The organism is Roseateles puraquae (genome assembly GCF_002205845.1).
Taxonomy (GTDB): Bacteria; Pseudomonadota; Gammaproteobacteria; order Burkholderiales; family Burkholderiaceae_C; genus Pelomonas; species Pelomonas puraquae.
The window spans coordinates 1-49,252 of record NZ_NISI01000008.1 but is presented as its reverse complement, the minus strand read 5'-3'; the positions used below and the strand labels follow the sequence as shown (position 1 = coordinate 49,252).

The window sequence follows — 49,252 nt, the reverse complement described above, 5'->3', positions numbered from 1 at the left end:
CATTGCAGGCGCCCAGCAAAAAGCCCCTGCGGGTCGCTGACCTGCAGGGGCTTGATGGTGGTGGGCGGTGCAGGGTTCGAACCTGCGACCCCTGCCGTGTGAAGGCAGTGCTCTACCGCTGAGCTAACCGCCCGAAATCCTGGGCGCTGGTTTTCAGGTCACCAACCGAAGTTGGTGGGCGGTGCAGGGTTCGAACCTGCGACCCCTGCCGTGTGAAGGCAGTGCTCTACCGCTGAGCTAACCGCCCTGAAAACCGCCGGGCTTGCACCCGACTTGCGGCCCCGTCTCCGGGAAGCCCGCGATTATGCCACGGGTTCGGCGGGTTGGAAAACTCGCCATTTGCAGCTGCCGCCCGCGGCCTTGTCCAGGTCCACCAGCAGCTTGGCGTGGGCCGCGGCTTCGGCGTCGCTGGCGCGCACGACGGGCAACGCAAAACGGCTGAGGTCCACCGCTTCCACGGCGTGCTGGCCCTCACCGCCGCTGCTGTCGCCGTGGTCGTCCATCAGGAGGGCGTCCTGGCCGCGGGTCAGGCGGATGTAGACGTCCGCCAGCAGCTCCGCGTCCAGCAGCGCGCCGTGGAGCACCCGCTTGGTGTTGTCCACTTCGAGCCGGCGGCACAGGGCATCCAGCGAGTTGGCTTTGCCGGGGAACAGGTCGCGCGCCATCAGCAGCGTGTCGCGCACGCTGGCCACATGGTCGGTCAGCACGCCGCGGTTCAGGCGCTTGAGCTCGGCATTGACGAAGCCGATGTCGAAGGGTGCGTTGTGGATGACGAGCTCGGCACCTGCCAGGAAAGCGAGCAGCTGGTCGACGATCTCGGCGAACTTGGGCTTGTCCGACAGGAAGGCCTCGGTCAGGCCGTGCACCTTCAGCGCGTCTTCATGGCTGGCGCGCTCGGGGTTGATGTAGAGATGCAGGTTGTTGCCGGTCAGCTGCCGGTTGATCATCTCCACGCAGCCGATTTCGATGATGCGGTCGCCCTTGTCGGCTTCCAGGCCGGTGGTTTCCGTGTCGAAGAAGATCTGTCGCATCGCAGTGCTCAGGCAGGACGTTGGTTGCGGCGGGTGGCCCACACGAAGATGGCGGCGCCGGCGAGGATCATCGGCAGACTCAGCCACTGGCCCTGGCTCCAGTTCAGCGCCCGCAGGCCGAGGAAATCATCCGGCTCGCGGAAGTACTCCGCCGCAAAACGCAGCGCACCGTAGCCCATCATGAAGACGCCCGAAATCTGGCCCGTGGCCCGCGGCTTGCGCGCGTACAGCCACAGGATGATGAAGAGCAGCAAGCCTTCGCCTGCCGCTTGGTAGAGCTGCGACGGATGCCGCGCAATGCCGCCGTCCTGCGCCTGCGGGAAGATCATCGCCCAGGGCAGATCGGCGGGCGCCGGCCGCCCCCACAGTTCACCATTGATGAAGTTGCCCAGGCGCACCGCCGCGATGCCAGTCGGCACGCAAGGCGCGATCAGGTCAGCCACCTCGAAGAAGCTGCGACCTCGCTTGCGGCCGAACACCCAGAGCGCGAACAGCACGCCCAGCAGCCCGCCGTGGAAAGACATGCCGCCCTTCCATACCGCGAACACCTCGGGCAGGTGCTGGATGTAGTAATCGGGCTTGTAGAAGAGGCAGTAGCCCAGCCGCCCGCCCAGCACGACGCCAAGCACGCCGTAGAACAGAACGTCATCGACGTCCTGCCGCGTCCAGCCAACGGCCTGGTGCTGGGGCATGCGCACCCGGCGACTGGCCAGCCACAGGAAGAGCCCGAAGGCAATCAGGTAGGTGATGCCGTACCAATGCACGGCCACGGGGCCGAGCTGGACGGCGATGGGATTGAACTGCGGGTGGACGAGCATGGTCCCGGGGAAAGAGAAAAGCGGGCCGCATCATAGCCAGCGCCCTCCCCGGCTCGCCCGCACCGTCAGGCCAGGCCGGCGAGCAGCTTGCGGGCGTCGTCGAGGTTGCGCGGGTTCGCGCGCTTGTTTTGCACGAAGCGCTCCAGCGCCGCCCGCGCACCGGCCTTGTCACCCTTGGCGATCAAGGCCTGGCCCAGTCGATGGTCGATGGGCAGGCGGTCCGCACCGTCCAGCGTGCGGGCGCGCTCCAACGCCTTCACTGCATCATCGGGCTGCCCCTGCTCCAGCAGCACCCGACCGAGGCCGTAAGGGCCAGCGGCGTGGGTGGGATAGTCCCGCTGCAGCGCCTCGAAGATCCCCCGGGCCTTGGGCAGGTTCTTCTGCTCCATGAGTTCGAACCCGAGGCGCGACCAGTTGCCGCGCAGCTCGCGGGCCACCGTGCGGTCGTCAGCTGGCTTGACCGCCCCCAACTCGCGCTCCGCGGTCGTCCAGTCCTTGTCGTTCATGGCCAGCAGCGCACGCAGCAGGCGCGCCTGCTCCGGTTGACGGGCCTGCACTTCGGTGGCCAGCTCTTTGGCCTTGGCCACGCTGCCGCCGGCAAAACCGGGCGCCATCAAATAGAACTGAGTCAGGCCGACGCGGGCCTCGTACAGGCCTGGATCGAGCTCCACGGCCCGCACGAACTGCTCCTTGGTCTTGCTCGCCAGGCCCGGCATCTTGAAGACGCTGGCGGTCATGGCCTGCTGGCCATAGACCCGCCCGAGCGCATAGCTGCACGCGGCCTGCGGTCGCTTGTCGACGCAGGCCTGCAGCGCGGGCACGGCAGCCTCCAGGCGACCGGCATCGTTGTCGTCCACGGCGGCCAGCGCGAGCGCCACGGCCGCCTGGTCATCGTCGGGCTGTGCCTTCGAACGCGCCTGGGCCGCACGGGCCAGGTCTGCGGATTTGCCCGCGTCGAGCCAGGCTTGCCATTGCGGATCCTTCAGCAAGTCGGCGCCAGCTGAGGAAGCGAGCAGGGCCAATGCGAGAGGAAGCAGGCGTCTTGTCATGCAGAAGTCTCCAAGGGGTGGGCATTCAACGCCCACCCCGGCTTGACCGATGCCCGGGTTTGCCCGGCGTGACTTCGGTCACACCCTGCGCAAGTTGCCGTCAGCGCTTTTTCTTGGCACCCGGCTTGAAGGTGCCGAGCGCCTCCATCTGCTGCTCGCGCCGCGCGGCCTTGCGGGCGTCCTGCGCCTCCATGGCCTTGCGCTGGGTGCGGCCCGACGAGTCGGACCACATCCACCACAGCGCCGCACCCAGGAACGGCGACAACACAATGATCCAGGCCCAGAAATCGTCTTTGTGGAACTGCACCCAGCCGCCCAGCCGCAACACGACGAACAGCACGCCAAGCAACACAAAACCCATTGGGTCTCTCCTTCAGGTATCTTTGCAATCACTGTAGTTCAATGACCCGAAAGGTAAGCATGAAGTCTGTCGTGATCCTCAGCCTCGCCCTCATGGCCGCCCCGGCTGCTTTCGCCAGCCAGGAACTGGCCCAGAAGAAGAACTGCATGGCCTGCCATGCGGTCGACAAGAAGCTGGTCGGCCCGGCCTACAAGGACGTCGCCGCCAAGTACGCCAAGGACAAGGACGCCTACAAGAAGCTCGCCGAGAAGATCGTCAAGGGCGGCTCCGGCGTCTGGGGCCCCGTGCCGATGCCGGCCAACACCCAGGTGAGCCCGGCCGAGGCCGAAACCCTGGCCAAGTGGGTGCTGACGGTCAAGTAAGCACCGCCCGCCCCACGCATCACAGGCCCTGCGGGGCCTGTTTTCATGCCCCCCTAACTCGTTGACCCACGGCGTAGAGCACCTTCACTGACCGGTCACGGGGCCTTCCAAGAATGCGGCGCGCAGGCTGTTCTGCGACCTTGGAAACCGCCCTCATGAAGCCCCGCCAACTGTTGACCGTTCTTTGCACCGCGGTCGCCGCGCTCTCGGTCACGCCCGCCACGCATGCCGCGCCGACCCTGGAAGGCTGGGCCGTGATGCCCGCGCCGACCTTCTCCGATGGCCCCACCTCCGGCCAGTTCGGCTTCACCAACGCCGCGAGCCCGGCCAACAACCCGCCCTACGTCAACCTGCAGCCCGTGCAGGGCTTCTCCGGCGTGCTGGCCGGCGCCGGTGGCAGCTACCGCTTCCTGGTGGACAACGGCTTCGGCACGCAGGCCAGCTCGGCCGACTCGCTGCTGCGCATGTATGCGGTGCTGCCGGACTTCCGCACCGCCCAGGGCGGCAGCGGCACGGTCTCAGCGGCCGACTGGGCCACGGGCGCCGCCCGCGCCGGCTTCGACGCCAACACCCGCATCACGCTGAGTGATCCCAACCGGCAGCTCGGCTTCAGCATCCAGGCCGACTACACCAAGTACTACAACGGCGACGCCACCCGCAACCCGAGCAGCATCGCCGTGGACGCGAGCATCCGCACGGGCCGGCTGCTCACCGGCGCCGACCTGGACACCGAAAGCGTGCGCCAGGACAAGAACGGCCACCTGTGGTTTGGCGACGAGTTCGGCCCCTACCTCGTGAAGACCGACGCCAGCGGCAAGGTGCTGGCGCGCGACGTGAGCCTGCCCGGCGTCTTCGCGCCCGAGAACGCCTACCGGGGCAGCACGCCGGCCAACCTGGGCAGCTCACGCGGCTTCGAGGGCATGGCCATCAACCGTGCCGGCGACCGCCTCTACACCTTGCTGGAAGGCACCGTGACGGGTGATGCCGCCAAGACGCTGCGCATCAACGAGTTCAACATCGACAGCAACCTCTACACGACGCAGAGCTGGGTCTACAAGCTGGACGCCAATGGCACCAACATCGGCGACATGACGGCGATCAACGACCACGAGTTCATCGTGATCGAGCGCAATGGCGCCACGGCCACCAGCGGCGGCACGCCGTTCAAGAAGCTGTTCAAGATCGACTTGAACAAGGTCGGTGCCGACGGCAGTGTGGAGAAGACCGAGCTGGTCGACCTGATGGCGATCGCCGATCCGAACGACCTCAACCGCGACGGCAGCACGACGTTCACGTTTCCCTACGTGACCATCGAGAACGTGCATGTCATCGATGCCCACACGCTGCTGGTGGTGAACGACAACAACTTCCCAGGCGGCGGCGGCCGGGCGTTGACGTCGGATGCGACCGAGTTCCTGAAGATCCACCTCGATCAGGCGCTGGACGTGTCGCCCGTGCCCGAGCCGGCCAGCGTGGCGCTGATGCTCGGCGGCCTGGCGGTGGTGACGGCCCGTGTGCGCCGCGCACGCAGCTGACCTCGCCCTGCGCTGGACGAACCCAGCGAACAAAGGCCGCTCATCGAGCGGCCTTCGCGTCAGGGGCGAGCGCCGGGCACGCGTCGATCAGTACGCCTGGCCGAGCTGCTCCAGGATGGCGGGGTTCTCCAACGTGCTGGTGTCCTGGGTGACGGACTCACCCTTGGCCACCGAGCGCAGCAACCGACGCATGATCTTGCCGGAGCGCGTCTTGGGCAGGTTGTCGCCGAAGCGGATGTCCTTGGGCTTGGCGATCGGGCCGATCTCCTTGGCGACATGGTCGCGCAGCTGCTTGGCGATGGCCTTGGCCTCGTCACCGCTCGGGCGCGGGCGCTTGAGCACGACGAAGGCGCAGATGGCCTCGCCGGTGGTGTCGTCCGGCCGGCCGACCACGGCGGCCTCGGCGACCAGCTCGGTGCAGCTCACCAGGGCCGACTCGATCTCCATCGTGCCCATGCGGTGGCCGGACACATTGAGCACGTCGTCGATACGGCCCGTGATGGTGAAGTAGCCGGTCTCGGCGTCACGGATGGCGCCGTCGCCTGCCAGGTAGTAGCCCTTGAGCTCGGACGGGTAGTAGCTCTTCTTGAAGCGCTCGGGGTCGCCCCAGATCGTGCGGATCATGCTGGGCCACGGCTTCTTGACGACCAGGATGCCGCCTTGGCCGTTGGGCACGTCATTGCCGGTCTCGTCGACGATGGCCGCCTGGATGCCCGGGAAGGGCAGCGTGCAGGAGCCCGGCACCAGCGTCGTCACACCCGGCAGCGGCGTGATCATGTGGCCGCCGGTCTCCGTCTGCCAGAAGGTGTCGACGATGGGGCAGCGGCCGCCACCGACGTGCTGGTGGTACCACTCCCAGGCGGCCGGGTTGATCGGCTCGCCCACCGAGCCCAGCAGGCGCAGCGAGCTCAGGTCGTAGTTCTTCGGGTGGACCGCCTCGTTGGTCTCGGCCGCCTTGATCAGGGAACGGATGGCCGTGGGCGCCGTGTAGAAGATGCTGACCTTGTGCTTCTGGATCATCTGCCAGAAGCGGCCAGCGTCCGGGAAGGTCGGCACGCCTTCGAACACGATCTCGGTACCGCCCAGGGCCAGCGGCCCGTAGGTGATGTAGCTGTGGCCGGTCACCCAGCCGATGTCGGCGGTGCACCAGAAGATGTCGTCGTCCTTCAGGTCGAAGGTCCACTTGGTGGTCAGCGCGGCGTGCAGCAGGTAGCCGCCGCTGCTGTGCTGGACGCCCTTGGGCTTGCCGGTGGAGCCGGACGTGTAGAGCAGGAAGAGAGGATGCTCGGCCTCGACCCACTCCGGCGCGCAGGTGGTGGAGGCCACCGCCATCAGCTCATGCAACCACAGGTCGCGGCCCTCGACCCAGGCGATGCTCCCGCCGGTGCGCTTGTAGACGATGACGTCCTTCAACGTGGGGCAGCTGTTGTCGGCCAAGGCCTCGTCGACGATGGCCTTCAGCGGCAACGCCTTGCCGCCACGCTGCTGTTCGTCGGCGCAGATCAGGGCGACGGCGCCAGCGTCCTGGATGCGGTCGCGCAGGCTCTGGGCCGAGAAGCCGCCGAACACCACCGAGTGGGTTGCGCCGATGCGGGCGCAGGCCTGCATGGCCACCACGCCCTCGACCGACATGGGCATGTAGATGACGACCCGATCGCCCTTCTGGATGCCGCGGGCCTTCAGCGCATTCGCCAGCTGGCTGACCTTGGCCAGCAGTTCGGCGTAGGTGACGCGCGTCACACTGCCGTCGTCCGCCTCGAAGATCAGCGCGGTCTTGTCACCCTTGCCGGCCTCCACATGGCGGTCCAGGCAGTTGTAGGAGACGTTGAGCTTGCCGTCCTCGAACCACTTGAAGAACGGCGCCTCGCTGTCGTTGAGGGTCTTGGTGAAAGGGGTCTGCCAGGTCACCAGCTCACGAGCCAGGCGCGCCCAGTAGCCGGCGTAGTCCTTCTCAGCTTCCGCCACCAGCGCGGCGTAGCCCGCCTCCCCCTTCACATGAGCGTTGGCGACCCACTCGGGGCTGGGGGCATAGGTGTTGAGCGTGCTCATGGCGTGTCTCCTGAAGTTGCTTGCGCGGACTGTGCGGCGCACGACTGACGATGCCCTGACGGCGTGAGATCGGTCACAATCCGGCGCCCTCGAAGACCTAGCTCCGACTCCTGCCGCCGTCCATGAAGACCGATCCCCAGCTGCGTCCCCTGCCCCGCCTCATCTTTGCGAGCCGCTGGCTGCAACTACCGTTGTACCTCGGCTTGATCCTGGCCCAGGGCGTCTACGTGTATCAGTTCTGGACGGAGCTGGTGCACCTGATCGAGGCGGCCTTCGGCAACCAGCATGCGCTCGAACTGCTGGTGAAGAGCATTGGCTACAAGTCCGACGCGCTGCCGGAGAAGCTCAACGAGACGGTGCTGATGCTGGTCGTGCTCGGGCTGATCGACGTGGTGATGATCTCCAACCTGCTGATCATGGTCATCGTCGGGGGCTACGAGACCTTCGTGTCGCGCATGGACCTGGAAGGCCACCCCGATCAACCCGAGTGGCTGAGCCATGTGAATGCGTCGGTGCTGAAGGTCAAGCTGGCGACGGCCATCATCGGCATCAGCTCCATCCACCTGCTCAAGACCTTCATCAATGCCGCCAACTACGACGACAAGGTGCTGATGTACCAGACCGTCATCCACGTCGCCTTCCTGCTGTCGGCCATGGCCATTGCCTACACCGACCGTCTGCTGTCACACCAGGAAGCCAAGGCGCACTGACCCGTCGGCCATGGGCGCCCCTGAGCGCCCTCAGCCCCCTCACCGCCCGACCATCGCGCCGGGTACCACCCACGCATCGAACTGCTCGGCCGTCACATGGCCGAGCGCCAGCGCGGCCTCGCGCAGGCTGCTGCCGTCCTTGTGCGCCTTCTTGGCGATCTGGGCGGCCTTGTCGTAACCGATGTGGGTGTTGAGCGCCGTCACCAGCATCAGCGAACGGCCCACCAGTTCGGCGATGCGCGCCTCGTTGGGCTCGATGCCCACCGCGCAATGCTTGTTGAAGCTGGCCATGCCATCGGCCAGCAGCCGCACGCTCTGCAGGAAGTTGTGGATCACCATCGGCCGGAACACGTTCAGCTCGAAGTTGCCCGACGCGCCCCCAATGTTGATTGCCACGTCGCTGCCCATCACCTGCGCGGCGAGCATCGTGACCGCCTCGCTCTGCGTCGGGTTGACCTTGCCGGGCATGATGGACGAACCGGGCTCGTTCTCCGGAATGCTGATCTCTCCCAGGCCGCTGCGCGGGCCGCTGGCCAGCCAGCGCACGTCATTGGCGATCTTGTTCAGGCTCGCAGCCAGGGTCTTGAGCGCGCCGTGGGCATGCACCAGGGCGTCGCAAGAGGCCATCGCCTCGAACTTGTTCGGCGCCGTCACGAACGGGTGGCCGGTCAGCCGGGCAAGTTCGGCCGCCACCTGCTCGGCGTAGCCCGGCGGCGCATTCAGGCCGGTGCCAACCGCCGTGCCACCGAGTGCGAGTTCATGCAGGTGCGGCAGGGCTGCCAGCACATGCCGCTCGCCGTGCGCCAGTTGCGCGACCCAGCCTGAGATCTCCTGACCGAGGGTCAGCGGCGTGGCGTCCTGCAGATGCGTGCGGCCGATCTTCACGATGCCGTCAAAGGCCTGCGCTTTCTGGGCCAACGTGGCGCGAAACGCCTGCAGCGGCGGCAGCAGCCGCTCCCGCAGCGCCTGCACGGCCGCCACATGCATGGCCGTGGGGAAGACGTCGTTGCTGCTCTGGCTGCGGTTCACATCATCGTTGGGGTGCACCAAGCGCCCCTCCCCGCGCGGACCGCCCAGCAGCTCGCTCGCGCGATTGGCCAGCACTTCATTCACGTTCATGTTGGTCTGGGTGCCGGAACCGGTCTGCCAGACCACCAACGGAAACTCGTCGGCATGCAGCCCGGCGATGACTTCATCGGCCGCGGCGACGATCGCCTGCGTCTTGGCGACCTCCTGCAGGCCCAGCGCGTGATTGACGACGGCCGAGGCCCGCTTCACGCGCGCCAGCGCCCGGATCAGCTCCGGCGCCTGCCGCTCACCCGAGATGTCGAAGTTCTGCAGCGAGCGCTGCGTTTGCGCTCCCCACAAGCGGTGAGACGGGACTTCGATGGGGCCGAAGGTGTCGTGCTCGATGCGGGTGCTCATGGCGGCGCTCTGCGGTGATCAGTGAAGGTCGCCAGCATAGCCACCCCAACCAAGCCCCCTGACGGCGGGGCAACGACAAACTCACCTTGCGCACTGCAGCATGCGCAGTTTGCAAAACAAGTCAATCTCTATTCGTGGGATGTCGGATCGACTTACAGATAGTTGTAACGTCAATTTACAAATATGCCAACTATTTGATCCACAAGGGGGAACTCCGCTTGGCACACATACTGCTTTTAGGGCCTCCGCTTTCAACCCACCCCTTAGAGGAAACATTTAGTAATGATTTTCAAGAAACTCGCCGCCGTCGCCTCGCTCGCCCTGTTCGCCGCCGGTTCCTCCGTCGCAGCGCCGGTCGTCTACAACCTGGCCCTGCCCAACATCTCCACCTTCGACAACGTCATCACCGCCACCGGCGCCTCCGTGACGACCGCCCAGGTGACCTCGGGCGCGAGCACCTTCAGCTACGTTGACCTGAACGGCCATGCGGCCACCGTGACCGTCACCCGCACCGACACGGGCGCCCTGGCCACAGCCGACAACGGCGTGTACAGCAACAACGGTCGCGCCCTGTCGGGCGACGCCTGGGACATCAGCCCGCAGCGAGGCCTGGGCGGCGGCGTGGGCGGCAAGCCGGACATCGACGGCTTCACCAGCGGCCTGACCTTCACCTTCTCGTCGCCGGTCAACGCCTTCGGCTTCGAGATCGGTGACTGGGCGACCTGCTGCACCGGCAACACGCGGTCGGTCGACGTCCAGAACGCCTACAGCGTGCCCGCGGCCGGCTCCGGCCTGTGGATCGCCTTCGACGGCGGCGCCGCCACCCTGCCGGCCAATGCACTGACCGACACCGACAACCCTGGCTTCGCCCTGGAAAACAGCTACACCAACTTCATCGGCGCCATCGACTCGTCGGGCACCTTCAGCAAGATCACCTTCTTCGGTGACGGCTTCGGCGAGTTCCTGGTGGCCGGCGGCACGCTGCGCTTCGCCTCGGTGGCCATCGGCTCGGTCGGCGGCACTGAACTGCCCGAACCGGGCTCGATCGCCCTCGTCGGCCTGGCCCTGGCCGGCGTCGTTGCGGCGCGTCGTCGCAAGAACGCCTGACATGCCCGGCGCTGAACCAGCGCCTGCGCCCTGAACCCGCCCCCTGTGCCGCTGCCGGCCAGGGGGTGTTTTCTTGGGGCGATTGCCGCGCCCAAGCTTCCCGTCAGGAGGGCTGCCGGATAATTCCGCCCGATTTCACCTTGAGCCTTCGGGACACCATGAGCACCACGATCAAGTACGACGACCTGGTGGACAGCGTCGCCGCCGCCCTCCAGTACATCAGCTACTACCACCCGGCCGACTACATCGCGCACCTGGCGCGCGCCTACGAGGCCGAGGCCTCGCCCGCGGCCAAGGATGCGATCGCGCAGATCCTGACCAACAGCCGCATGTGCGCCGAAGGCAAGCGGCCCATCTGCCAGGACACCGGCATCGTGAATGTCTTCCTGAAGATCGGCATGGATGTGCGCTGGGAGGGCTTTGCCGGCAGCATCGAAGACGCCGTCAATGAAGGCGTGCGCCGCGGCTACCTGAACCCGGACAACAAGCTGCGCGCGTCGGTGCTGGACGACCCCATCTTTGCGCGCAAGAACACCAAGGACAACACGCCCGCCGTCGTGCAGATGGAGGTCGTGCCGGGCAACACGGTGGACGTCATCGTCGCGGCCAAGGGCGGCGGCTCGGAGAACAAGAGCAAGGTCTACATGCTCAACCCCAGCGACGACATCGTCGACTGGGTGCTCAAGACGGTGCCCACCATGGGCGCCGGCTGGTGCCCGCCGGGCATGCTGGGCATCGGCGTGGGTGGCACGGCCGAGAAGGCCGCCCTGCTGGCCAAGCAGGCGCTGATGGAAGACATCGACATGTACGAGCTGCTGCAGCGCGGCCCGCAAAACAAACTCGAGGAACTGCGCATCGAGCTCTACCAGAAGGTCAACGCCCTCGGCATTGGCGCGCAGGGCCTGGGCGGCCTGACCACGGTGCTAGACGTGAAGATCAAGACCTTCCCGACCCACGCGGCCAGCAAGCCCATCGCCATGATCCCGAACTGCGCCGCCACACGGCATGCACACTTCGTGCTGGACGGCAGTGGCCCGAGCTACATCGAGCCGCCGAGCCTGGACCTGTGGCCGGATGTGAACTGGGCGCCTGACTACAACAAGAGCCGCCGCGTCGACCTGAACACGCTGACGCCGGCTGAAGTAGCGAGCTGGAAGCCCGGCGACACCCTGCTGCTCAACGGCAAGATGCTGACTGGCCGCGATGCCGCCCACAAGCGCATCCAGGACATGCTCGCCAAGGGTGAGCCGCTGCCGGTGGACTTCACCAACCGCGTCATCTACTACGTCGGCCCGGTGGACCCGGTGCGCGACGAGGTCGTCGGCCCGGCCGGCCCGACCACCGCCACGCGCATGGACAAGTTCACCGACATGATGCTGGCCAAGACGGGCCTCATCGCCATGGTCGGCAAGGCCGAGCGTGGCCCGGTGGCCATCGAGTCGATCAAGAACCACAAGAGCGCCTACCTGATGGCGGTCGGTGGCGCAGCCTACCTCGTCAGCAAGGCGATCAAGGGCGCCAAGGTCGTGGGCTTTGCGGACCTCGGCATGGAAGCCATCTACGAGTTCGACGTGGTCGACATGCCGGTGACCGTGGCGGTCGACGCCAGCGGCACCAGCGCGCACATCACCGGGCCGGCGGACTGGAAGGAGCGCATCGCCAGCGGCAAGGGTATCGGCATCCCGGTCACCGCCGGCTGATCAACGCGCTTCAGCGTTTCGGGGGCGGTGCCGAGGCGCCGCCCGCGGGCGGTGGCGGCATGTCTTTCGGGCGGCAGGCCAAGGGCTTGCCCTCGGGGGCCCAGCAGCTGCCCTTGGTGGTGCGCTCGCCTTGCGCGAAGCTGCAGTCGGCGCCGGCCTTGGCCGTCTTGCAGGCTGCCAGCGCCTCGGGCGGCGGGCCGCGCCGCTCACCGCCGGGCGGCGGGCCCTCGGGCGGCTGGGCAAAGGCGGCCGTCACGGCGAGCAGCAGCGTGGCGGGCATCAGGTGTTTCATCGGTGTTCCTCCTTGGCATGGACAAGGCTCGCATGCTGCGCGCCGAGAGTGAAGCCAATGTAGGCAATGCCTCCACAATCCTTCACGATGAGCTCCCTGCCCCCACTCTGCATTCGCCCGGTTCGCCGGTCAGACCGCGCCGCCTGGCAGCCCCTTTGGGACGGCTACAACGCCTTCTACGGCCGGGCTGGCGAGACGGCGCTGCCGGCCGCCATCACCGAGGCCACGTGGTCCCGTTTCTTTGACCCGTACGAACCGGTCCACGCCCTCGTGGCTGAAGCTGCCGACGGGGCACTGCTCGGGCTGGTGCACTACCTGTTCCATCGCAGCACCACGCGCATCGAGCCGACCTGCTATCTGCAAGACCTCTTCACCGCGCCTGACGCCCGCGGCCGCGGTGTCGGGCGCGCCTTGATCGAGGGCGTCTACGTCGCCGTGCGCGACGCGGGCGGCCGGCGGGTGTACTGGCAGACCCACACCACCAACGCCGCCGGGCGGGCCCTGTACGAGCAGGTGGCCCGCCATGAAGGCTTCATCATCTACGGCACTGAGGTGTGATGCCCGGCAGGCCCCCCGCCCGGGTGGCCGGCGCGAACGGGTCAGTCCAGCCGCAGGTTCAGGCGCACCCAGGCCAGCTGGCCCTGCGGGCGGTTGCGCACACCGAACTCCTGCATGACCTTGAAGTCCAGCGCCCAGACGCCGCTCTCTGACTGGTAGGCCACCATCGGGCCGATGGAGTACACCCGGGCCTTGTTGCCGTGACTGGGCACGCCCGGGCCGTCGTCACCGGTGAACTGGCGCACCACATAGCCTTGCAGGCCGGCGCGCCAGCTGTCGTCGATGCGGTACATGCCGGCCCAGTCGGCGTGCAGGTACTGACCCGAACGGACCTGGGTGTCGGAGTTGCGGGTGTTGACCGAGTAGGTCGCACGCAGGCCCAACTCCAGGCCGTTGTCCCACACGCGGGACGCGATCAGCAGCGGGCGCACCGTCCAGAACTTGCCCGCGCCCGGGTTGACGGCGCGGCCGGCCACGTAGCTGCCGGTCGGCGCCACGACGCTCAGGCCCAGGGCCGTTCGGCCGTCGTCGCCCTGCCAGTCGACAAAGGCGGTGACGTCCAGGTCGCCCTGGCCGCTCTTGCTGCCGCTGCGCTGGGCTGAGCCCTGCGCAAGCAGGCCGTTGACCGCAGCGACCGTGGCCGCGGGCAGGCCGGCCGGCAGCGTGGTGCTCAGCGTCACGTCGTTGCGCTGGTGCACCAGCGGCAACGTGGCCGAGAAGCCCAGGCGGCCTTCCTGCACCAGCGTCTCGGTGATGTAGGTGAAGCGCGGCACGATTACGGTGGCCTCGATCTCGCCATCCGCCCGCACCGGCAGGGTGCCGAGCGGCGTCGTGGTGTCGGTCACCGGCGCCTTGCCATCGTTGCCGCGCAGCTTGTTGGCGCTGTAGTGCTGCAGCCAGATCTGGCCATAGGCGCCGGGGAACTGCGGCGTGGTCAGCTCATAGCTCGGCGCGCCCAGCAGGGCCCGGAGCTGGCCGTTCTCGGTGGCCGAAGCCCCGCCGGCAGACAGGCAGGCCACGGCGGCCACGATGGCGGAAATGCGTTGGTTCATGGGTTCTTTCGTTGTCAGAGCAGGCGTCAGCGCAGCCAGAAGAGGCCCTGCGCGACGGTGGCCGGCATGTTGCCAGCGGGCTTGCCGGCGATTTCCGCACGACCGTTCACAAAACCGGGTAAACCCTGAACTACTGCCGGTTTCTCCGCGGCCTGCGCATGCCTGAAGCGGCCGAGCGGGAGACACTGCCGCGCCGAGACGATCCGGCGAAGGCCCTCCCACCGACCGGGCCCGCCGCGCACCACCCAATCAAGAAAGACCGCCATGCCGAACGCCTGCCTCCGCCCCTCCCGCCGCCAGTTGCTGGCCGGCGCCGTCCTGTCCGCCCTGGCGCTGCAAGCGGCCACGGCCACCGCGTCTGAAGTGACGGTGGACGGCTACAGCTTCCCGGAGGCGGCCACGGTCGGTGGCCAGAACCTGGTGCTCAATGGCGTGGCGTCGTCCAGCATCCTGTCCACACGCTCGTCCATCGTGGCCTTCTACCTGCCCAGCAAGCAGAAGACCACCGAGGCCGCGACCACGCTCAAGGGCGCCAAGCGCATCCAGTTCTACATGGTGCGCACCGTCAGCGCGCGCGACCTGTCCAACGCCCTGCTGGACCGCATCCGCCAGAACGTCAGCCCCGAAGAGTTCCGCGCCAACATCATTGCAACGGCCCAGCTCGGCACGGTGTTCAGCACCATCCCGCGCATCAACAAGGGCGACAAGGTCGTGATCGACTACCTGCCCGCCACCGCCAGCACCGAGTTCACGCTGAACGGCCAGAAGATCGGCGAGACCATCCAGGGCGAAGCCTTCTTCCCGATGATGATGAAGGTCTGGATCGGCCCCAAGGTGCGCGACACCACGCGCGACGGCCTGCTGGGCCTGACGGCGCCCGAAAGCCGCTGAGCCGGCCTGGCCCGGGCTGGCAACTACGCCCTGGGCAGCGCGCTGCTCGACGCTGGGTTCTGGCCGCCTCGACGGCGCACGCCACCCGCTGCCAGCAGCGCCAAGCCCACCAGCGCGGCGCTGGCCGGCTCGGGCACGGTGCCGAAGTTGTCATTCAGAACAACCGGCGTGGGCGCTTCGGCGGCCGCCACAAACCCAGTGGCGTCCGCGACGAAGGCATTCGTCACGTCCTGGTAGCCCAGCGTGCTCGTGAAGGTGTGGGTGGCATCCAGTTCACCCCCGAAGCGGGCCCACAGCCCGAGATAGCTCTCGATGAAGTAGTAGCGCCCGGCGGTCACGGTGAAGGTGATGTCGGTCGCGGTCCCGGTGGCCGTGATGCCGTCGTTGTTGATCTGCCCTTCCAGCACGAAGTCCGCACGGCTGGACGCGGCGCTCCAGAAGCCGGAGCCTTGGGGTTCGAGCCCGAGGTCCGGATCGAAATCGAAGCTGGCCGTCGACAGCGAGAAGACCGTCACCCGGGTCTTGGCGTACACGGTCGCGGCCGTGGTCCCCAGCCCGGTGTCACCCGGGTTGTCCAGGATCGGCGTGGGCGCCACGTTGGCCGTGAAGTCGAGCACGTTGTGCACGGTGCGGGTCACCGAGCCCGGGCCGGTGTACTCGAAGCTCTGGATGCCGAGCGAATGGCCCGACGTGCGTGCGTAGTCGCCCGCGAACGCGCCCTGCTTCAAGGCCAGCACGCCGGCCGCGCCGGACACGTCGATGGACGAGGTGGTGGCCTTTCCGCCGTGGGCCCCGATCGGGTTCGTCGCGGTCGCGCTCGCCGTGGTGCCGCCCAGCGTGAGTTGGGACTGCTGCTCGATGATGCGGCTGAAGATCGGCTGGCCGCTGCTGTCCAGCACGACGCCACACCGGTCCGGCGTCGTGGACCCCGCCGTCTGGGCCGCCGCGCTGCGGCAATCACGGACGTAGGTCGCGGCGAAGGCCGCATTCGAGATGGCCGTCGGTGCGGCCTGGGCCAGCGGCGCCAGGGCCAGGGCCAGCAGTGCAGCCGACGACGCGGCGGTGAATGGCAGACGCATGCAGTTCTCCCAACATGGATTCACCCATTGTTGGCAGCCGCCGCCGCCCGGTCATCCTCTGGTGATGGTGCCGCCGCCCCCTCAAACCGGCGATGCCCTCGGTCAGTCGCTTGAGCTAGGCGCCTCGGCGGCGTGGCCCTTGGGCTGGCGCTGCACCTGCTGCGGATACGGGATGTCCACGCCCAGGCCCTGCAGGGTGCGCAGGATGGCGAGGTTGACATCCGAGCGCACGCCGCCACTGCCGTTCTCGGGGTCGGCAATCCAGAAGAAGACGCTCAGTTCCAGGCCGCTGTCGGCGAACCGGCTCAGTTGCACCGAAGGCCCCGGGTCGCTCAGCACCCGCGGCACCTGGCCCACGGCCTGCGCCAGTGCCGCCATCACGGCGTTCACGTCGCAGTCGTACTCCACCTGCACGGTGGTCGACAGCAGGACCCGCGGATCGGCCAACGACGAGTTCTCCACCCGCTGGGTGATCAACACCTCGTTGGGCACGATGGCCTCGCGGCCGGCGAGCGAGCGGATGACGGTGAAGCGGGTCTTGATGTCGGTGACGCGGCCTTCGAAGCCATCCACCTTGACCATGTCGCCGATGCGCAGCGAGCGCTCCGCCAGGATGACGAAGCCGCTCACGTAGTTGGCTGCCAGCTTCTGAAGGCCGAAGCCCAGGCCCACGCCCAGCGCACCGCCCAGCACACCCAGGGCCGTCAGGTCGATGCCCGCGGCCGACAACGCAAACAGCAGGCCCACGAACAGCAGCAGCGAGCGGATGGCGTTGGACGCGATCTTGCGCATGGACAGGTCCATGGACTCGCGCCGCATCAAGCGCGACTCGATGGCGGCCGAGATCCACAAGGCACCCACCAGCACGAAGGCCGCCGTCAGGCCGCCCTCGATGAGGTTGCGCAGGGTCAGCTTGACGGTGCCGAACTTCCAGCCGATGTCGTCCAGCTCGTCCATGATGACCGGCAGCAGGCCGGTCACCCACAGCACCGCACAGATCCACACCGCCCAGGAGCCGAGCCGCTCCACCAGCCGGATCGGCGCCGAGTTGGGCCAGGCCGCGGCCAGCACGCGGGCGATGACGCGGATGACCGCCAGGGACACGAGCACGGGCAAGGCCAGCTTGAAGAGCGCTGGCGCCAGCCCCCACATCGGCAGCAGCCGCCGCGCGCCGAAGGCCAGGGCCAGGGCCAACAGCGGGAAGAGCGCACCGTCGATGACGCGGTCGCCGAAGAAGACGCTGTTCTCGCGCTGCGTGACCGCACGCGACAGCACCCAGCTGAAGAGCCCCGCCAGGGCCAGGCAGCCCAGCAGCAATGCCCATTCGCCCAGGGCGTCCGGGCTGAAGACACGGGTCAACAAGGCCTGGAGTTCGTTCAGGCTCAAGGGTTGGTGCATCGAATTCATGTCAGGGCCGCGCCAGGCGAGCATGCCGGCGCCGGTCTCGGAAAACGGGAATCAGGAGCGGGATTAGACGTCAGCCAGCGCACGCAGATGCACGCCGACGCTGCGCGCCAGGGCCTGCAGGTTGTAGCCTCCCTCCAGCACCGACACGATGCGCCCCTTGGCATGGCGGGCGGCCACGTCCTTGAGCTTGAGGGTGATCCACTCGTAATCGGCCTCGACCAGGCCGAGCTGACCGAGGTCATCCTCCCGGTGGGCGTCAAAGCCCGCGGAGATGAAGATCATCTGCGGCTTGAAGCGCTCCAGCGCCGGCAGCCACATCGCCTCGATGATCTCGCGCACCTCACCGCCGCGCGTGTACGGCGGCAGCGGCACGTTGACCATGTTGGTGCCCTTGGGCACCGCGCCGCTGTAGGGGTAGAGCGGGTGCTGGAACAGGCTCACCATCAGCACGCGGTCGTCGCCCGCAATGATGTCCTCGGTGCCGTTGCCGTGGTGCACGTCGAAGTCGACGATGGCCACGCGCTTCAGGCCGCGGCGGTCCAGCGCATGGCGGGCGGCGATCGCCACGTTGTTGAAGAAGCAAAAGCCCATGCTCTGGTCCCGCGTGGCATGGTGGCCCGGCGGGCGCACCGAGCAGAAGGCGTTGTCGGCGCCGCCGTCGATGACCAGATCGGTGGCCTGCACCGCCGCACCTGCCGCGTGCAGTGCCGCCGTCCAGGTGTGCGGGTTGGCGGAGGTGTCGGGGTCGACGGCACAGCGCTCACCGCGCTCGGCGCAGTCGCGCAGCATGGCGCCGATCTCGGCCACGTAGCCATGCGTGTGGGCCAGTTCGACATCCTTCAGGTCGGCCGGCCGGGCGTCGACATACTGCAGCGCCTGGCTCAGGCCGGTGCCGATCAGCCAGTCATCGATGGCGGCCAGCCGCTGCGGGCATTCGGGGTGGCCGTCGCCCATGTCGTGGCGGCGGCACTCGGGGGGATTGAAATACGCGGTGGGCATGGGCCGTTGTCTCTTGCTATGGTGAGGGTCATGACGACGACGCAATCCAGAACCCTCGCGGCGCAACTGCAGGCGCTGCAAAACCAGATTAGCACGGTCATCAAAGGCAAGCCGACACAGATCGCCGATGCCCTCGCCTGCCTGATCGCCGGCGGCCACCTGCTGATCGAGGACCTGCCCGGCGTCGGCAAGACCACGCTGGCCCATGCGCTGGCGATCTCGCTGGGCCTGAAGTTCTCACGGCTGCAGTTCACCGCCGACCTTCTGCCCAGCGACCTGCTGGGTGTGTCGGTGTACGAGCGCGAGAAGAACGGGTTCGTCTTCCACCCCGGCCCGGTGTTCGCCCAGGTGCTGCTGGCCGACGAGATCAACCGCGCCGGCCCCAAGACGCAGAGCGCGCTGCTGGAGGCGATGGAAGAACACCAGGTCAGCATCGAGGGCGTGAGCCACCCGCTGCCGCAGCCGTTCTTCGTGATCGCGACGCAGAACCCCAGCGAGCAGCTCGGCACCTTCCCGCTGCCGGAGTCCCAGCTCGACCGCTTCCTGATGTGCATCTCGCTCGGCTACCCCGACGCGGCGGCCGAGCGCGAGTTGCTGATGGGGGGCGACAGCCGGGAGCAGCTCAAGGGGCTGCAGGCCGTCATGACACCGGCCGAACTCGTCGAGGTGCAGGCGGCCGTCAAGGCCATCCATGCCGCACCGCCGCTGCTGGACTACCTGCAGGCCTTGCTGGCTGCCACCCGCTCAGGGCAATGGTTCGTGGAAGGCCTCTCACCCCGTGCCGGCCTGGCGGTGTTGCGTGCCGCCCGCGCCCGCGCCCTGCTGCAGGGACGCGACTACGTCTCGCCCGACGATGTGCAGGCCATCCTGCCGCAGACCATCGCCCACCGGCTGCAGCCTCGCGCCGGCGCCGGCCGCGGCGCCCGCGAGCAGGTGCGCGCCATGATCGAGGCCATTGCGCTGCCTTGAGGCTCCTGCCCGCATGGCTTCGATGACTCTCGGAACCGCCGCACTGCGCCGCCGCTGGCAGGCCTGGTGGCAGGGCCGCCAACCCGTGGCCGACACGCACCAGACCACACAGCGCAACGTCTACATCGTGCCCACCTGGGCCGGCGTCGCGTTCTGCTGCACGCTGGGCGTGCTGCTGCTGGCCAGCATCAACGAGCAGATCAGCCTCGGCTACGCGCTCACCTTCGCGCTCACCGGCGCGGGCCTCGCGTCGATGCACACCACCCACGGCAACCTGCGCGGCCTGCAGATGGACCTGAAGGCGCCCGACGGCGTTCATGCCGGCGACGACTACACGCTGGAGCTGCGGCTGCACAACCCGGGCCGGGCGCGCTTCGGCATCGCGGTCAGCGCCCAGCTCGACAGCGGCGCCACCGAACCGGCCTGGGTGGACGTGCCGGCCCTTGGTCACGCGGTGCTGCAGCTGCGCCTGCCGGCCGCGCGCCGAGGCTTGCATGCCCTGCCGCGACTCATCATCACCACACGATTCCCGCTGGGGTTCTTTCGTGCCTGGAGCTACTGGCGGCCGGCCAGCCAGGTCTGGGTCTACCCGCAGCCCGAGGCCGCGCCCCCCGCCTTCCCGGCTCAGGCCGAGGCCGGGCAGGCCGATGCCGCGTCCACCCGGCAGAGCGCCAGTGGCACCGACTTCTCCGGCGTGCGCACCTACCGCCGGGGCGACTCGGTCAAGCAGATCCTGTGGCGCAAGTCGGCGCTGGCCCTGGACCAGGGCCTGCCGCTGTGGGTGCGCGAGACCGAGGCGCCGCTGGCCCGCGACCTGTGGCTGGACTGGCGCGACACCCAGGGCCGGGATGTCGAAGCCCGGTTGAGCCGCCTCACCGCCTGGGTGCTCACCGCCGAACGGCTGGGCCAGCCCTACGGCCTGCGATTGGCGGGCCGCGAATGGCCCCCGTCCCTCGGCGCAGCGCATCGCCTGAACTGCCTGCAGGCCTTGGCGGGGTTCGCCGCATGAGCGCGCTGCGCCAGGCCTGGTCGCGCCTGCCCCGCGAGACGCGCGACAGCTACTTCCTGCTGGCCGTCATCACCGCCGTCATCGCGCCGCATGCCGACCACCTGCCGCTGTGGAGCTCGGCCCTGACCGCACTGATGCTGGCCTGGCGCGCCAGCCTCGCGGCCCGGCAGCAGCCGCTGCCCAGCCGCTGGTGGCTGGGCGCGGTGATCGTGATCTACACCGGCCTGACCTGGCTGACCTTCCGCACCCTGGTCGGCCGCGAGGCGGGCATCACGCTGCTGGTGATGCTGATGGCGCTCAAGACGCTGGAGCTACGGGCACGGCGAGACGCCTTCGTCGTGTTCTTCCTCGGCTTCTTCCTGGTGCTGACGCAATTCCTGTACTCGCAATCGCTGCTGATGGCGCTGTGGTCGCTGCTGTCGCTGTGGGGACTGCTGGCGGCGGTGGTGTTGGCACAGATGCCCTCGACCGACGCCCAGGGCGTGCCGAGCATCGGCATCGCCGCGCGCCACGCGGCACGCACGACGGCGCTCGGCCTGCCGGTGATGGTGCTGCTGTTCGTGCTGTTCCCGCGCATCGCGCCGCTGTGGGGCGTGCCGACCGAGGCGATCGGCAAGACCGGGCTGTCCAACCAGCTCGAGTTCGGAGCGATGAACGAGATCGCCAACGACGACAGCATTGCGCTGCGCGTGAAGTTCGACGGCCCGGTGCCGCCGCCCGATCAGCGCTACTTCCGCGGCCCGGTGCTGACCCGCTTCGACGGCAAGACCTGGCGGGCTGCCGACACCCGCCCCAGCCAGAGCTGGCTGCGCGGACGGGACGATCTGGTCACGCAGGGCCCGCCGCTGCGCTACGAGATGACGCTGGAGCCCTTGCGCATCCCGGTGTTGCCACTGCTGGAGATGAGCCCCGGCGCAGTCGGCACCGAGCTGCCGCTGACGGATCTGGTGCTGGTGCGCGGGCCCGAGATGCAGTGGGTGTCGCCGCGGCCGATCACCGAGCGGCTGCGCTTCAATGCCACGGCCCACATGGCCTGGAAGGTGGGGGAGCACCGCCCGCGCATGCAAAGAGCACTGGACGCCGACCTGCCGCCCAACAGCAACCCGCGCTCGCTCGCCTGGGCCGCGGCCCTCGCGGGCCAACCGCGCTTCACCAACCTGCCCCCTGGGCCGCGGGCCGAGGCGCTGGCCGCCGCGCTGCTGGACCACATCCGCGGTGAGGAGTTCGTCTACACCCTGACGCCCGGCCGCTACGGCGTGGACTCCCCCCACGTCATCGACGAGTTCTGGCTGGACCGGCGGCTCGGGTTCTGCGAGCACTTTGCGTCGGCCTTCGTGGTGCTCATGCGGGCGATGGACGTGCCGGCCCGCATCGTGACGGGCTTTCAGGGCTGGGATGCCGAGCCCCAGGATGGCTACCAGGTCGTGCGCAACGCCAACGCCCATGCCTGGGCCGAGTTCTGGGTCGAGGGCAAGGGCTGGGTGCGCAGCGACCCGACCGCAGCCGTGGCACCCAACCGCGTCACGCAGGGCCTGGCGCTGCGGCCGGAGCCCGGCGTCATCGGCCAGCTCAACCCGACGCTCTGGCGCGCGATGCGCAGCGGCTGGGAGACGCTCAACAACCGCTGGCAGCAGCTGGTGCTGAACTACTCGCGCCAGAACCAGTTCGACCTGCTCAAGCAACTGGGCTTCCAGCAGCCCGACTGGACCGCACTCGGCCAGGCCCTGGCCGGCGTCATCCTGCTGCTGGCGCTGGCCGGGGCGGGCTGGATCCGCTGGAGCAGCCGCCCCCATGATGCCTGGAGCCGCCAGCGGGCGCGCATCCTGGGGCTGCTGCGCCGAGCGGGTGTGGACCTGCCCCTGCACGAGGGCCCGGGCGCCTGGGCGCGCCGGCTGCGCCAGCGCCACGGCCCGCAGGCCGAAGCTGCCGCCCGGTGGCTGGAAGGGCTGGAGCGCGCACGCTACGCCCCCGGGTCTGCCGCCCCGCGCTGGGCCGAGTTGCGTGCGGCGGCACGTATGCTGCGCGCGTGAAGTTCCGAACCCTGCCCCTGATCGCCGCCCTGCTGCTGGCGACGTCCCTGCAAGCCAAACCCCTGCGCGCCCGCCCGGTGCCGCCGCCCGAGCCCCTGGGCCCGCGCCCTGCCCTGCTGGCTTTTGCCGATGAACTGGCCACCGCCCAGCAATGGGATGCCGTGGCCCTGCGCGCGCAATTGAGCCAGGCGCTGGACCTGCCCAAGGTCAAGCAGCTCATCCTGCCGGCGTCGGTCGGCACGGCCAAGAACTGGACGGCCTACCGCGACCGCTTCATCGAGCCCAGGCGCCTGGAAGCCGGCGCGGCCTTCTGGGCCGAACACGAGGCGGCGCTGGCGCGCGCCGAGAGCCGCTACGGCGTGCCGGCCGAGATCATCGTGGGCATCATCGGCGTGGAAACCTTCTACGGCCGCATCACCGGCGGCTTCAAGGTGCTGGATGCGCTGGCGACGCTGGCCTTCGACTTCCCGTCCGAACATCCACGCGCCGCCGAGCGCCAGGCGTTTTTCCGCAGCGAGCTGGCCGAGTTCCTGAAGCTGTGCCGCGAGAACGGCCTGGACCCGACCGAGGTGCGCGGCAGCTATGCCGGCGCGCTGGGCTGGCCGCAGTTCATGCCGGGCAGTTGGCGCCAGCACGCGGTGGACTTCGACGGCGACGGCCGCATCGACCTGATCTCAAGCCCGGTGGACGCCATCGGCAGCGTCGCCCACTACCTGGCCGAGTACGGCTGGCAACCCGGCGAGGCCACCCACTACAGCGTGAAACTGCCGACCGACCTGCGCTCGCGCGCGCGGCTGCTCGCCCCCGACATCAAGCCCAGCTTCAGCGCCGCCGAGCTGCTGGCGGCCGGCGCACAGCCCTCCGAAGCCGCCCGAGACCATGCCGGCCCGATGGCCGTCATCCAGTTGCAGAACGGCCCGCACAAGCCGCCCACCGTCGTGCTCGGCACGCAGAACTTCTGGGTGGTCACGCGCTACAACTGGTCGGCCTACTACGCGCTGGCCGTCATCGAGCTGGGGCGGGCGGTCAAGGCGAAACGTCCTCCGGCCACGACGCCGCCGGCGGTTCTAGCGCCGGCCCCATCAGCACCGGGCTGACCGAAGGCAGCACGCTGTCGTGCCAGTAGCGGCGCGACTGGGCGCGCTCGCAGCCTGCGGCGCCGTGCTCACTCGTCCATCGCCAGGCACCACAGGCGGGCGTGGACACCACCTCGATGCCCGCCGCCTGGTAGCGGGCCAGCACCGGGGGCGCCGGATGGCCGAAACGGCTGCGGTAGCCGGCCTGCACCAGCGCCACGGCCGGACGCACCGCAGCCAGGAGCTCGGCGCTCGATGAGGTCTTGCTGCCGTGGTGCGGCACCAGCAGCACCTCGGCCCGCAGATCGGGCTCCCGTCGGGTCAGGGCCCGTTCCTGCTCGGCCTCCAGGTCTCCCGCCAACAGCGCACGGCGCCCTGACGCGGCCGTGATCCGCAGCACACAGGACAGGTCATTCGGCTTGAGTCCCCGGCCGTAATGGGCCGGTGTCGGGTGGAGCACCTCGAAGCGCACGCCGTCCCAGGCCCAGGCCTGACCCGCTTCGCAACGCTGCTGGGCCGGCGCAGCACGCAACAGCGGGTGCTCGTCTTCGAGGGAGCTGCTCAGTCGCGTTACGGACAGCGCCCGCATCAGCGTGGCGGCGCCGCCAACGTGGTCGATGTCCCGGTGGCTGAGCATTAGCAAGTCCAGCCGGCGCACGCCCAGCCCACGCAGCACCGGCAGCAGCACACGCTCGCCCGCATCAGCGCCGGGCGCGTAGACCGGGCCCGTGTCGAACAGCAGCGCATGGCCATGGGTGCGCACCAGCACCGCGTTGCCCTGGCCGACATCGGGTGCCAGCAGCTCGAACTCACCGGGCGCAGGCCGCGGCACCGCGGGCCACAGCAGCGGGAGCGTCATCAGCAGGCCGGCGAAGCGCAGCCGCCGCGGCAGGCGCAGGATCATCAAGACCGCCCCCAGCAGCCCCAGCCCTTGCGCCCACACGGGCGCCGCGGGGAGCCACCACACCGCCAGCGGCCAGTCAGCCAGCCAGCGCAGCCAGGCCATCAGCCCCTGGCTCAGCCAGGCCGCCAACGTCCACAGCGGCGTGGCGAGCCCACCGGCCAGGGCCAGCGGCGTCAGCACGAAGCTGACCAGCGGAATGGCCACGAGATTGGCCAGCAGCCCGACGACGGAAAGCTGAGAGAAGCAGATCAGGCTGAGCGGCGCGAGGCCGACCGTGGCGATGAGCTGGGTCCGCAGCGCCGCCTGCAGACGTTCGGCCCAGGAGCGCGAATGGTCGTCGCCTGCCGCCATCAGCAAGCCCACCGCACCAAACGACAGCCAGAAGCCCGGCTGCAGCAGCGCCCAGGGGTCCAGCGCCGTGACCACCACGGCCGCACCCAGCAGCAACAGCGGCCAGGGCCAGCGCAGCTGCAGGCTGCGCAGCGCGGCCACAGCTGCGAGCATCAGCACCGTACGCTGCGCCGGCACGCCCCAGCCGGAGAACAGGGCATAACCCAGCGCTGCAAGAACGCCGGTCCAGCGCGCCACCGTGGGCGCCGGCAGCCGCAGGCACAGCCACGGCAGGCGGCGCCACACCGGCCCCACGAGTACTGCCGCCAGCCAGGCAAACAACGTGACGTGCAAACCCGAGACACTCAGCAGATGGGCCACGCCCGTGTCGCGGAACAGCGCCCAGTCGGCGTTGCCGATGGCGTTCTGGTCGCCCAGGCTCAAGGCAGCCAGCACGCCGGCCATCGCCGGGTCGGGCACGTGCGTGTTGATGGCCAGGCGCAAGCGCTGCCTCGCGGCATCGAGGCTCCACGCCGGGGCCGCTTGCAGGCGCTGTGCGACGCGCACCACGCCGGTTGCACGAAGCCCCTGCTCGAACAACCACAGTTCGGCGTCGAAGCCGCCCGGATTCATCAGGCCATGGGCGCGCTTCAGGCGCGCCGTGAAGCGCCAGCGTTCGCCGGCCATGACGGCAGGCCCGTCGTAGAGCAGCAGCATGAGCCGCGGCGGCACCTGCGGCGGCAGCGCGGTACCGGCCTCGCCCACGGTCTCGAGCGCAAACTCGAAACGCCAGCCGGGCACACCGCCCTGCCCCGTCACCGCGACCGGCAGGCTGTCGATGCGGCCGGTCAACACCAGGTCACGGACCTCCCACGCCGGTGCAAGCTCATGGCTCAAACGCTGCTCAGCGCGCCAGCCGGCGCTCCAAAAGGCCAGCAGCGCGGCGATGAACGCCCGCCCCCACCACCGGCGCCGAGCCCAGGCCACGGTCACCACCACGGCCACGAGCAGCATCAAGTGCTCGGCCGGCGTCGGCAGCCGCTCGCAGCGGTGCAGCAAGGCCAGGCCCGCCAGCCAGCCCAGGCCGGCTCCAATCAGGTCGCGTGGGCCCCATCGCCCCTGCAGCACGGCTTCTCCCTGGCCTACGCCCGTGGTGGTCGGGGTGTAGCATGCCGACGTCTCTTGAACGTGCCCTAGCGCTCCCCCGTATGAGTTCCTCCGCCATCCAAGCCAAGCTCGCCGAACTCGGCATCACGCTGCCGCCCCTGGCCGTGCCTGCCGCGGCCTATCTGCCCTTCACCCGCACCGGCAATCTGCTGTTCGTCTCGGGCCACATCGCCAAGAAGGACGGCAAGCCCTGGGTGGGCCAACTCGGCCGTGACGTCGACACCGCCACCGGCCAGGCCGCGGCGCGTGCCGTGGCCATCGACCTGCTGGGCACCCTGCAAGCCGCGACCGGCGACCTGGGCAAGGTGCGCATCGTGAAGGTGATGAGCCTCGTGAACAGCACACCCGAGTTCACCGAGCAGCATCTCGTGACCAACGGCTGCTCGGAGCTGCTGGCCACCGTGCTGGGCGATGCCGGCAAGCATGCCCGCAGCGCCTTCGGCGTGGCGCAGATCCCGATGGGCGCCTGCGTCGAGATCGAGTTGATCGCGGAAATCGCCGACTGATGTTCATCCAGCCTTCCAAGTTGCCCGGCCGCGTGCTGGCGGGCATGGCCGTCGCCAGCTTTGCAGCCGTCGGTGTGGCCCTGGTGGCCCAGCATCAGTTCGGCGTGAAGCCCTGCCCCTGGTGCGTGCTGCAGCGGGGCGTCTTCCTGCTGGTGGGCGCGCTGTCGCTGCTGGGTTGGCTGCTGCAGCGCAGCCGGGCGCTGCGCCAGGTGGCGATCGTCGGCGTGCTGCTGCTGTGTGCAGCCGGCGTCACGGCGGCGGTGTTCCAGCACGAGGTCGCGTCGCAGGAAGCCAGCTGCGCGATGGGCCTGGCAGACAAGATCGTCACGACCCTGAACCTCGAAGAACTCTGGCCGCCCGTGTTCATGATCACGGCCAACTGCGCGGATGCCGCGGCCTACCGTCTCGTGGGCCTGCCCTATGAGGTCTGGAGCGGCCTGCTCTTCGCCAGCCTCGCCGGCCTGGGCCTGTGGGTGTTCAGCAAGCGCTGAAGCGCCCGCGCCTCATTCGCCCTTGACCACGCCCTCGCGGCGTGGGTCGGCGCCGCCGGACCAGCCGCCCGGCACGCGCAGCAGCACCTGCAGGCCGCTGGTCAGGTCGGTCTCCACCACCTGATGGCCGCGCCCGCGCAGGTCGGCCAGTTGCTCCGCCGTCAGGGCGCCGCGCTCGACGATGAGCGAGCCGCTGTTGAAGTGGCCGAAATTGGGCAGGTCGACGGCCTCCTGGGCCGGCAGGCCCCAGGCCAGCGCGCCGGTCAGCACCTTGGCCACGTAGTGGATGATGACCGGCCCGCCCGGTGAGCCGGCGGCCATCAGCAGCTTGCCGTCACGGTCGAACACGAGGGTCGGCGCCATGCTGGAGCGCGGCCGCTTGCCGGCCTCCACCCGATTGGCCACGGGCTTGCCGTCGGCGCCCACCGGGTTGAGCGAAAAGTCGGTCAGCTGGTTGTTCAGCACGAAGCCGCCGGCCAGCCCGGTGCCGCCATCGCTCATCACCCGGTTGCCGAAGGCCGACTCCACGCTCGTGGTCATGGCCACCGCATGTCCCTGGGCGTCCACGACGCTGACATGGCTGGTGCCCGACTCCAACTGCTCGGCCTGCGGCGCCAGCGCCTGCTGCACGGGGGCTGGATTGCCAGCCGTCGCGATGCCGCCCGCGCGTGCGCCGATGAGGGCGCCGCGCTGCTTCAGGTAGGCGCTCGCCAGCAGGTTCTGCCAGTCGCCGCCCGGCGCCGTCACGAAGGCCGGGTCGCCGATGTACTGGGCGCGGTCGGCAAAGGCCAGCTTGGCCGACTCGGCATAGGCATGCATCCAGTCGGCCGTGATGCCACGCGCCGCCCGCGCCGCCGGCTGGGTGTCGAGCAGACCGAGGATTTCCATCAGCGTCAGGTGGCCCGAGGTGGGCGGTCCGAAGCCGCAGATGCGGTAGCTGCGCCAGTCATTGCACAGCGGTGGACGCACCACGGGCCGGTAGGCGGCCAGGTCGTCCGTGCTCAGCAGGCCGGGGCGCGCATGGCCCTTCACACGGCGCACGATGTCGGCCGCCACCGGTCCTTCATAGAAGGCCTTGACGCCCTGCTTGGCCACGCCGCGCAGCACGGCCGCATAGGCCGGGTTCTTCAGCACGGTGCCCACCGCCAGCGGCGCGCCGCTGCCGTCGTAGAAGAAGGGCGCAGCGATGGGGTCCTGGCGCAGTGCCGTCTCGCCCGCGAGCAGTTCATGCAGCCGCGGGCTGACCGCAAAGCCTTGCTCGGCCAGCCGGATGGCCGGCTCGAACAGCCGCGCCCAGGGCAGCTGCCCATGTTGGCGATGCCCTTCGGCCAGCATGGCCAGCACGCCGGGCGTGCCGGTGGACAGGCCACTGAGGATGGCATCGCGCATGGCCAGCGGCTTGCCGTCGGCCTTCAGGAAGAGCGCCGGCGTTGCCGCCGCGGGGGCCGTCTCGCGGCCGTCCAGGGCCTGCACCTGGCGGCCGTCCCAATGCAGGAGGAAGGCGCCGCCCGCAATGCCGCTGGACTGCGGCTCCACCAGGCCCAGCACCGCCTGCACCGCCACGACGGCATCGAAGGCGGAGCCGCCGGCCTTGAGCATCTCGATGCCCGCGTCCACTGCCAGCGGGTTGGCCGCGGTCACGGCGAACCGCTTGGCCGGTGCGGTCAGTCCGCCTTCCTTGGCGGTGCGGGTGGTGGCGGCCTCGGGTTGATCCAGGGCCAGGGCGGGCGCAAGCCAGACGGCCCCCAGCAGGGGCGCGAGGCGCAGGGTTCTCAGGGCGTGCATGGCTGCCATCTTAGGCATGTGGATTCAGGGACTTCCTGCACCTGCTTCGCGGGACGGTGCCGATGGCCCGGCTCGACATACTCCGCGGCATCGCGCCTGCCCGACTCCGGAGTCCTCATGCCCCTGCCGCTCTCGCCCCTGAAAGCCCTGGCCGCCGCCGCACTGCTGGCCGCGACCTTCGCGCACGCCGACAGCACCTCGCATGTCATCGACTTCGAGGACCTGGCCGCAGGCACGCTCGTCAGCAACCAGTACGCCGCGTGGGGCGTGACGTTTCTGCCCAATGCCTTCGCCGGCAGCGGCAGCCCGACGGGCGATTGGGCCACCAACACCGACATGACCGTGGTGTCCAGCACCGGGCCGGACGTCGGCCCGCTTGGCCAGCCAGCGCTCGTCAGCGGCAACCTGCTGCGCTCCTACGAGGGCTGGCTGAACGAAGACGGCGACGCCAGCTTCGTGTTGCTGTTCAGCCAGCCGATCTCTTCCATCAGCGTCGACTTTGCCGGCGTCGGCAACAGCCAGGACACCACCGGCCTTGAGCTGTACACGCCCCAAGGCAGCTTCATCGCGCGCGTGCTCGCCGGCGCCCTGGGCCAGCGGCGGCTGAGCTTCAGCGGCAGCAACATCGGCGCCGTGGTCGTGCTGCCGGGCAGCCTCGATGACTGGGTGGCCGTGGACAACATCAGCTTCAGCACGGCGGCCACCGTGCCGGAGCCCGCCTCGGCCGGCCTGCTGGGTCTGGGCCTCGCCGCCGTGGGTGCCATGGCGCGTCGGCGCCCGCGCCCCAGCGCTGGCGCTCAAAAGTAGCCCATGTCCCGCTGGGTGTAGTTCCCGATCTGCGGCAGCACGGTGGGCAGGTCGGTGGCGCTGACGCCCATCCAGGTCGCCAACGTGGCGCCGAGCTGGTCCACGCCCGTGGTCGGCAGCAGCCGGCCCTGGCCGACGTCATCCGGCCCGTTGACGCTGACCGAGGGCAGCGTGCCCCAGTAGCGCCCACCCTTGACCGCGCCGCCCATGATGAAGTGGTGGCTGCCCCAGCCATGGTCGGAGCCATCGCCATTGCTGGTCAGCGTGCGCCCGAAATCACTGGCGGTGAAGGTGGTGACCTGGTTCTCCACGCCCAGTTCGACCGTGGCCGCGTAAAAGCTCGCCAGGGCATCGTTGACCGCGGTGAGCAGGCCGGGGTGCTGGTTCACCAGGAAGTCGTGCAAATCGAAGCCGCCGATGGACACGAAGTACACCTGCCGCGCCACGCCCAGGCTTTGCCGCGCCGCGATCAGCTTGGCGACCATGGCCAGTTGGTTGGACAGGCTGGAGGTGGTGTCGAACGTCGTCTTCATCGCCGGCAGCGCCGCCAGCGACGCGCTGACGATGCCCTGCGCACCGATGGACCGCGAGGTCACGCGACTCAGCTCCGCCTCCATCCAGTGGCTGCGGCTGGCGGTAATCATGCTGCGCAGTGCGTCCGAGCAGGCCTGGGAGCCATACAACGGGCGCACCACGCCGTTGATCGGCACGGCTCCTGAGGTGGAGACCTGGTACTGCACCGCCTGCTTGCCGGCCATGTAGACCGCATTGCCGGACACGTTGATGCAGGTGAAGGTGGTGTTGCCGTTGCCGCTCAGGAACAGGTCGCCCAGCCGGCCGCCCCAGCCCGTGACGGCGCCTTCGGGGGCACTGCTCTGCCAGACGGACTGCTGGTCGTTGTGCGAGAACAGCTTGGGCGGCAGCGGCACGCTCTGCGCCTTGTACTGCGCGAGCGTGGTGGGTTGCACGAGGGTGCCGACGTTGAGCTGCACGCCCAGCTTGCCCGCGTCCCACAGGCTCTTGAGCTTGCCGAGCTGTGGGGCCAGCGCCATCTGCCGGCCGCCCACGCTCAGGCCCAGCGCGGTGGCGGCAAGCTGGTCGCGCGGTGTGGACAGGGTCTGGCGGATCGTCGCGTAAGCGTCGTAGCTGGGCTGGTCATACGGCACCAGGGTGTTGCCGTAGTCGTTGCCGCCATACAGGAAGACGCACACCAGCGCGCGGTAGTCGGTCGGGGCAGTCGCGGCAGCCGCCTCGCCGATGCCGGCGAGCGTCAGCGCCCAGGGGGCCGCCGTGCCGGCCGCGCCCAGGGCCGAGGCGCGGCGCAGGAACTCTCGGCGCTGCAGTTCGGGGATGCGGTTGATCTTCATGGTCGTCCCCTCACTTCTGGATCTGGTACTCGGGGCTGGCCATGACCAGCAGGATGCTGGCCAGCACGCGGTTCAACTTGCCGGCATCGGTGGTGGCGGCGATGGAGGCGACCGCCGTCGCGATGGCCGTGGTGGTGGCGGACGACAGCGTGCCGCCGGCGAGCCGCAATCCGATGTCGTTGACCAGCGCGGTCGCATCGGCCGCCAGGGCGATCTCGGCGGTGTAGTTGGCCTTGACCTCGCCCACGCCGTTCTGCAGCGCGGTCTGCATGAAGTTCAGGAAACCGGCCACCGTGGTCTCGTTGCAGAGCTGGAACTCCGGCGCCGTGACGGCATTGAGGCCCAGGTCCGACCCCGGCGGCACATAGCCCGGCCGGAAGAAGTTGAAGACCGACGGGCTGCGCAGCGGGCTCTGCCCCAGCCGGGTGGACGGGTTGCTGGCATCCCCGATGTTCCACACCCCCGTGGGCGAAGTGACGCCGAAGGTGCGGCCCCACTGGATGAAGCGCTGCAGCGGCTCGCGCAGCTTGCCGGCGCCTGGCGCGGTGGGGATGCTGCGTGCCTCGGTGTCGAGCAGGATGGCGCGGATGACGGCCTTCAGGTCACCTCGCACGCCCGCGCCGTTGTTGGACCACACCGCACTGATGCGGGCGATGTAGGCCGGGCTGGGGTTGGAACACACCAGACGCTGGATGAGCTGCCGGCCAATGAAGGGGCCGACGTTCGGATGATTGGCGAGCGTGTCCAGCGCCGTCTTCATCGCGGTGGGGCCATCGGCGGTGGACGGGATGTCGACGGTGAGCACCTTCTTGGCGCCGGTCGAGAAGCGGGCCGGGTTGTTCACCATCGGCTTGCGCATGAAGGCCGGGTCGGTGGCGCTGGCGCCGTCGAAATCCCAGCCGGTGAACACGCGGGCCAGGTCGGTGATGTTGCTCTGGGTGTAGGTCTCCAACGCCTTGCCGTTTGCATCGCGCTTGGGGCTGCCGTCGTCGTTCAACTGCACGAGGCCGATGCTGAAGAGCTGCATCACCTCGCGGGCGTAGTTTTCGTCGGGCACACGGCCGGTCTTGGGGTCTTCCTTCTGGTTGCCCCGCATGTTGAGGTAGACGCCCATGCCGCAGGACAGCGACACCCCCTCCAGCAGGTCCCGGTAGGTGCCGAAGGCGCGCTGCTCCAGCATGTCGACATAGGCCGCCACCGCGAAGCCCCGCCAGGTGACCGGGATGCCGGCCATCGAGATGACGAAGATCTCGCTGAGCGCCAGCACCACGCGCTGGCGCAACAGATCCGGCGCGGACAGCAGCTTGCGCCACAGGGTGTTGTCCACCCCGTTGAAGGTGTTCTTGTTGGCATCGACCGCATAGCCCTGGGCCACCAGCCAGTCGAAATGACCCGCGGTGACCGGCAGCGCGAACTGCGCGTCGAGCCAGGCGGCGTAGCCGTTGGCCTTGATGGCGGCGATGTCATCCGCGCGCGCGCCGAAGGTGGCCTGTGCCAGGAAGCGGGCCGCCTCGGCGTCGGTAGGCTTGACGGGCGGCGGGGGCGGCGGGGCCGGGACGGGCGGCGGCGGGGCCGAGCCCCCGCCGGCGTCAGATGACCCGCCGCCGCCACAGGCCGCCAGCGTGGCCGCCGAGGCGACGAGGGCCGCTGTCGTCGACAGCGACGCAGGCAAGGCGGGGTGCGATGGGGCCGGGTCGGCCGCATCGGTGGGCGCGGGGCACGGAGCCAGGGTCAGCGGTTCGGTCATGGGCGGTCCGGTGGGATGCGGCCCGGATGATGACCAAACTCCGGGCCGCTTTCACACCGGGCGTTGGCCCGGCGTGACAAACCGCCCGCGCCTTACAACCGGTGACAGGTCAGAGCAAGGGCACGCCCGTCTTGCTTTGCGCGAACTCGCGTGTCACGCCTTCGGCCAGCTCCACCACGCGAATGCCTTCGGGCACCACGTCGAACACGCCCAGGTCGGTGATGATGCGGTCGACCACGCCCACACCCGTCAGCGGCAGCGTGCAGGCGGGGATGATCTTCATGTCTTCGGTGCCGTCCTTCTTGCGGGCCACGTGCTCCATCAGCACGATGACCCGCTTCACGCCGGCCACCAGGTCCATGGCGCCGCCCATGCCCTTGACCATCTTGCCGGGGATCATCCAGTTGGCCAGGTCGCCCTTGCCGCTGACCTGCATCGCGCCCAGGATGCTGAGGTTGATCTTGCCGGCCCGGATCATCGCGAAGCTGTCGTGGCTGCCGAAGATGCTGCTGCCCGGCAGCGTGGTGACAGTCTGCTTGCCGGCGTTGATGAGGTCGGCGTCGACCTCGTCTTCCGTCGGGAAGGGGCCGATGCCCAGCATGCCGTTCTCGCTTTGCAGCCAGACTTCCTTGCTGGCGGGCACATGGTTGGCCACCAGCGTGGGAATGCCGATGCCAAGGTTCACGTAGAAGCCGTCTTCCAGCTCCTGGGCCGCGCGGGCGGCCATCTGGTCTTGGGTCCAGGCCATGGTCAGACTCCCTTCTTCTCAGAGAGCGTGCGCTTCTCGATGCGCTTCTCGGGGTGGGCGTTCAGCACGATGCGGTTCACGTAGATGCCCGGCAGGTGCACGTCATCGGGGTCGATCTCGCCGGTCTCGACGATGTGTTCCACCTCGACGATGGTCAGCTTGCCGGCCATGGCCGCTGCCGGGTTGAAGTTGCGCGCCGTGCGGCGGAACACGAGGTTGCCGCTCTTGTCGGCCTTGTAGGCCTTGACGAGCGACACGTCCGGCACCAGCGCCTTCTCCAGGATGTAGGCCTCGCCGTCGAACTCGCGCACCTCCTTGCCCTCGGCGATCATCGTGCCCACGCCGGTGCGCACGAAGAAGGCCGGGATGCCGGCGCCACCCGCGCGCAGCTTCTCGGCGAGCGTGCCCTGCGGCGTGAACTCCAGCTCCAGCTCACCAGCCAGGTACTGGCGCTCGAACTCCTTGTTCTCGCCCACGTAGCTGGAGATCATCTTCTTGATCTGGCGGGTTTCCAGCAACTGGCCGAGGCCGAAGCCGTCGACGCCGGCGTTGTTGGAAATGACCGTGAGGTTCTTGACGCCGCTGTCGCGCAGGGCGGCGATCAGCGCCTCCGGGATGCCGCACAGGCCGAAGCCCCCGACGGCCATCAGCTGGCCATCCTGCACGACACCGCGCAGCGCCTCGGCAGCGCTCGGGTACACCTTGTTCATGCGTTTGTCTCCATCGCCGGCTGGCGCTTGCAAAAACGACCGCAAGGGTACTATCCCGCGCCTCTCGCCGTCGATTACGCAAGATCGCCTAAGTGGAACCCGCCGCCCTGGACTACCGCAGTGCCTTCCTGTTCGCGCCGATCGGCCTCGTGCTGTCGGCACAGCGCCAGATCGTGGACTGCAACGAGCGCGTGCTGCAGATGTTCTCAGCCACGCGCGAGCAGCTCGTCGGGCAGAGCTTCGCGGTCATGTACCCGAGTGCGGTCGAGTTCGAGCGCACCGGCGCGCGCATCGTGGCGAGCCTGGATGCCCAGGGCCATTACGCGGATGACCGCGTGATGCGGCGCCTGGGCAGCGGCGAGCTGTTCTGGTGCCACGTGACGGGCCGGGCCCTGGACCCGGCCGACCCGCATGCGCGCGGCATCTGGAGCTTCGAGGACCTGTCGGCCCGCCGCCAGATCACCGCGGAGCTGACGCCCCGCGAGCGTGAGATCGCCGCCCTGCTGGTGGAGGGCCAGACGAGCAAGCTCATCGGCCGCCACCTCGGCGTGAGCCCACGCACGGTGGACGTCTACCGAGGCCGGCTGATGAAGAAATACCGGGCGAGCAGCACGCCCGAGCTGATCAACAAGCTGCTCAGCGCATGACCTGAGCCCGGCGCCGACGCTGCAGCACCAGCGCGCCCAGGCAGGAAGCGGTCAGCAGCAGCGTCGTGGGCTCGGGCAGCGCGTTGCCCGTCGTGCCTTCGGCCACATCGATGCGCAGGGTGTGCTCCGGCGTCCAGGACACCTCAGCCCCGCTGGCGTCGCGGAAGGCCAGCGAGAAGCCACCGCCGGTGTAGACCCCCGGGGCGATGCTGCCGTTGACCGGCGCGAGCCGCCCGAACACGAAGTCCATGCCCTGGCCCGGCGCCAGATCCATCATCGCGAACTGCTCGGCCAGAGAGACCATGGGCGCGAGAAAGTCGTAGGCATCCTCGATGCCCTCGCCGAAGGCGGCCACGAAACGGCTGCCCAGCAGGTGCTCGGTGGCCGAGGCTTCGTTGTAGACCGTGGCGCGCAGCTCCAGCGTCTGGCTGGGGATGGCGTCGTACTGCCAGGCCGCCAGATCCCAGCTCAGGGACACACCGGCCTGGCTGACGCCGCTGGCCGCCAACAACACCGCGCCCAGCCAGGCGCGCAGGCGGCTCGGCAGCGCCGAAGAGTAAGAAGAAGACATCGTGGAACTCCCGTGGAAAGTGGAGTTCGCACCTTAGGTTTCGGCACGCGGCGCGGCATCGCCCATTGGAGCCATGGCTCCTGACCCTCACCCGCGGATCAGGGGTGCGGCCTCAGACGAACACGCCCTGGCGCAGCCACTTCGTGGCCACCCATTTCTCGCCGTCAATGACCGGTGAGCCGCCATGCAGCGTCTGCGTGGACGGGTGCGGCCGGTCATAGCTGAAGAACACCGCATTGCCCTTCACGGGGGCCACGTCCAGCCCGATGTCCGGGAAGATGGTGGAGCCGCCGGCCGCCGGCGTGTTCAGGTAGATGACGAGCGTGGCCACGCGCTGGCCGCCGCGCTTGAGGATGTTGGGCGTGCTGACGTGGCCGGGCTCGAAGTAGTCGTAGTGGGGCTGGTACTCGGCACCGGGCCGGTAGCGCAGCACCTGCAGGCCCTCGCCGTGGTCCAGCGGCCAGCGCAGCAGCGTGGCGATGCGCGACTCCACGCGGCGGATCAGCTCGGTCTCGCAGCGTTCGAAGAACATGCCCTCGCTGGTGCGCGCCGCGTTCACCTCGCTGCCGTCGCTGCTGCTGGCCACGGTTTCAGACCGCGCGAGGCGCTTGGAGGCCAACGCGATGATGCCGTCGCACTCGTCATCCGACAGCAGGTCGCCGAAAACCACCACGCGCGGCTGGCGCAGCGCCATCATCACCTTGACCTGCCGGTCACCGGCATCGATGACCGGCGCGAAGCGGCTCAGGTCGGGCTCCGGCAAGCCGGGCGTCGTGCCCGGGGCGCTGGTCAGCGTGGCGGCCTGGCCCAGCGTGCGGGCCAGGGCCTGGCGCGCGACCGACTCGTCCCAGCCGCTGCCCAGCATGGCGGCCAGGATGCTGTCGGACGGATGGCCGGCGTTTGATTGCTCGGTGATCCAGGCACAGAGTTCGGGGGTGATGACTTGTTGGCTCATGGCTTGCGGCGGAAAACGAGTCGATCAGGGGACGAGACCTCGGAGGCCAGACGATACCCGTCCAGGTCGAAGGCCTGCAGGCCCTCCGGCGTCTGAAGGCGCTGCTGGATGGCGAAGCGCGCCATGAGGCCGCGGGCGCGCTTGGCAAAGAAACTGATGATCTTGTACTCGCCGTTCTTCCAGTCCTCGAACTGGCAGTCGATGACGCGCGGCTTCAGCACCCGGCGGTCCGCCGCCCGGAAATACTCCTGCGACGCGAGGTTCACGATGACCGGCACCTTCTCGGCCTGGGCGAGCTTGTTCAGGTGCAGGGCCAGGCGGTCGCCCCAGTAGTCGTACAGGCTGGCGCCCGCCTCGGTCTGCAGCCGCGTGCCCATCTCCAGCCGGTAAGGCTGCATGCGGTCCAGGGGCCGCAGGATGCCGTAGAGGCCCGACAGCATGCGCACGTGCGTCTGCGCCCACGCGAGGTCGTCCGCCGTCATCGACTTGGCATCGAGGCCGTCGTAGACATCGCCGTTGAAGGCCAGCACGGCCGGCTTGCTGTTGTGGTCGGTGAAGCGCGGACGCCAGGCCCGGTAGCGGTCGACGTTGAGTTGGGCGAGCGGCTCGGAGAGGTCCATCAACTCGCGCACGTCGGCCACGCTCTTCGTGCGCAGCACGTCGATCAGTCGGGCCGTGTCGGGCAGGAACTGCGGGCGGGTCAGGGCCGGCGCCAGCTCAGGCGGGGTCGGCGTGTCGTAGTCAAGAGATTTGGCGGGCGAGAGCAGGAACAGCATGGGCGCGGATTTTGAGGCCTCCCGGCGCCGCTGCCGGCGCACGGGGCCTCAATGCCGCTCGATCCACTCGAACACAGCCATGCCGGCCACCATGGCAGCCACGAACGCGAGCGCCTTCACATCGCCGCTGCCGGCCACCACGAGGGCCGGGCCCGGGCACAACCCGGCCAGCCCCCAGCCGACACCGAAGGCCAGACTGCCACCGACGAGGCGCCGGTCGACGACCTTGGATTGCGGCAATTGCATCTGCAAGCCGAGGAAGGTCTCGCGGCGCCGCACCGCCAGGGCAAAGGCCGGCAGACCGACGGCGATGGCCCCCGCCATGACCAGGGCCAGGGACGGGTCCCAGGCACCGGCCAGGTCCAGGAAGCCCAGCACCTTGGCCGGTTGCACCATGCCAGAAACGATCAGCCCGAGGCCGAAGACGAGGCCGGCAAGCCCGCCGATGAAGGTACCCATGGTGATCTCCTCAGAGCAGATGGCGGGCGACGAAGACCGTCACGAAGCCCGCGGCCATGAAGCTCGCAGTGGCCACCGCCGACCGCCAGGACAGGCGCGACAAGCCGCACACGCCGTGCCCGCTGGTGCAGCCCGCGCCGTAGCGCGTGCCGACGCCGACGATGAGGCCCGCGGCGATCAGCGTGGGCCAACTGGCGTCGATCTGCGAGACCATCGGCCCCTGCACCGCGGCATAGACCCACGGAGACACCAGCAGACCGCCGATGAACGCCGCCCGCCAGGCCCGCTCGCCCGGCACGCGCCGCAGCAGACCGCCGAGGATGCCGCTGATGCCGGCGATGCGTCCGCCCAGCAGCACCAGCAGTGCTGCGGCCAGTCCGATCAGCACGCCGCCGGCCAGCGCGGTGCCGGGCGTGAAGGCCGTCCAGTTCAGGGTCATGTCGCCTCCTTTGGGCAGTAAAGGGTGTAGAGCGCCTGCAGCAGCGCCAGCACGCGCTCGTCTGCCACCCGGTAGATCACGTTCTTGCCGTCGCGTCGGGTCTCCACCAGGCCTTCACGCCGCAGCACGCCCAGTTGCTGGGAGAGCGTCGGCTGGTGGATGCCGAGCGCCGCCTCCAGCTCGGCCACGCTCAGCTCGCCCTGGGACATCTGGCACAGCAGCGGCAGGCGCTCGGGGTTGCCCAGCGCCTTGAGCACCGCCACGGCTTCGCCCGCGGCTGCGCGCAGCACGACAGGGTCGAGCGCGGGCGCAGCGGAGGCTGACGAGGTGCGAGGCATGCCATCAATATATCACTTGATATATTGATGGCCTCGAAGTGCCGTCAAGGCCAGGCATGAAAAAGCCCCGCCGAGGCGGGGCTGGTGAGGGGCGGACGCGAGGCTTACTTGGCCAGCAGCGCGTTGGTGGCGTTGATGTCCTCGGGGCGCAACTGGCCCGAGGCCTGGCGCAGCTTGAGGCTGTTCACCAGCACGTCGTAGCGCGCCTTGGCCAGGTCGCGCTGGGTGCTGTAGAGCTGCGTCTGGGCGTTGAGCACGTCCAGATTCACCCGAACGCCGACCTTGTAGCCCAGCTGAGTGGCCTCGAGCGCCAACTTGGTAGACGACTCGGCGGCTTCGTACGCAGCCACCTGGGCCTTCAGCGACTGCACGCCGAAGAAGGCGCGGCGCGTGGCTTCGGCCACGCTGCGACGGGCGAAGTCGAGGTCGTTGCGGGCCTTCTCCTCCAGCACCAGGGTTTCCTTGATGCGGTTCTGGGTCAGGCCGCCGGTGTAGAGCGGGTAGGTGAAGGTCAGGCCGATGGTGGCGTTCTTGCTCGTGCCGGCACCCGCCTGCACCGATGCGGCCCCGCTCAGGCTGTTGTGAACGTTGTTGGCGCCCACGGTCGCGCTGGCGTCCAGCGTCGGCTTTTCGCCCGCGCGGGCGATCTGGGTGTCGAGCTGCGCGAGCTCCAGCCCCAGGCGCGCCTTGCGGATGGCCGGGTGCTGCTCGTCGGCCGCGCTGACCCAGGTGTCGATGTTCTCGCTGTTCAGCGCCGGCAGCGCCACCGGCTGGGCCAGGCCCTTGGGCTCGACGCCGACCCGGCCGACGAACTGGTCCAGCACCACGCGCTTGACGCGCAGGTCGTTGTCGGCGGCGAGTTCCTGGGCCACGGCCAGGTCGTACTTGGCCTGGGCTTCGCGGGTGTCGGTGATGGTGGCGGTGCCGACCTCGAAATTGCGCTTGGCCGAGGCCAGCTGCTCGGCGATCGCGGCCTTGTTGGCTCGGGTGGTGGACAGCGCATCCTTGGCCGCCAGCACATCGAAATAGGCCGTGGCCAGGCGCACCATCAGGTCCTGCTCGGCCGACTCCAGATCTGCCTGCGCCACCGCGTAGGCGCGGCGCGCCTTGTCGATGGTCGGCGCGTTGGCGGCGTTGTAGACCGAGTACTTGCCCTGCAGGTTGGCCGCGATCGTCGTGCTGTTGATGGCGCCCGACGTCGGCGGATCGCTGCGGGCGGCAGTGGCCGAGGCGCCGAGGCCCAGGCTCGGCCGGTTCAGGGCTTCAGCCTGCCCGATGCGTGCGGCGGCGGCATCGGCGGTCGCCCGGATCGCGAGGTAGGTCGCGTCATAACCCCGTGCTGCGTCGTACAGCTCCTGCAGGCTCTGGGCCTGGGCCGCGCCGGCGATCAGGAAGCTGGCCGCCAGGGCCAGCGGTTGCAGGATCAGGCGTGGAGCAGTAACGAAGGGCATGGGATTCCTTGACTGGAGAGCAATGTTGTAAGCGCGGCCGGGTTTATAGAGCCAAAGGCCACCGGTGACTGAAGCCATGCGACGACTTGCGCCCGTTGGGGGAGCAATGGTCGTTTTGGGGCGACGGGCTGCATCCGGCCGGCAGGCTCAGAAGCTGAAGGCCGGCGCCTCGGCAAACCCGGGCAGGCGGCCCGCCACCGTGTCAAACATCTCGACCGTGCGGAAGTCGTTCGCCCCGACGCGCGTGATCATCACCGCACGCATCACCGGCTCGCTGCCCACGATGGCCGCCAGGCGCCCGCCCACCTTGAGCTGGTTGAGCAGCACCTGCGGCACGCTGGCCACCGAGCCCGACAGCAGGATGGCATCGAACGGCTCCTCGGCCGCGAGGCCGGCGGCGCCGTCCTGGTTCAGCACGGTCACGTTCATCACGCCAGCGCGCTTGAGGTTGGCCTGGGCCTGCGCGGCCAGACCGGCGTCGGCTTCCAGCGCAATGACGCGCTGGGCCTTGTGCGACAGCAACGCGGCGATGTGACCCGTGGCGGCGCCGATCTCCAGCACCTTCTCGTGGCGCTGCACCTTGAGTTCCTGGAACAGGCGAGCCTCGACCTTCGGCGCCAGCATGCGGCGGCTGGCGGTCAGCGGCAGCTCGGTGTCGACGAAGGCCTGGGCGCGATGCGCCTCGGGCACGAAATCCTCGCGGTGGACGACGCTCAGCAGCTCCAGCACGGTGGTGTCGAGCACGTCCCAGGGGCGGATCTGCTGCTCGATCATGTTGAAGCGGGCTTGTTCGAGATTCATCTATTTCTCCGGAGCACGGTACGGCAGGCTGAAAACCAAAATTCTAGGTGCCCTGCGGCACGGCGAGCAGGCCGTGCAACAGCAAGGCGAGCTGGGCGTCCAGCAGGTCTTCGGGGCTCATCGTCTGGCCGCAGCCGTCCAGGTCGCCAAAGGAATGGTCATGCAGGAGCATGTGCATCATGGGTGCGATCAACATGTGGACCGTGGCCTCCAGCGGCACCTGGCGGAACTCGCCGCTGCGAATGCCTCGCTCGACCAGGCCACCGATGAGCGTCTTGGACGGCGTGATGACCTCGTCCACATAGAACCGCGCCAGCTCCGGAAAGTGTCGCGCCTCCAGCATCATCAGCGTGCAGACCACCCCGGCATTGCCATGGCCGACCTTGGCCCACCAGGCCCGCATCATCTGGGTCAGCAGTTCGGCAATGGCGCCCTCGTATTGCGCCGCCTGGGCGGCCGATTCGGCGATGTGCACAGAGAGGTTCTCGCGCACCATCGCCTTGAACAGCTCGTCCTTGCTGGGGTAGTAGCGGTAGAGCGTGCCCTTGGCGACACCGGCCCGGGCCGCAATCTCCTCGCTGCGCGTCGCGGCGAAACCCTTCTCGACGAAGAGCGCCAGGGCGGCGTCCAGCAGTTCCTGCGGGCGGGCATCCTTGCGGCGCTGGCGAACGGGAGCGGTGGACAAAGGCGACGGAGTTAATGACCGGTGAGTCAGTAATGTAGCCCGCGGGGCCAGCCTGCGGCAAGTTCGGGCCGGGCCCGGTGGCTACACTGCGCGGCTTTTGTTCGCCCCGGAGCTGTGCACGTGGACTTCATGCTGTTGATCAAGGCCGCCATCATGGGCGTCGTCGAGGGGCTGACCGAGTTCCTGCCCGTGTCGTCGACCGGCCACCTGATCCTGACCGGCAGCCTGCTCGGCATGACCGACGCCAAGTCCAAGGTCTTCGACATCGCCATCCAGAGCGGCGCCATCCTGGCCGTGCTCATCGTCTACTGGGCACGCATCCGCGAGGCCCTCGGCGGCATCACCAGCAGCCCCAAGCAGCAGCGCTTCGTGCTGAACATCGCGATCGGCTTCATCCCGGCGGGCGTGGTGGGGCTGACGGTCTACAAGGCCATCAAGGCCCACCTGTTCAATGCCCCCGTGGTGGCAGGCGCCTTCATCGTCGGCGCGCTCATCATCCTCTGGGCCGAGAAGCGCGCCCAGCCCGTGGCCCGCGTGCAGACCGTGGACGACATGACGCCGCTGGACGCGCTCAAGGTCGGCCTGGTGCAGTGCCTGGGCATGATCCCCGGCACCAGCCGCTCGGGCGCCACCATCATCGGCGGCATGCTGCTGGGCCTGTCGCGCAAGGCCGCGACGGACTTCTCCTTCTTCCTGGCCATCCCGACCCTGATCTCGGCCGGCGGCTACAGCCTTTGGAAGGAGCGCCATGCGCTGTCGATGGCCGACTTCCCGATGTTCGCCGTCGGCTTCGTCGTGAGCTTCCTGGCCGCCTGGGCCTGTGTGCGCTGGCTGCTGCGCTACGTGTCCAGCCACACCTTCGTGCCCTTCGCCTGGTATCGCATCGCCTTCGGCATCATCGTGCTGGCAACCTGGTGGACGGGTACGGTCATCTGGGCGGATTGATAATCCGGCCCCATGGCCATCACGATCAAGACCGCTGCCGACATCGAAGGCATGCGCATCGCCGGGCGCCTGGCGTCCGAAGTGCTCGACATGCTCACGCCCCATGTGAAGCCGGGCGTCACGACCAACGAGCTGGACAAGCTCGCGCATGACTACATCGTCAACGTCCAGCAGGCCGTTCCCGCGCCGCTGAACTATTGCCCGCCGGGTTACATCCCCTACCCCAAGTCGATCTGCACCTCGGTCAACCAGCAGGTCTGCCACGGCATCCCGAACGACAAGCCGCTGAAGAACGGCGACATCGTCAACATCGACGTCACCGTCATCAAGGACGGCTGGCATGGCGACACCAGCCGCATGTTCGTGGTGGGTGACGGCTCGATTGCAGCCAAGCGGCTGTGCGCCTTCACCTACGAGGCCATGTGGAAGGGCATCGCCAAGGTCAAGCCGGGTGCGCGCCTGGGCGACATCGGCCACGCCATCCAGACCTTTGCCGAGAACGCCGGTTTCTCCATCGTGCGCGAGTACTGTGGCCACGGCATCGGCCGCGTCTTCCACGAGGAGCCGCAGGTGCTGCACTACGGCCGCCCCGGCACGCTGGACGAACTCGTGCCGGGCATGATGTTCACCATCGAGCCCATGATCAACGCCGGCCGCCGCGAGGTGAAGGAACTCGGCGACGGCTGGACCATCGTCACCAAGGACCGGTCGCTCTCTGCCCAATGGGAGCACACCATCCTTGTGACCGACACCGGCTACGAGATCATGACCCTGTCGGCCGGCAGCCCGCCGCCGCCAGCCTTCATCACCCAGGCCGCCACGGCCACCGCCTGACGCCGTGGCCACGGTTGCAGAGCGCCGCCAGCAGTTCAAGGCGGGCAAGCAGAGCCTGATCGACGCCTTTCTCGCGGCGCGCCCCACGCAGGCCAGTGCGCAATCCTTGCTGCGCCGTCTGGCCCGGCATGTGGACGACACCCTGCGCGGCCTGTGGCTGGCTGCCGGCATGCCCGAAGGCAGCTGCCTCGCAGCGGTGGGCGGCTACGGCCGCGGAGAGCTCTTCCCGCATTCCGACGTGGACGTGCTGGTGCTGCTGCCCGAGGGCGTCGAGGCCTACCAGCCCGGCCCGGCCAAGGCTGCCATCGAGCACTTCATCACCTCGTGCTGGGACGTCGGGCTGGAAATCGGCTCCTCGGTGCGCACGGTCGACGAATGCCTGAGCGAATCCCAGGCCGACGTCACCATCCAGACCGCGCTGCTCGAGGCCAGGCCGCTCGCGGGCGACGGCAAGCTGTTCCGCGCGATGTCGCGCCGCTTCATGCAGGCCATGGACCCCAAGGCCTTCTTCCGCGCCAAGACGCTGGAGAGCCTGCAGCGCCACACCAAGTTCGACGACACGCCCTACGCGCTGGAGCCCAACTGCAAGGAAAGCCCTGGCGGCCTGCGCGACCTGCAGATGCTGATGTGGATCGCCCGGGCCGCGGGCCTGGGCAAGACCTGGAAGGCGCTGAGCGCACGCGGCCTGATCACGCCGTTCGAGAGCCGCCAGCTGCAGCGCAACGAGGGCCAGCTCAAGCTCATCCGCGCGCGCCTGCATGCCGTGGCCGGCCGGCGCGAAGACCGGCTGGTGTTCGACCTGCAGACCGCCGTGGCCCAGAGTTTCGGCTTCGAAGGCACGGGGGCCCAGCGCGCGTCAGAAGTACTGATGCGGCGCTACTACTGGGCCGCCAAGGCCGTCACGCAGCTGCACCAGATCCTGCTGCTGAACCTGGAAGAGCAGATCGCCGGCCAGCAGCAGAACCTGGTGCGCCCGCTTGAAGGCCAGACCGACTTCCTGGACCGCGGCCGGATGCTGGAGGTCGCCAGCGACGACCTCTACCAGCGCGACCCCCACGCCATCCTGCGCACCTTCCTGGTCTACCAGCAGACGCGCGGCATCAAGGGCCTGTCCGCCCGCACGCTGCGCGCGCTCTACAACGCCCGCGGCCTGATGGATGCCGCCTGGCGCCGCGACCCGGTCAACCGCGCCACCTTCATGGAAATGCTGCGCCACCACGAGGGCCAGACGCATTCCTTCCGGCTGATGAACCAGACCTCGGTGCTGGGCCGCTATCTGTGGGTGTTCCGCGCGATCGTGGGGCAGATGCAGCACGACCTGTTCCACGTCTACACCGTGGACCAGCACATCCTGATGGTGCTGCGCAATGTGCGGCGCTTCTTCGTGCCTGAGCATGCCCACGAGTACCCGTTCTGCTCGCAACTGGCCGCGCAGTGGGACAAGCCCGAGCTGCTCTACATCGCCGCCCTCTTCCACGACGTGGCCAAGGGCCGCGGCGGCGACCACTCCGAGCTGGGCGCCGTCGAGGTCAAGCGTTTCTGCCGCCAGCACGGGCTGAATGTCGAAGACACCGCCATGTGCATCTTCCTGGTGGAACACCACCTGACGATGTCGCGCGTGGCGCAGAAGGCCGACCTCTCCGACCCGGACGTCATCGCTGCCTTTGCAGCCAAGGTGGGCGACGTGCGCCACCTGACTGCGCTCTACCTGCTGACCGTGGCCGACATCCGCGGCACCAGTCCCAAGGTCTGGAATGCCTGGAAGGGCAAGCTGCTGGAAGACCTCTACCGCATCACCCTGCGGGCGCTGGGCGGCGCCAAGATCAACCTCGATGCCGAAATCGAGGCCCGCAAGGCCGAAGCGCGGCAAGACCTGGCACTGCACTCGCAGCTGCCCGGCACCGAGGAGCCGCTGTGGAACCGGCTGGCCGTCAGCTACTTCGCCCGGCACGACGGCGCCGAGCTGGCCTGGCATGCGCGCTCGCTGTGGCGGCATGTGGACACCCAGGAGCCCGTCGTCCGCGCCCGCCCCTCGCCCATCGGCGAAGGACTGCAGGTGCTGGTCTATGCGCCCGACCAGCCCGACCTCTTCGCCCGCATCTGCGGCTATTTCGACGGCGCGGGCTTCAGCATCCTGGACGCCAAGGTGCACACCACCCGCAACGGCTATGCGCTGGACACGTTCCAGGTCATCCGCCCCGAGGCCGACGTTCACCACCGTGACCTCGTGCCGCTGGTGGAGCAGAAGCTGAGTGCCGCGCTGAAGGCCGGCGGCCCCCTGCCCGAGCCGCGTCGCGGGCGGCTGTCGCGCCGGGTCAAGAGCTTCCCGTACACGCCCCGCATCTCGCTGCGCCCCGACGAGCGCGCCACCGCCTGGCTGCTGACCATCTCCACCAGCGACCGCGCCGGCCTGCTCTACGCCATCGCCCGCGTGCTGGCGCGCCACGGCATCAACCTGCAGCTCGCCAAGATCTCGACCCTGGGTGAGCGCGTGGAAGACACCTTCCTGCTCGACGGCCCGGCGCTGCAGCAGAACAAGGCGCAACTGCAGATCGAGAGCGAGCTGCTTGACGCCGTCTCGCTGCCCGCATGAGCTACACCATCGCCGTCGAAGAGGCGCTGGCGCAGCTGGGCCAGTTCGACGCCATCCTGGATGTGCGCTCGCCCGGTGAATTCGCGGAAGACCACATCCCCGGTGCCGAGAACTGGCCCGTGCTCGACGACGAAGAGCGCCGCATCGTCGGCACGCTCTACAAGCAAGACCCGCTGGAAGCCCGCCGCCTGGGCGCCACCCTGGTGGCGCGCAACGTGGCCCGATTGCTGGATGAGCGCACCGGCGGCCGGCCCAAGACCTGGCGGCCGCTGGTGTACTGCTGGCGTGGCGGGCAACGCTCGCTGTCGCTGCACTGGTTCCTGGGCCAGATCGGCTTTCGGTCGCGCCAGCTGGTGGGCGGCTACAAGGCCTACCGCGCGCAGGTGCGGGACGACCTCACCCGCTGGCCCGAGCGCTTCGACTACCGCGTGCTGTGCGGGCTGACCGGCTGCGGCAAGACCCGCCTGCTGCAGGCACTGGCCGACGAAGGCGCCCAGGTGCTCGACCTCGAAGGTCTGGCGGCGCACCGCGGTTCGGTGCTCGGTGCCCTGCCCGACCGTGGCCAGCCGACACAGAAGGGGTTCGACTCCGCGCTGTGGGCCCGGTTGCATGAGCTTGACCCGACGCGCCCGGTGTTCGTGGAAAGCGAGAGCCGCAAGATCGGCCGCATTGCGCTGCCGGCCGAGCTGCTGACCGCGCTGCATCGCCGGGGTCGCCCCGTGTGGATTGACATGCCCGAGGCCGCCCGCGTGGATCTGCTGCTGCAGGACTACGCCCACTTCGCAGCCGACCCCGAAGGCTTCTGCCAACTGCTGGACGGCTTGGTGGAGCTGCGCGGCCGCGCCCGCGTGACGGCCTGGCAAGCGCAGGCGCGCAGCGGCGCGTGGCCGGCCGTGTTCGGCGCGCTGATGCGCGAGCACTATGACCCGGGCTATGCAGGCTCGCTGCGCCGGCATTTCCCGGCATTGGCCGGCGTGGCACCCCTGACGCTCGCCGACGGCCACCCCGAGACACTCAGAGCCGCCGCGCGCCAGCTGATCGCCGGCTGATCGCCAGCTGGGCCCTGCCATCGCGCCGCGGCTTGCGCCGGATCAAGGCACGCACAGCGCGAGCCCGAGACACTGCGGGCGCCATGCCCAACCGTTTCAGCGAGCAGGCCCTGCGGGAATCGCAGGCCTTCGGTGTCCGACAGATCCCCGTGCTGCGCCCCCTGGGCTGGCTGGCACGCGGATGGCGCGACCTGTGGCGAGCACCCGGGGTGTCGCTGTCGCATGGGCTGGCCATGGGCCTGTTCGGCGCGCTGCTGTTGTGGCTGGCGCATGACCGCTTCTGGCTGCTGGCCGGCGCCTTCACCGGCTTCCTGATCGTCGCTCCGATCCTGGCTACCGGCCTGTATGCCATCAGCCGCGAACTGGACCGTGGCGGCCGCCCAGGCTGGCGCACCGTGCGCGAGGCCTGGCGGCCGCATGACGGCCGCCTCATCGTGTTCGGCATCCTGCTGGCGTTTGCTGGCACGGGCTGGGTGCTGTGCTCGGCCGCCTTCGTGACCGGCTTCGTCGCCGATCCCATCCAGCAGCCGCGAGACTTCCTGCTCAAGGTCGTGCTGGCCGACGATGCCCACCTGTTCTCGACCTGGCTGATGCTCGGCGCGGTGCTGGCGGCACCGATGTTCGCGTCCACCGTGGTGGCGATCCCAGCCCTGGTCGACCTGCCACCGAGCAAGATCGGCGTGCTGGGCGCCGTCTTCACGAGCTGGAAGGTGGTGCTGGAACACCCCGCACCGCTGGCGCTGTGGGCGGCGCTGATCCTGGCGCTGACGCTCGTGGGCATGGGCACCGCCCTCGTCGGCCTGATCGTCATCGCGCCGTGGCTCGGCCATGCCAGCTGGCATGCCTACCTCGACCTCGTCATCCGCCGCCCCGACTAGAGACCAGCACGATGTGGGGCTACACCGAAGCCGAGATTGCGCAGTTCGGCCTGACCTTCGGGGTCACGGCCTTCATGCTGTACATGGTGTTCATCATCCTGCAGCTGGCGCGCGAGTCCAAGGCTGGGCGGTTCGGCACCTTCGTACTGCTGCTGGGCCTGGGCTTCGGCCTGGTGGGCTTTGCCGCCAAGGGCGTGATCAAGTTCTTCCTGTCGGGCGTCATCGGCTGAGCGCCCCCATGCGGTCACAGCAAGCCGCTGTACCAACGCAAGCCCAGCAGCTGACGCGCCAGTTGGTGGGAGCGGCCTTCCGGGTCAGCCAGGTCGTGCATCACCGTGAAATGGTTGCAACCTGGCAGTTCCTCGCACACCGGCACCGCGCGTGGCCCCCAGGCGTCGCGGATGAGCCTGTTCTGGCGGCGGAACTCATCACTCTCCTGGGCGCCCACGACCGCGAACAGGGTCTGCGGCGAAGCCGGTGGCGGAAAGTGGATCGGGCTCAGTCGCCTGGCGCCTGCAGCATCCAGCCGCAGGTCCTGCTGCAGGAAGGTCGTGCGGCGCAGCGGGGCCAGGTCATGCACGCCCGAGACGGACATCGCGCCCTTCACCAGCCGCCGCGGCAGGTCCCGCCCCACGCGCTTCCAGTCGCAGCAGCTGAGCATGGCCGCCAGATGCCCGCCCGCGGAATGGCCGATAAGAGCAATGCGGCTCGGATCACCGCCATGCTCGGCCGCATGCCGCCAGACCCAGGCCACCGCCTCCGTGAGCTGCATCGCGATGCGCTCGAGGCTGACGTTCGGGCACAGGTCGTAGTTGGGCACCACCACCAGCGCCCCTTCGTCGGTGAAGCTGGCCGCGAGGAAGGAGTAGTCCGACTTGTCCAGCGACCGCCAGTAGCCGCCGTGGATCAGCACCAGCACCGGAGCAAAGCCGCCCGCGAAGGCGGGGTCGGGCGCAAACACGTCCAAGGTTTGCTGGGCATCCGGCCCGTAACGCAGGTCCAGCTCGCAATGCGCTCGCGCCCTCACCAGCGCCGAAGCCTCGGCCCAGCGCGCCAGCAGCTGCGCGCTGTCCGGCACCCGGGCGCGGTTGTTGTACTCGGCATCGAACCAGTCGGCAGGCTTGCGAGGCGTCATGGCCCGCGACGATAGCAGCGCCGAACCCGGGCTATACTTTCGGTTGCGTTGGGGGGGTAGCTCAGCTGGGAGAGCGCCGCGTTCGCAATGCGGAGGTCGGGAGTTCGATCCTCCTCCTCTCCACCACATTTTTCCCTTGCAAATCAAGGACTTATGCGCCTGGACCCATAAAGCTGCCAAATCGGCAGCTTTATGCTTTCTGGGCCTAGCAGGCAAAGTTATGCATCCGAAGGTCCGATTAGCTCGTCATGCGGCAGGCTGAGGTCCATCGGGCGCTGCTACCCGCCGCGATAGCCCATCCAGCCCCGCCATGTCGTGATTCGGTAATCAGGAGCCGGCCTCTCGCATGTCCGTAGCTGCTGTCGTCCAGACGATGGAACGCGAATGACTCTGATCGGCATGACGCAGCCGCCCCGCTGAGGGTGTTCGCGTTGCCGAAACATCTAGCCAGCTGCAACTGAAAGGCCTGCTCACGAACACCTGAATTGCGCATGTAAAGCATTCGTTCCGCCAGATCACGAGCAGCTAGTTGTGACGTTCCGATAGGTTGTTCATCCGTCCCTGATTTGGGAAGCTGGGGTTGTCGAGACCTCCCGCAACCCAAACAGGAGAACGGATGAACAGC

49 protein-coding genes and 3 tRNA genes are annotated in these 49,252 nt (G+C 68.8%); 22 read left to right on the top strand and 30 right to left on the bottom strand.

The window, feature by feature from the left end; translation table 11 throughout:
* Positions 1-58: 58 nt before the first annotated feature.
* The 6 genes from CDO81_RS19180 to CDO81_RS19155 form a co-directional block, all read right to left on the bottom strand.
* A tRNA-Val gene (locus CDO81_RS19180) sits at positions 59-133 on the bottom strand.
* Between the two features lie 39 nt (positions 134-172).
* Positions 173-247: transfer RNA gene (locus CDO81_RS19175), tRNA-Val, on the bottom strand.
* A 55-nt stretch (positions 248-302) separates the two neighbouring features.
* Positions 303-1,031, bottom strand: a complete 729-nt coding sequence (dnaQ, locus tag CDO81_RS19170) for a DNA polymerase III subunit epsilon (RefSeq protein ID WP_088484839.1) — start codon at positions 1,029-1,031, stop codon at positions 303-305.
* A gap of 8 nt (positions 1,032-1,039) precedes the next feature.
* Positions 1,040-1,849 carry a prolipoprotein diacylglyceryl transferase gene (lgt, locus tag CDO81_RS19165; RefSeq protein WP_088484838.1) on the bottom strand — a complete coding sequence of 270 codons (810 nt, stop codon included), beginning with the start codon at positions 1,847-1,849 and terminating at the stop codon, positions 1,040-1,042.
* A gap of 65 nt (positions 1,850-1,914) precedes the next feature.
* Positions 1,915-2,898 (bottom strand): tetratricopeptide repeat protein, encoded by a 984-nt coding sequence (locus CDO81_RS19160; protein WP_088484837.1) that lies wholly within the window; start codon positions 2,896-2,898, stop codon positions 1,915-1,917.
* 100 nt (positions 2,899-2,998) lie between these two features.
* Positions 2,999-3,259: a TIGR04438 family Trp-rich protein gene (locus CDO81_RS19155; protein ID WP_088484836.1), complete on the bottom strand. Its 261-nt coding sequence runs from the start codon at positions 3,257-3,259 to the stop codon at positions 2,999-3,001.
* Positions 3,260-3,318: 59 nt separating this feature from the next.
* On the opposite strand from CDO81_RS19155, the gene CDO81_RS19150 reads away from it, so the two are divergent.
* Together CDO81_RS19150 and CDO81_RS19145 are read left to right on the top strand one after the other, a co-directional pair.
* Entirely contained in the window at positions 3,319-3,621 is a 303-nt protein-coding gene (locus CDO81_RS19150; protein ID WP_088484835.1) for a c-type cytochrome, read from the top strand.
* A 155-nt stretch (positions 3,622-3,776) separates the two neighbouring features.
* Positions 3,777-5,156 (top strand): esterase-like activity of phytase family protein, encoded by a 1,380-nt coding sequence (locus tag CDO81_RS19145; protein ID WP_088484844.1) that lies wholly within the window; start codon positions 3,777-3,779, stop codon positions 5,154-5,156.
* Positions 5,157-5,243: 87 nt separating this feature from the next.
* Here CDO81_RS19145 and acs read toward each other — a convergent pair whose 3' ends face one another.
* Positions 5,244-7,205: an acetate--CoA ligase gene (gene acs / locus CDO81_RS19140; RefSeq protein WP_088484834.1), complete on the bottom strand. Its 1,962-nt coding sequence runs from the start codon at positions 7,203-7,205 to the stop codon at positions 5,244-5,246.
* Between the two features lie 122 nt (positions 7,206-7,327).
* Here acs and CDO81_RS19135 point away from each other — a divergent pair, with 122 nt between their 5' ends.
* The gene (locus CDO81_RS19135) at positions 7,328-7,915 is read left to right on the top strand and encodes a TIGR00645 family protein (RefSeq protein ID WP_088484833.1); all 588 of its coding nucleotides are present in this window, start codon (positions 7,328-7,330) and stop codon (positions 7,913-7,915) included.
* A gap of 39 nt (positions 7,916-7,954) precedes the next feature.
* Here CDO81_RS19135 and fumC read toward each other — a convergent pair whose 3' ends face one another.
* Complete coding sequence (gene fumC / locus CDO81_RS19130; protein WP_088484832.1) at positions 7,955-9,340, bottom strand: class II fumarate hydratase; 1,386 nt, start codon at positions 9,338-9,340, stop codon at positions 7,955-7,957.
* Positions 9,341-9,622: 282 nt separating this feature from the next.
* Here fumC and CDO81_RS19125 point away from each other — a divergent pair, with 282 nt between their 5' ends.
* Both CDO81_RS19125 and CDO81_RS19120 read left to right on the top strand, forming a co-directional pair.
* Positions 9,623-10,447 (top strand): PEP-CTERM sorting domain-containing protein, encoded by an 825-nt coding sequence (locus CDO81_RS19125; protein ID WP_088484831.1) that lies wholly within the window; start codon positions 9,623-9,625, stop codon positions 10,445-10,447.
* Positions 10,448-10,605: 158 nt separating this feature from the next.
* Positions 10,606-12,147 carry a fumarate hydratase gene (locus CDO81_RS19120; protein WP_088484830.1) on the top strand — a complete coding sequence of 514 codons (1,542 nt, stop codon included), beginning with the start codon at positions 10,606-10,608 and terminating at the stop codon, positions 12,145-12,147.
* Positions 12,148-12,157: 10 nt separating this feature from the next.
* Here CDO81_RS19120 and CDO81_RS19115 read toward each other — a convergent pair whose 3' ends face one another.
* On the bottom strand, positions 12,158-12,439 hold the full coding sequence (locus tag CDO81_RS19115) for a hypothetical protein (protein ID WP_144397308.1): 282 nt from the start codon (positions 12,437-12,439) through the stop codon (positions 12,158-12,160).
* Positions 12,440-12,526: 87 nt separating this feature from the next.
* Between CDO81_RS19115 and CDO81_RS19110 the strand changes: the two genes are divergently transcribed.
* The gene (locus CDO81_RS19110; RefSeq protein WP_088484828.1) at positions 12,527-12,997 is read left to right on the top strand and encodes a GNAT family N-acetyltransferase; all 471 of its coding nucleotides are present in this window, start codon (positions 12,527-12,529) and stop codon (positions 12,995-12,997) included.
* A gap of 41 nt (positions 12,998-13,038) precedes the next feature.
* Here the strand turns inward: CDO81_RS19110 and CDO81_RS19105 are convergent, their stop codons facing one another.
* Positions 13,039-14,049 (bottom strand): SphA family protein, encoded by a 1,011-nt coding sequence (locus tag CDO81_RS19105; RefSeq protein WP_088484827.1) that lies wholly within the window; start codon positions 14,047-14,049, stop codon positions 13,039-13,041.
* A 26-nt stretch (positions 14,050-14,075) separates the two neighbouring features.
* Positions 14,076-14,315, bottom strand: coding sequence for a hypothetical protein (locus CDO81_RS27710; protein ID WP_144397307.1), 240 nt, complete (start codon positions 14,313-14,315; stop codon positions 14,076-14,078).
* On the opposite strand from CDO81_RS27710, the gene CDO81_RS19100 reads away from it, so the two are divergent.
* Positions 14,314-14,940 carry a chalcone isomerase family protein gene (locus CDO81_RS19100; protein WP_088484826.1) on the top strand — a complete coding sequence of 209 codons (627 nt, stop codon included), beginning with the start codon at positions 14,314-14,316 and terminating at the stop codon, positions 14,938-14,940. The two genes, CDO81_RS27710 and CDO81_RS19100, sit on opposite strands and share 2 nt — an antisense overlap.
* Before the next feature lie 23 nt (positions 14,941-14,963).
* On the opposite strand, the gene CDO81_RS19095 is transcribed toward CDO81_RS19100, so the two are convergent.
* From CDO81_RS19095 to CDO81_RS19085, 3 genes are all read right to left on the bottom strand, one after another.
* Positions 14,964-16,019, bottom strand: a complete 1,056-nt coding sequence (locus CDO81_RS19095) for a PEP-CTERM sorting domain-containing protein (RefSeq protein ID WP_088484825.1) — start codon at positions 16,017-16,019, stop codon at positions 14,964-14,966.
* A 102-nt stretch (positions 16,020-16,121) separates the two neighbouring features.
* Positions 16,122-17,450, bottom strand: a complete 1,329-nt coding sequence (locus CDO81_RS19090) for a mechanosensitive ion channel family protein (RefSeq protein WP_241517068.1) — start codon at positions 17,448-17,450, stop codon at positions 16,122-16,124.
* Positions 17,451-17,489: 39 nt separating this feature from the next.
* Positions 17,490-18,425 (bottom strand): histone deacetylase family protein, encoded by a 936-nt coding sequence (locus CDO81_RS19085; protein WP_088484824.1) that lies wholly within the window; start codon positions 18,423-18,425, stop codon positions 17,490-17,492.
* Positions 18,426-18,455: 30 nt separating this feature from the next.
* Between CDO81_RS19085 and CDO81_RS19080 the strand changes: the two genes are divergently transcribed.
* Genes CDO81_RS19080 through mltB form a run of 4 tightly spaced genes read left to right on the top strand, consistent with a single transcriptional unit; the run spans position 18,456 to position 23,530 of the window.
* Positions 18,456-19,394: an AAA family ATPase gene (locus tag CDO81_RS19080; protein WP_241517067.1), complete on the top strand. Its 939-nt coding sequence runs from the start codon at positions 18,456-18,458 to the stop codon at positions 19,392-19,394.
* Between the two features lie 22 nt (positions 19,395-19,416).
* The gene (locus CDO81_RS19075) at positions 19,417-20,403 is read left to right on the top strand and encodes a DUF58 domain-containing protein (RefSeq protein WP_241517066.1); all 987 of its coding nucleotides are present in this window, start codon (positions 19,417-19,419) and stop codon (positions 20,401-20,403) included.
* On the top strand, positions 20,400-22,433 hold the full coding sequence (locus tag CDO81_RS19070) for a transglutaminase TgpA family protein (protein ID WP_158218348.1): 2,034 nt from the start codon (positions 20,400-20,402) through the stop codon (positions 22,431-22,433). Before CDO81_RS19075 ends, CDO81_RS19070 begins: the two co-directional genes overlap by 4 nt.
* Entirely contained in the window at positions 22,430-23,530 is a 1,101-nt protein-coding gene (gene mltB, locus CDO81_RS19065) for a lytic murein transglycosylase B (RefSeq protein WP_241517065.1), read from the top strand. Before CDO81_RS19070 ends, mltB begins: the two co-directional genes overlap by 4 nt.
* On the opposite strand, the gene CDO81_RS19060 is transcribed toward mltB, so the two are convergent.
* On the bottom strand, positions 23,460-25,871 hold the full coding sequence (locus CDO81_RS19060) for a DNA internalization-related competence protein ComEC/Rec2 (protein ID WP_241517063.1): 2,412 nt from the start codon (positions 25,869-25,871) through the stop codon (positions 23,460-23,462). The genes mltB and CDO81_RS19060 overlap by 71 nt on opposite strands.
* Before the next feature lie 80 nt (positions 25,872-25,951).
* Between CDO81_RS19060 and CDO81_RS19055 the strand changes: the two genes are divergently transcribed.
* Both CDO81_RS19055 and CDO81_RS19050 read left to right on the top strand, forming a co-directional pair.
* On the top strand, positions 25,952-26,416 hold the full coding sequence (locus CDO81_RS19055; protein WP_088484820.1) for a RidA family protein: 465 nt from the start codon (positions 25,952-25,954) through the stop codon (positions 26,414-26,416).
* Positions 26,416-26,907, top strand: a complete 492-nt coding sequence (locus CDO81_RS19050; RefSeq protein ID WP_088484819.1) for a disulfide bond formation protein B — start codon at positions 26,416-26,418, stop codon at positions 26,905-26,907. The genes CDO81_RS19055 and CDO81_RS19050 overlap by 1 nt, the downstream gene beginning before the upstream one ends.
* Before the next feature lie 12 nt (positions 26,908-26,919).
* On the opposite strand, the gene CDO81_RS19045 is transcribed toward CDO81_RS19050, so the two are convergent.
* Positions 26,920-28,692, bottom strand: coding sequence for a gamma-glutamyltransferase family protein (locus CDO81_RS19045; RefSeq protein ID WP_206602134.1), 1,773 nt, complete (start codon positions 28,690-28,692; stop codon positions 26,920-26,922).
* 117 nt (positions 28,693-28,809) lie between these two features.
* On the opposite strand from CDO81_RS19045, the gene CDO81_RS19040 reads away from it, so the two are divergent.
* The gene (locus CDO81_RS19040) at positions 28,810-29,499 is read left to right on the top strand and encodes a PEP-CTERM sorting domain-containing protein (protein ID WP_088484817.1); all 690 of its coding nucleotides are present in this window, start codon (positions 28,810-28,812) and stop codon (positions 29,497-29,499) included.
* On the opposite strand, the gene CDO81_RS19035 is transcribed toward CDO81_RS19040, so the two are convergent.
* From CDO81_RS19035 to CDO81_RS19020, 4 genes are all read right to left on the bottom strand, one after another.
* Positions 29,490-30,866, bottom strand: a complete 1,377-nt coding sequence (locus tag CDO81_RS19035) for a DUF1501 domain-containing protein (RefSeq protein ID WP_088484816.1) — start codon at positions 30,864-30,866, stop codon at positions 29,490-29,492. The genes CDO81_RS19040 and CDO81_RS19035 overlap by 10 nt on opposite strands.
* 10 nt (positions 30,867-30,876) lie before the next feature.
* Positions 30,877-32,613 (bottom strand): DUF1800 domain-containing protein, encoded by a 1,737-nt coding sequence (locus CDO81_RS19030; RefSeq protein ID WP_088484815.1) that lies wholly within the window; start codon positions 32,611-32,613, stop codon positions 30,877-30,879.
* Between the two features lie 109 nt (positions 32,614-32,722).
* On the bottom strand, positions 32,723-33,361 hold the full coding sequence (locus CDO81_RS19025) for a 3-oxoacid CoA-transferase subunit B (protein WP_088484814.1): 639 nt from the start codon (positions 33,359-33,361) through the stop codon (positions 32,723-32,725).
* A gap of 2 nt (positions 33,362-33,363) precedes the next feature.
* The gene (locus CDO81_RS19020) at positions 33,364-34,071 is read right to left on the bottom strand and encodes a CoA transferase subunit A (RefSeq protein ID WP_088484813.1); all 708 of its coding nucleotides are present in this window, start codon (positions 34,069-34,071) and stop codon (positions 33,364-33,366) included.
* A gap of 92 nt (positions 34,072-34,163) precedes the next feature.
* On the opposite strand from CDO81_RS19020, the gene CDO81_RS19015 reads away from it, so the two are divergent.
* On the top strand, positions 34,164-34,718 hold the full coding sequence (locus tag CDO81_RS19015) for a LuxR C-terminal-related transcriptional regulator (protein ID WP_088484812.1): 555 nt from the start codon (positions 34,164-34,166) through the stop codon (positions 34,716-34,718).
* Here the strand turns inward: CDO81_RS19015 and CDO81_RS19010 are convergent.
* From CDO81_RS19010 to CDO81_RS18970, 9 genes are all read right to left on the bottom strand, one after another.
* Complete coding sequence (locus tag CDO81_RS19010) at positions 34,708-35,289, bottom strand: hypothetical protein (RefSeq protein ID WP_088484811.1); 582 nt, start codon at positions 35,287-35,289, stop codon at positions 34,708-34,710. The two genes, CDO81_RS19015 and CDO81_RS19010, sit on opposite strands and share 11 nt — an antisense overlap.
* Before the next feature lie 112 nt (positions 35,290-35,401).
* Positions 35,402-36,244 carry a 2OG-Fe(II) oxygenase gene (locus CDO81_RS19005; protein WP_088484810.1) on the bottom strand — a complete coding sequence of 281 codons (843 nt, stop codon included), beginning with the start codon at positions 36,242-36,244 and terminating at the stop codon, positions 35,402-35,404.
* On the bottom strand, positions 36,241-37,020 hold the full coding sequence (yaaA, locus tag CDO81_RS19000) for a peroxide stress protein YaaA (RefSeq protein WP_088484809.1): 780 nt from the start codon (positions 37,018-37,020) through the stop codon (positions 36,241-36,243). The genes CDO81_RS19005 and yaaA overlap by 4 nt, the downstream gene beginning before the upstream one ends.
* Before the next feature lie 48 nt (positions 37,021-37,068).
* A complete protein-coding gene (locus tag CDO81_RS18995) occupies positions 37,069-37,479 on the bottom strand; it encodes a DUF6691 family protein (protein ID WP_088484808.1) in 411 nt (136 codons plus the stop codon).
* A 10-nt stretch (positions 37,480-37,489) separates the two neighbouring features.
* The gene (locus CDO81_RS18990) at positions 37,490-37,918 is read right to left on the bottom strand and encodes a YeeE/YedE family protein (RefSeq protein ID WP_088484807.1); all 429 of its coding nucleotides are present in this window, start codon (positions 37,916-37,918) and stop codon (positions 37,490-37,492) included.
* Positions 37,915-38,256, bottom strand: a complete 342-nt coding sequence (locus CDO81_RS18985; protein ID WP_088484806.1) for an ArsR/SmtB family transcription factor — start codon at positions 38,254-38,256, stop codon at positions 37,915-37,917. Before CDO81_RS18985 ends, CDO81_RS18990 begins: the two co-directional genes overlap by 4 nt.
* Positions 38,257-38,360: 104 nt before the next feature.
* Positions 38,361-39,707 (bottom strand): TolC family outer membrane protein, encoded by a 1,347-nt coding sequence (locus CDO81_RS18980; protein WP_088484805.1) that lies wholly within the window; start codon positions 39,705-39,707, stop codon positions 38,361-38,363.
* Positions 39,708-39,854: 147 nt separating this feature from the next.
* Positions 39,855-40,508 (bottom strand): protein-L-isoaspartate O-methyltransferase family protein, encoded by a 654-nt coding sequence (locus tag CDO81_RS18975; protein WP_088484804.1) that lies wholly within the window; start codon positions 40,506-40,508, stop codon positions 39,855-39,857.
* Between the two features lie 43 nt (positions 40,509-40,551).
* The gene (locus CDO81_RS18970) at positions 40,552-41,193 is read right to left on the bottom strand and encodes a TetR/AcrR family transcriptional regulator (protein WP_241517062.1); all 642 of its coding nucleotides are present in this window, start codon (positions 41,191-41,193) and stop codon (positions 40,552-40,554) included.
* A 120-nt stretch (positions 41,194-41,313) separates the two neighbouring features.
* Here CDO81_RS18970 and CDO81_RS18965 point away from each other — a divergent pair, with 120 nt between their 5' ends.
* From CDO81_RS18965 to CDO81_RS18940, 6 genes are all read left to right on the top strand, one after another.
* The gene (locus CDO81_RS18965; protein WP_088484840.1) at positions 41,314-42,138 is read left to right on the top strand and encodes an undecaprenyl-diphosphate phosphatase; all 825 of its coding nucleotides are present in this window, start codon (positions 41,314-41,316) and stop codon (positions 42,136-42,138) included.
* Positions 42,139-42,150: 12 nt separating this feature from the next.
* Entirely contained in the window at positions 42,151-42,972 is an 822-nt protein-coding gene (map, locus tag CDO81_RS18960) for a type I methionyl aminopeptidase (RefSeq protein ID WP_088484802.1), read from the top strand.
* Between the two features lie 4 nt (positions 42,973-42,976).
* Positions 42,977-45,565, top strand: a complete 2,589-nt coding sequence (locus CDO81_RS18955; RefSeq protein ID WP_088484801.1) for a [protein-PII] uridylyltransferase — start codon at positions 42,977-42,979, stop codon at positions 45,563-45,565.
* On the top strand, positions 45,562-46,614 hold the full coding sequence (gene mnmH, locus CDO81_RS18950; protein ID WP_088484800.1) for a tRNA 2-selenouridine(34) synthase MnmH: 1,053 nt from the start codon (positions 45,562-45,564) through the stop codon (positions 46,612-46,614). Before CDO81_RS18955 ends, mnmH begins: the two co-directional genes overlap by 4 nt.
* An 83-nt stretch (positions 46,615-46,697) precedes the next feature.
* A complete protein-coding gene (locus tag CDO81_RS18945) occupies positions 46,698-47,492 on the top strand; it encodes a DUF2189 domain-containing protein (protein ID WP_088484799.1) in 795 nt (264 codons plus the stop codon).
* Between the two features lie 11 nt (positions 47,493-47,503).
* Positions 47,504-47,722 (top strand): DUF2788 domain-containing protein, encoded by a 219-nt coding sequence (locus CDO81_RS18940; RefSeq protein ID WP_088484798.1) that lies wholly within the window; start codon positions 47,504-47,506, stop codon positions 47,720-47,722.
* A gap of 14 nt (positions 47,723-47,736) precedes the next feature.
* Here CDO81_RS18940 and CDO81_RS18935 read toward each other — a convergent pair whose 3' ends face one another.
* On the bottom strand, positions 47,737-48,627 hold the full coding sequence (locus tag CDO81_RS18935; RefSeq protein WP_088484797.1) for an alpha/beta hydrolase: 891 nt from the start codon (positions 48,625-48,627) through the stop codon (positions 47,737-47,739).
* Positions 48,628-48,677: 50 nt separating this feature from the next.
* Here CDO81_RS18935 and CDO81_RS18930 point away from each other — a divergent pair.
* Positions 48,678-48,753 (top strand) — tRNA-Ala (locus CDO81_RS18930).
* Positions 48,754-49,252 lie beyond the last annotated feature (499 nt).

Coding starts and splice junctions, on each gene's coding strand:
- CDO81_RS27710 (WP_144397307.1), bottom strand. CDS start 14,315: ATGGCGGTCTTTCTTGATTGGGTGGTGCGCGGCGGGCCCGGTCGGTGG.
- CDO81_RS19145 (WP_088484844.1), top strand. CDS start 3,777: ATGAAGCCCCGCCAACTGTTGACCGTTCTTTGCACCGCGGTCGCCGCG.
- fumC (WP_088484832.1), bottom strand. CDS start 9,340: ATGAGCACCCGCATCGAGCACGACACCTTCGGCCCCATCGAAGTCCCG.
- CDO81_RS18995 (WP_088484808.1), bottom strand. CDS start 37,479: ATGGGTACCTTCATCGGCGGGCTTGCCGGCCTCGTCTTCGGCCTCGGG.
- CDO81_RS18980 (WP_088484805.1), bottom strand. CDS start 39,707: ATGCCCTTCGTTACTGCTCCACGCCTGATCCTGCAACCGCTGGCCCTG.
- CDO81_RS18985 (WP_088484806.1), bottom strand. CDS start 38,256: ATGCCTCGCACCTCGTCAGCCTCCGCTGCGCCCGCGCTCGACCCTGTC.
- CDO81_RS19035 (WP_088484816.1), bottom strand. CDS start 30,866: ATGAAGATCAACCGCATCCCCGAACTGCAGCGCCGAGAGTTCCTGCGC.
- lgt (WP_088484838.1), bottom strand. CDS start 1,849: ATGCTCGTCCACCCGCAGTTCAATCCCATCGCCGTCCAGCTCGGCCCC.
- acs (WP_088484834.1), bottom strand. CDS start 7,205: ATGAGCACGCTCAACACCTATGCCCCCAGCCCCGAGTGGGTCGCCAAC.
- CDO81_RS19085 (WP_088484824.1), bottom strand. CDS start 18,425: ATGCCCACCGCGTATTTCAATCCCCCCGAGTGCCGCCGCCACGACATG.
- CDO81_RS19100 (WP_088484826.1), top strand. CDS start 14,314: ATGCCGAACGCCTGCCTCCGCCCCTCCCGCCGCCAGTTGCTGGCCGGC.
- CDO81_RS19160 (WP_088484837.1), bottom strand. CDS start 2,898: ATGACAAGACGCCTGCTTCCTCTCGCATTGGCCCTGCTCGCTTCCTCA.
- CDO81_RS19070 (WP_158218348.1), top strand. CDS start 20,400: ATGAGCGCGCTGCGCCAGGCCTGGTCGCGCCTGCCCCGCGAGACGCGC.
- yaaA (WP_088484809.1), bottom strand. CDS start 37,020: ATGCTGTTCCTGCTCTCGCCCGCCAAATCTCTTGACTACGACACGCCG.
- CDO81_RS18975 (WP_088484804.1), bottom strand. CDS start 40,508: ATGAATCTCGAACAAGCCCGCTTCAACATGATCGAGCAGCAGATCCGC.
- CDO81_RS19055 (WP_088484820.1), top strand. CDS start 25,952: ATGAGTTCCTCCGCCATCCAAGCCAAGCTCGCCGAACTCGGCATCACG.
- CDO81_RS19020 (WP_088484813.1), bottom strand. CDS start 34,071: ATGAACAAGGTGTACCCGAGCGCTGCCGAGGCGCTGCGCGGTGTCGTG.
- CDO81_RS19045 (WP_206602134.1), bottom strand. CDS start 28,692: ATGCACGCCCTGAGAACCCTGCGCCTCGCGCCCCTGCTGGGGGCCGTC.
- dnaQ (WP_088484839.1), bottom strand. CDS start 1,031: ATGCGACAGATCTTCTTCGACACGGAAACCACCGGCCTGGAAGCCGAC.
- map (WP_088484802.1), top strand. CDS start 42,151: ATGGCCATCACGATCAAGACCGCTGCCGACATCGAAGGCATGCGCATC.
- CDO81_RS18940 (WP_088484798.1), top strand. CDS start 47,504: ATGTGGGGCTACACCGAAGCCGAGATTGCGCAGTTCGGCCTGACCTTC.
- CDO81_RS19150 (WP_088484835.1), top strand. CDS start 3,319: ATGAAGTCTGTCGTGATCCTCAGCCTCGCCCTCATGGCCGCCCCGGCT.
- CDO81_RS19095 (WP_088484825.1), bottom strand. CDS start 16,019: ATGCGTCTGCCATTCACCGCCGCGTCGTCGGCTGCACTGCTGGCCCTG.
- CDO81_RS19115 (WP_144397308.1), bottom strand. CDS start 12,439: ATGAAACACCTGATGCCCGCCACGCTGCTGCTCGCCGTGACGGCCGCC.
- mnmH (WP_088484800.1), top strand. CDS start 45,562: ATGAGCTACACCATCGCCGTCGAAGAGGCGCTGGCGCAGCTGGGCCAG.
- CDO81_RS18935 (WP_088484797.1), bottom strand. CDS start 48,627: ATGACGCCTCGCAAGCCTGCCGACTGGTTCGATGCCGAGTACAACAAC.
- CDO81_RS19005 (WP_088484810.1), bottom strand. CDS start 36,244: ATGAGCCAACAAGTCATCACCCCCGAACTCTGTGCCTGGATCACCGAG.
- CDO81_RS19125 (WP_088484831.1), top strand. CDS start 9,623: ATGATTTTCAAGAAACTCGCCGCCGTCGCCTCGCTCGCCCTGTTCGCC.
- CDO81_RS19040 (WP_088484817.1), top strand. CDS start 28,810: ATGCCCCTGCCGCTCTCGCCCCTGAAAGCCCTGGCCGCCGCCGCACTG.
- CDO81_RS19090 (WP_241517068.1), bottom strand. CDS start 17,450: ATGCTCGCCTGGCGCGGCCCTGACATGAATTCGATGCACCAACCCTTG.
- CDO81_RS19025 (WP_088484814.1), bottom strand. CDS start 33,361: ATGGCCTGGACCCAAGACCAGATGGCCGCCCGCGCGGCCCAGGAGCTG.
- CDO81_RS18990 (WP_088484807.1), bottom strand. CDS start 37,918: ATGACCCTGAACTGGACGGCCTTCACGCCCGGCACCGCGCTGGCCGGC.
- CDO81_RS19110 (WP_088484828.1), top strand. CDS start 12,527: ATGAGCTCCCTGCCCCCACTCTGCATTCGCCCGGTTCGCCGGTCAGAC.
- CDO81_RS19030 (WP_088484815.1), bottom strand. CDS start 32,613: ATGACCGAACCGCTGACCCTGGCTCCGTGCCCCGCGCCCACCGATGCG.
- CDO81_RS18945 (WP_088484799.1), top strand. CDS start 46,698: ATGCCCAACCGTTTCAGCGAGCAGGCCCTGCGGGAATCGCAGGCCTTC.
- CDO81_RS19135 (WP_088484833.1), top strand. CDS start 7,328: ATGAAGACCGATCCCCAGCTGCGTCCCCTGCCCCGCCTCATCTTTGCG.
- CDO81_RS19155 (WP_088484836.1), bottom strand. CDS start 3,259: ATGGGTTTTGTGTTGCTTGGCGTGCTGTTCGTCGTGTTGCGGCTGGGC.
- CDO81_RS19120 (WP_088484830.1), top strand. CDS start 10,606: ATGAGCACCACGATCAAGTACGACGACCTGGTGGACAGCGTCGCCGCC.
- CDO81_RS19080 (WP_241517067.1), top strand. CDS start 18,456: ATGACGACGACGCAATCCAGAACCCTCGCGGCGCAACTGCAGGCGCTG.
- CDO81_RS19050 (WP_088484819.1), top strand. CDS start 26,416: ATGTTCATCCAGCCTTCCAAGTTGCCCGGCCGCGTGCTGGCGGGCATG.
- CDO81_RS19075 (WP_241517066.1), top strand. CDS start 19,417: ATGACTCTCGGAACCGCCGCACTGCGCCGCCGCTGGCAGGCCTGGTGG.
- CDO81_RS19010 (WP_088484811.1), bottom strand. CDS start 35,289: ATGTCTTCTTCTTACTCTTCGGCGCTGCCGAGCCGCCTGCGCGCCTGG.
- CDO81_RS19105 (WP_088484827.1), bottom strand. CDS start 14,049: ATGAACCAACGCATTTCCGCCATCGTGGCCGCCGTGGCCTGCCTGTCT.